Source organism: Pseudomonas sp. GL_091, from assembly GCF_057837725.1.
In genome coordinates this window covers 5861666-5919020 of record NZ_CM174451.1, presented here as the reverse complement: position 1 = coordinate 5919020, position 57355 = coordinate 5861666, and the positions used below count along the sequence as shown (strand labels likewise).

The window sequence follows — 57355 nt, the reverse complement described above, 5'->3', positions numbered from 1 at the left end:
GCATCAAGGTTGGGGGTCAGGTTACGGTTGTCACCGTTGCTGCCCATGTACTTGGCGCTGAAGCTTTCAATGGTGACCAGCACGATATTGGGTTTGCGCAGGGTGCCTGGGTTATCGATTTGTCGGCGAATGTCCTGCGGGTCCTCACCTACGAAGCGGGCATTGGGCTCAGCCAGTTCGGCGCGAATCTGTTGGGCAACCACGGCCGCCGGCAGCGTGCTGTAGAACTGCGGGTAGTCCAGTTCGTTGTTACGGAACGCGGCGAAGAACTGGTATGGACCGTTGCTCGCCAGTTCGTTCTGATAGGCATTGCCGCCCTGGGCGCGCGGGGCGTCCTGGCTGAGCAACTGCATGCTCAGGCCGGCGACGATCAACAAACCGAGTGCATTCAGCAGGCGGCCACGCAGCGGCGGCAACGGCGCATTGAGTGCAGCGTTGAACGCTTTACGCAATGCAAGACTCAGGACCACGGCCAGCACGGCGAGGATGCTCAGCAGCGTGCCGATCGGGTACGACTCAAGCAGGTTGTTCAGTACTTCGTCGGAATACACCAGGTAGTCGACGGCGATGAAGTTGAAGCGAACGCCGAATTCATCCCAGAACAGCCACTCGGCCACCGAGGTGAACAGCATCGCGAACAGACTGACCGTCAGCAGACCCTGGAGAAACCAGCGGTGGCCACGAGTGCGCCAAAGGGCCGGCGGGCACAGTAACAGGTAGAGCCCCATGGGCAGTGCCGCGTAGGCAATGAAACCCAGGTCGTAGAGCAGGCCGATACTGAAGACGGACAGAAACCCGCTACCGGCCTCATCCAGATGCGTGAGGAGCAGGACGGTTCGAGTCAGAAAAAAAATTGCCAGCCAGGAGCCGGTTACCAGCAGCAAAAAGCGCATGGGTGCCGTCTTCAAATAGTCCATTTTCTATATTCCTTATTATCAATCGCGTGACAGTCTTCACCGCCTGCTGTAGGCAGCGTGTGAATCGATAGTGAAAAACTTGTCAATCATACCTGTTGGTTGAGCGAATTGATCCATGCACAGCCTTCCCCTAGCCGTGAGCCACACTTGGCCTTAAGCTGCGCGGGCCATGACGGCCGTTACTGTGGACGGAGAGATACCCATGCGAATTCTATTGGTTGAAGACAACCGCGATATCCTGGCCAACCTGGCCGATTACCTGGGGCTCAAAGGCTATACCGTGGATTGCGCGCAGGACGGTCTGTCGGGTCTGCATCTGGCGGCCACCGAGCACTATGATTTGATCGTGCTCGATATCATGCTGCCCGGCATCGATGGCTACACCCTGTGCAAACGCTTGCGCGAGGATGCCCGTCGCGAAACGCCGGTGATCATGCTCACGGCCCGTGATCAACTGGATGACCGTCTGCAAGGCTTCAAGTCCGGCGCTGATGACTACCTGATCAAACCGTTCGCCCTGTCTGAACTGGCGGCGCGTATCGAAGCGGTCATGCGCCGAACCCAGGGCGGCGGGCGGCGGACCTTGCAGGTCGGCGACCTGAACTACGACCTCGACACCCTGGAAGTCACTCGCGAAGGCCGGTTGCTGAAACTCAACCCGGTCGGCCTGAAGTTGCTGGCCGTATTGATGCAGAAAAGTCCTCATGTACTGCGTCGTGAAATTCTTGAAGAAGCGCTCTGGGGCGACGACTGCCCGGACAGCGACAGCCTGCGCAGCCATGTCCACCAACTGCGCCAGGTGATCGACAAGCCGTTCGCCAAGCCATTGCTGCAAACCGTGCACGGTGTGGGGTATCGCTTGGCCGAGGGCCGTGATGGAGTTTAAGCAGAGCCTTGCTCAACGCATCATCATTGCCTTTGCGCTGATGAGCGCACTGGTGGCGGGTGCCTTTGCCATGGGCATCGTGGCGACCGTGCACCTGGTGGAAGAAAAACTTATTTCGGCAGGTCTGGGCGGCGATTTGCAGCGCCTGTTGCTGATGGACAATGTCGCGGACTGGAGCCATCGTCCCGAACCGGACCAATTGTTCTACTTCAGCGGCGGACCGGGCGATTTCCAGCTGCCCAAGGATTTGCGGCACCTGGAACCGGGTTTCCACGAAGTGTTCCGTGAAAACCTGTCGTACCACGCCATGGTCGAAATCGTCGACGGCCGACGTTATGTGTTATTGCAGGACCAGAGCGACTTCGAAGAGCGTGAACGGGTGCTGTTTGCCGTGGTGCTGGTGGGTTTCGTACTGAGCCTGGCGCTGGCGGTGTTTCTCGGCTGGGTCCTGGCGCGCAAGGTCATGGCGCCGGTGGTGCGGCTGGCCCGCCAAGTACGCCATCGCGATCAACTGCTGGGTTTGGCTCCCCCTTTGGCGCCGGATTATGCCGCCGACGAAGTGGGCGAACTGGCCGTGGCCTTCGACGCCACCCTCGGGCGCTTGCGTCAGGCCCTGACACGCGAGCGGTTGTTCACCAGCGACGTCAGCCACGAATTGCGTACGCCCCTGATGATCCTGGCCAGTTCCTGCGAACTGTTGCTGGAAAACCCAGGTCTCGATCAGCGCGGTCGAGCCCAGGTCGAGCGCATTGCCAGGGCGTGTGAAGAAATGCGCGAGCTGGTGCAAACCTTCCTGATGCTGGCCCGCGCCCAGCGCGAAGACGCCAGCATGTCGCCGCAGCAGTCCCTGGGCCAGGTAGCCGAGGGCCTGCTCGGTCTGTGGCGCGAGCCCATAGAAGAAAAAGGATTGAAGTTGATCTTCGAACCGGGCAACCCTGAGGCCAAGGGCTATAACGCGACGTTCCTGCATGCGGTAATGGGGAACTTGCTGCGTAATGCCTTGCATTACACTGAACAGGGCTTCATCCGCCTGACCCTGACGGGCACGGGCTTTCTGGTCGAAGACAGTGGCGTGGGCATTCCCGAGGAAAAACGCGAGGCGATGTTCGAGCCGTTCGTCCGGGGCACTGAAAAGCGTGGGGAAGGCTTGGGCCTGGGACTTTCACTGGTGCAGCGGATCTGTGAAAACCAGGGCTGGAGCGTCAGCCTGACAACCATGGAGCCCAATGGCTGCCGTTTTCAGGTGGAGTTGTTGCGAACTTGATCGGTTGAGTCAGGCGTTCAGCAAACCCTGCCAACTCTGTAAAACCCTGTAATACTTCTTGGTTTCCCATCATAAAATTTTCACAAGTGGATCACCTGTCACCAACACCACGAAACCTAAGGTAGTTGCTATCAGAAGTTCAGGAGACCTGATGATGGACGGTCCGATCAAACTCGATTTTTCGGAAAAATACGACGATCAACACGCGCAACGTTATCTGCGCAAACACCAGGAAGGTCTCGGCCGTCGATTGTCCCATTGGCGTGACGAACAATTGGCACGCAAGGCGCTGTCCCTGGCTGGCGAGCCTGGCCTGGTCCTCGATTTACCTTGTGGTGCAGGGCGTTTCTGGCCCTTGTTGGCGGAAAAATCCAACCGCGTGATCATCGGTGCCGATAACTCGCAGTCCATGCTGAAAATCGCAACCCAGGCGCAACCTGCCGATGTGGTGAAACGGGTACAACCCTTGCACACGTCTGCATTCGACATCGCCTTGCCGGACAACGCCGTCGACAGCATTTTTTGCATGCGCTTGCTCCACCACATCGGTGAAGCCGAGCATCGCATGGCTATTTTGCGTGAATTCGAGCGGGTTTCCCGTGACAGCGTGATCCTTTCGCTGTGGGTCGATGGCAACTTCAAGGCCTGGAAACGCAAGCGTTCGGAGAAAGCCCGTGGGCAGGTAGGTTACCAAAACCGGTTTGTGTTACCGGCCGCTACCGTAGAAAAGGAATTTGAGCAGGCGGGTTTCCGCATCCAGGAACAACTGGACTTTTTACCGCTCTATGCCATGTGGCGAGTGTACGTATTACGCAAGAGGTAACAGGATGGCAGTGCAGTGTGCAGCAGAAACGGAAGTCGCTCCCCCGGACCGCTTCGATTACTTTTGGAATCAGCGCGGTGAATGGGTAGAAGAACCCAACGTCCGTCGCGGCGGGGAAAGCGGCGTTCAACGCCTGATGGGCAGTGATGGTCAACTGCTCTACGTCAAGCGCCAGACCGGGCATATCCATCGTAGCTGGCAGCACCCATTCGGGCGGCCTACGGTACTGCGCGAGCATGCTGCGCTCATCGGTGTGATCGCGCTTGGCGTACGGGTTCCGGAAATCGTTTTCTGTGGCGCACAGCGCGATCCTGTGCACAAGTGGCGTGCCTTGCTGGTCACCAAGTCGCTGGACGGCTTCGAGGAAATCGATCGCTGGTACGCCGGTGGCGGTCGCGAGCGTCATGGTGAAGCCATAAACGAACGAGTGCTCAAGGACCTGGCTGAAAACCTGGCTCGCATGCACAAGGGCCGCTGGCAGCACGGTTGCCTTTACGACAAGCACGTATTCGTTCGCGTGACCGGTGAGGGTGAGACGGCCAAGGTCGAGGTTGCCCTGATCGATCTGGAGAAATGCCGACAGCGTTTGACGGCCAATCGCGCAGCTGCCCATGACTTGAAGCAGTTGCGTCGCCACTCGTCGTTCAGCGACGCAGACTGGAAAAAACTCATCTACTTTTATGAGACGGCGTTTGGCAGCGCTATCAAGGATTTATAGCGATGAAACTCGAAATTGCACGAGGTTTGTTTCTGGTAGGAGCCTTGGCAGTTGCATCGATCGCGATGGCAACCTGGGAGCAACCACGCCCCCAGGTTCTCAGCTCGATAAACGCAGAAGAACATTGTCCGTTGCCACGGGTTGCCAAGGCATCCGTGGCCACTCGACCCGATCATGACTTGTTGCTGTTCATGTTCGGACTTTCTCAGGGATTGAGGCCGCAGAGTTGAACCGATTGAAGCCCAAATGAAAGGCCTCGCTGATGCGAGGCCTTTTTTTTGCGTGCAGTGTAGGAGCGAGCTTGCTCGCGATGGTCGTTAACGATAGCGCGTATTTACTGGCCAAACGCGGCGCTCTTGAGTCCATCGCGAGCAAGCTCGCTCCTACAAGTTCATCTGTGTCAGCGCTTATCGGGTTTAGCCAGCAACGTGTAGACGCAGGGCAATACAAACAGGGTGAACAACGTGCCGATCGACATGCCCGTTGCGATGACCGTGCCGATGTCGAACCGGCTGACCGCGCCAGCACCGGTGGCGATGATCAATGGCACCATGCCGAACACCATCGCCGCGGTGGTCATCAAGACCGGACGCAGCCGGATGGCCGCCGCTTCCTCCACCGCTTCCCGTGCCGTCAGGCCCTTGTCCTTGCGTAGCTGGTTGGCGAACTCGACGATCAGAATGCCATGCTTGCTGATCAGCCCGATCAAGGTCACCAGCCCGACCTGGGTGTAGATGTTCATGCTCGACCAACCCAGGAACAGCGGAATCAATGCGCCGCAGATAGACAACGGCACGGTGACCAGGATCACCAGCGGGTCGCGGAAGCTTTCGAACTGGGCCGCCAGCACCAGGAAAATGATCGCCAGTGCCAGGGCAAAGGTGACCCACAGGGCGCTGCCTTCCTGAACGTACTGCCTCGATGCGCCGGCGTAGTCGATGGCAAAACCGGTGGGTGCCTCTTCCCGGGCGATCTGGCGCACGAGGTCGATGGCTTCCCCCATGCTCACCAGCGGCACGCCGGACAGGATGGCCGAGTTGAGTTGCTGGAACTGGTTCAGCTGGCGCGGTCGAGCGCGGTCGGTGACGGTGATCAGGGTCGACAACGCCAGCAGTTCGCCCTTGGTGTTTTTCACGTAGTAATTGTTCAGCCAGTCCGGATTGTCGCGGAACGGCCGCTCGACCTGGGCAATGACTTTGTAGCTGCGACCTTCAATGGTGAATCGGTTGATCTCGCCTTCACCCAGCAGGGTCGCCAGGGTTCCCCCCAGATCCTGCATGGAAACCCCCATCTGTGCGGCCTTGGCGCGGTCGATATCCACCACCACTTCCGGCTTGTCGAAGGCCAGGTCAACGTGGACAAACGCAAACTTGCCGGATTCCTTCGCACGTTTTTTTACCCGGTCGACCACCTGCAATAGCAATTCGTAATCGTTGGCGGAGTTGATGACGAACTGGAACGGCACGCCTTCGCCGGTGCCCGGCAGTGATGGCAGGTTGAAGCCGAAAATCTGCAGCCCCGGGATCTTTTCCAGTTTGGCCTGCACCTCGGGCAGGATCGCCATTTGCGTGCGACGGCGCTCGTTCCATGGCTTGAGCAGGAAACCGCCGATTCCCGATTGCACGCCGTTGAAACCGTTGATCTGGAATGACGAGTAATACTCGGGAAACGCCTTGAAGATCGAGACGAACTCGTCGGTGTAGGTGTTCAGGTAGTCGAGGTTGGTCGGTTGCGGGGCGTTGGCTATCATGAAAATGATGCCCTGGTCCTCATCCGGCGCCAGTTCCGATTTGGTGAATTTGAGAAGGACCGGAATCAGGCACAACACGATTACAGCGAACACCAATACCACCGGCCGGGTGTTGAGGGTGCCGTGAAGCAGGCTCTGGTAGCGGCGCTTGAGGTTTTCGAAAATCATGTCCAGGCGATGGGCCAGGCCGCTGGGATTCTCGTCGTGACGCAGCAGAAACGCACACATCATCGGCGACAGGGTCAGGGCGACGATGCCGGAAATCACCACCGCGCCAGCCAGGGTCAGGGCGAACTCCTTGAACAGCGCCCCGGTCAGGCCGGTCAGGAAACCGATCGGTGCGTACACCGCCGCCAGGGTGATGGTCATCGAAACCACCGGCATGGCGATTTCCCGGGCGCCTTCAATGGCGGCGTCGAGCGGCGTCTTGCCTTCCTCGATGTGGCGATGAATGTTTTCCACCACCACGATGGCGTCGTCCACCACCAGGCCGATGGCCAATACCATCGCCAGCAGGGTGAGCAGGTTGATCGAGTACCCCATCATCTGCATGAAGAACATGACGCCGATCATCGACAGCGGGATGGTCACCACCGGGATCACCACCGAACGCAGGGCACCGAGGAACAGGAACACCACCACGATCACGATCAGTACCGCTTCGAACAGGGTCTTCACCACTTCGTCGATCGAGGCCTGGATGAACAGGGTGGCGTCGTAGGCGATTTCACCCTTGAGGTTCGGCGGTAGCTGGGCCTCAAGGTCCGGCATGATTTTGCGCACTTCCTTGATCACTTCCAGCGGGTTGGCGCCGGGCGTCGCCTTGATGCCGATGTACACAGAAGGGGTGCCACCGAACGAGCTGATGGTGTCGTAGTTTTCCGCACCCATTTCCACACGCGCCACATCCCGCAGCAACACACGGCTGTCGCCATCGACCTTGAGCGGAATCGTCCCGAAGGCTTCGGCGGACTTGAGTTCGGTATTGGCGTTGATGCTGGTGACCACGTATTCGCCCTTCACCTCGCCGGCGGCAGAGAGGAAGTTGTACTGGCGCACCGCGTTGGTCACATCGCTGGCACTGAGGCCGAAACCCGCCATCTTCATCGGGTCCAGCCACAGGCGCATGGCAAATACCTGGTTACCGAGGATCTCGGCTTCGGCCATGCCGGGCAAGGTCGCCAGCTTGGGCTGGATCACCCGTGACAGGTAATCGGTAATCTGCGGGTTGCTCAACTCCTTGCTGAAGTAGCTGATGTACATCAACACTGACGCATCGGCAGATTGTTTGCTCAGCACTGGGTCTTCAGCGTCCTGGGGCAGCTGGTTCTTGACCTCGTTGGCCTTGGCCAGCAGTTCGGTAAACAGACGGTCGCTGTTGGAGCCGACGCGCGCGTAGATCGAGATCACCGAGAAATTCTGGCGACTGACCGAGGTCATGTAGTCGATGCCCTCGGCGCTGGCCAGGCTTTGCTGCATCGGTTGGGTGATGTAGCCCTGGATGGTCTCGGCGTTGGCCCCGGGGTAGGCGGTGGTCACCGTGATCAGGGCATTTTCCATTTGCGGGTACTGGCGTAGCGGCAGCTTGCTCCAGGCCTGGAAGCCCAGCAGCACGATCAACAGGCTGACCACGGTAGCGAGAACCGGACGGCGGATGAACGGGTCGGTAAAAGCCATGGGAATTCCTTGATCAGTCCGCGCGTGGCGGGCTGTTCTGCCCGGCCAGGGTCTTGTCGTCGCTGATGGCAACGCGTGAGCCGTTATCCAGTTTGAGCTGGCCGGCGGTCACCACTTTCTCGCCGCTCTGCACGCCTTTGGTGATCATCACTTGCCCATCGCGGCGTTCGCCGGTTTCGACAAAACGCCGTTCGGCGATCAGCACCGGTTGGCCCTTGTCGTCCTTTACCAGGCTGCCATCCTCGGCCTTCTTTGGTACGGCCACATACACCGAGTTGCCGTAGAGCGTGTAGGTAATCGCGCTTTCCGGTACCACGATGCGCGGTTGCGGGTCGGGCAGGAGCACCTGGAGGCTGGCGAACATGCCTGGCATCAACTTGCCATCGGGGTTGGCCAGGGTGGCGCGGACCTGCACGTTACGGGTGCTGTTCTCGACCTTGGGGTTGATTGCACTGATGGTGCCGGGGTACTCCAGGGTCGGATACGCCGCGACAATGACCTGCACTGGCTGGCCGAGCGCAATCTTCGGCACCGACTGCTCGGGCACGAAAAAGTCGACATACAGGCTACTGAGGTCTTGCAGGGTGGCGATCATGGTGCCGCTGGCCACATAGTCGCCGACGTCCACCTGACGAATGCCGATGGTGCCGCTGAATGGCGCGATGATGCGTTTTTTCTCGAGCGCAGCCTTGAGCTGATTGACCGTGGCTCTGCTCTTTTTCAGGACCGCCGAGAGTCGGTCGAACTCACCTTTGGAAATCGCCTGGCTGCCCACCAACTGGCTGCCACGGTTGTAGTCCAGCTGGGCCAGCCCGAGGTCGGCCAGGGCGGTTTCGAGCAAGGCACTTTCCACGGCGCTGTCGAGCCGGACGATGGGTTGGCCGGCCTTGACCTTCTGCCCTGACTCGAATTGGACATCGATGACGGTGCCATCGGTCTCCAGGCTCAGGTCCACGCCCTGCAATGCCTTGAGCGTGCCAACGGTAGGCAGGCGGGCTTGCCATGGGCGCTCGGTGGCGGTGGCCACGGCAACGCTGATGGCCGGTCTGGGCGCAGAGAAGCCTTGAACCATCGTGTAGATCGAGAAGGCTTTGTACGCGGCCAGGACCAGCACAATCAGTAGAACAACACCCAACATGATCAGCATGCGGCGACGCAGCATATCCAGTTCCTTGGAGAAAATCAGGTGAGACAGCGGGGCACATTACCGGGAGTGTAGAGGGTAATCCAACTGCCGTTTTTACAGGTTGTGAGGTATTAGAGAGGTGAAAGCCTGAAAAGATTCGCCGCCTTGGGTCGCGCCTGCGGGGTGTACGTCATCCCGATGCAGGCGCGGCTCAAAGCGGCGATTTTTTCAATGATTCAGGCCATCAGATGCAAATGGTTGTCCCAGAGCCCTGCGGGTAGCTCCAGCGGTTTTGCGGCGAGGTTTGTCTGGCGGCAGTCGTAGTAGCGGCAGCGTCCCTGGCCCGAGGTCACGACAAAACCATCGGCCACGGCGCCGACCCCGGCGCAATCGGGCAGTGGCGCGTCCAGGCGTACTTCACCGCTGTCCAGGTCCCAGATGAAAAAGCGGTTGCCCCGCGGCGCAGTCAACGCCACCAGGCGCAAGTCGCTGTGTACCGCGACGCTGGCGGTGTAGTGTCCCATGGCCTGCAACTGGTGCTCGGGCACCGGGAACGCGACGAAGGGCTGACCGGGCCGCTTGATCGCCAGCAACTCCGACGACTCGTGGGCCGCGCCCATGAACTGCTGGCTGGCGACGATGGTGCCGTCGCTGGCGATGGCCAGATGACGCACGCTGTTCATCTGCTGGGCGAGGGTTTCCTTGCTCAGCAGGGTGCCGTCGCGGTGCATCAGGACCAGGCTCGGTTCCATGGCGTTGAGGTTCATCTCCACCCGGCTTTCGGCCTCGGTGCGAATCCCGCCGTTGGCCACCACCAGGGTTTCGCCATCGGGCATCCACGACACCTGGTGCGGACCGAGGCCGTGGGTGGAAATCTCACCGCTGTGCACCAACCGTTCACCTTCGAATCTGTACACACCGAGCAGGCCGCGACCCGGATCGGTGGTGTCGTTTTCGGTGGCGTAAAGCCAGTCGCCGCTGTGGTGAATGACCGCGTGTCCGTAGAAGTGCCGGTTCGGCTGTGACACCACGGTTTGCAGGAGCGCGCCGTCGCGCAGGTCGATCAGGTAGCTCTCGGTGCCCGGACGGCGGGCGACAAACAGCGCAATAGGCAGTGTCGGGTGGTTGATGATGTCGTGGCAACGCTGGCCAACCCGGGTGGCGAACACCTGGGTGCCATCCAGCCGATAACCGACGGCGTAATGCTGGCCGTCGGTATCGTCCCGTGCCGAAAGCAACAACGGACTCTTGTCCTTTTGCTTGAACAGCTTCCAGCCGCCCAGCGTCACTGCACCCAGCAGCAAACTACCTAATGTCAGAACCTGGCGTCGCAGCATGGAACTGGCCCTCATCAGTCACCGTCGTTGGCGTTGAAGCCCAGTTGGATGCCCAGTGCCTTGGCCAGATCGGCCTCGTGCAGGCGATGTACAACGTTGAGGCTTTCGTACAGGTCGTTGAGCTGCTGGCGGCCGGCATCGTCGTTGAGCATGTCGGTCAGCGAGCGCTGGTTGCCGGCGAACAGTTTCAGCGAGGCGGCATAGGCTGCATCGATCTTGTCGGCCAACGGTTTCTGCTCGCTCGGCAACAGGCTGCGCAGGCCTTTGTTATCCACACCTTCCCAGACGGTCTTGGCGGCCGCGAGGCTGGCTTCGAGGCTGGTCAGGGACGACTGGCTGCGCCATGCATCGGCCTGGAACGGTTGTGGCACGCCCTTGGTCTGGCGGCCCATCGGCGTACCGAGTTTTTTCTTCAGGGTGTCGATGGCGGTGACTTGCACGCGCAGCAGATCGGCGATCGCCTCATGGGAGTCCGCGTAGCGCTGGTTCGGGAATTTGCTCATTTGCGCGAGCATGCCGTCGGTGTTGTTCCAGGTTTGCAGAATCTCTTCGGCCAATTGCTTCTGGCGTTCGCCGATGGCGATCAGCAGCGGGCAGTATTTGCTCTTCTGCTCAGCGTTGGCCACGTCAGGCTTGTTGTCGAACAGAATGTATTCGTAGGCCGAGAGGCCCTGTACCACAACGCTGGACTTGGCCAGGGCGGCGGCATCGATTTGCGGCTGGGCGGTGACCAGTTGCTCGACCTGACGGCCGACCAGGTTTTTCTTGTCCGGCCAGAACTGCACTTGCCACGAACGGTTGCCTTCGGCCAGCGGCCCGATCAGCAATGGTTGCAGCTCGGCCCAGGCTTTTTGCGCATGCAGGAAGTCGGCACGGGCGGTTTCCAGGTTTTCCTTGCCTTCGCAGTAGGCGAGGGCGCTGACCGCCAATTGACGGTCGGCTTCAACCCAGCGGGTGTAGGTCGGCAGGATCACCGACTTGGCGATGGCCGCCGACGTGACCGCTTGCGGGTCCTGGGGCGAGCAGGCGCCCAGGGCGAGGGCGGCAAGGCTGGTGAACAACAATTTGGGACGGAACATGTCGGGCTCCCGCGAGTGGAATGCGTGTTAAAGGGAATTCAGGAACGCCAGCAACGCGGCGCGTTGCTCGGCATTGAAAGACAAAACCTGTTGCTGTGCCGCTGTCGCCTCGCCGCCATGCCAGAGCACGGCTTCGAGCAGGTTGCGGGCGCGGCCGTCGTGCAGGAACTGGGTGTGGCCGCTGACCGCCTGTGTCAGGCCGATGCCCCACAACGGCGGGGTACGCCATTGGCGGCCGCTGGCCTGGAACTCGGTACGGTTGTCGGCCAGGCCGTCGCCCATGTCATGCAGCAGCAGATCGCTGTACGGGCGAATCACTTGATTGGCCAGTTCAGGTTCGGCGGCGTTGGCGGCGGTGGTGTATTTCGGGGTGTGACAGGATTGGCAACCGGCCTGATAAAACAGGGTCTTTCCGGCCAGCACTTCAGGTGCGCTGACGTCACGACGTGCCGGTACGGCGAGGTTTCGGCTGTAGAACAGTACCAGGCGCAGGATGTTGTCGCTGACTTCGGGCTCGCCATTCGGGCCGTTGCCACTGGGTGCCTGTTTGCAGGCCGTTTGCGCGTCCGTGCAGTCATCAAAGGGTCTAAGGCTGGTCGTGAGCCCCATATCCCCCGAAAACGCGTGGACATTCTGCTGATTGAGGTTTGGTTGTCCGGCTTTCCAGCCAAATCTTCCCAACACTGTCTTTTGTTGGGCGTCGTCCCACACCTGGTTCGGGCGTCCTGCAATGCCGTTGTTCGCCTTGGCCTGTGCCTCGGCATTGGCCAGGATCGCCTCGTCGGGGATCGCTTCGAGCAAGCCCAGGCCAATCATTGGCGGCGCCACGCGGGCCGAGAAACGGGTGTCGGGGTGCATCGGACCGTAGCCCAGTTGGGTGATGTTCAGGCTCGGTTTGCGCAACTCGACTTCGGTGCCGTCCTTGAAGCGAACCGGCACGGCGGTGTAATCGACCCGCACTTTGCCTTCGGGGGCCACGCCGGGTACGGCCATGTCCTGGAACTGACCACCATAGACGGGCTCCGGCACCACACCGAGCTGTTCGATGACCTTGGCATACGCCGGGGCGTCGGGAATCGACAGGCGTACCAGCATCGACACGGCGTTCACATCGTTGGGCGTCGGCGGATGGCCGCGGCCGTCCTTGATGTGGCAGCCCTGGCAGGCATTGGTGTTGAACAATGGGCCGAGGCCATCGCGAGCGGTCGTCGTCGATGGCGCGATCACCCAAGGGCTGCGGAAGAAGCTGTTGCCAACGCTGAAATCCACGCGCCGCGACGGCGGCAGATTCGCCGACGGCATGGAAAACGCGTTCTGATCGGTCTTGCGCACCGTCGCACTGCCGCCGGAGCGGGCTTCACCGGGTTCGGCCCGGGTGAATTTCGGGGCGTCATCGCAGGCACTCAGGCCCAGGGCCAGAAACAGTGCGGACAAGCGAAGAGGCAGCGAGGGCATCAGACATCCTGCAAAACGAGCAAAACAAGGGCGCAAAGTCTAACAGGGGATGGGAATTTGAATAAGAGGAATTATCGTTTGCTTGATGTGGGACAGGTAATTTGGCTTACCCATAACTCCCACAATGGACTGTGTAGGGCAGATATGAAAAAGGCGACCCGAAGGTCGCCTTTTTCACTCAGCCAGCGTTGATCAGAACTCGTGATCAGCGTTGTCCGGATTCAGGTCGTTGATGCCCAGTTTACCGGCGGCGGCTTCGATCGAACCGGTCTGCTTGACCAGGGACGCGATGGCGTCACGGACGATCTGGTTGCCCGCGGTGTTGCCGGCAGCGATCAACTGGTCGTAGTGCTCACCCTTGTTGGCGTGGTCGACCATGACCTGGAGCTTGGCTTCGGTGGCGGCCAGGTCGGCTTTCAGCGCGGTGTCGGCAGCCGGGTCGGCCTTGGCCACCAGGGACGACAGGCTGGCGCCGGTCATTTTGGTGCCGTCGACGCGGGTGTATTCGCCCAGGTACACGTTACGAATGCCCTTGGCATCGTAGAAGTGCGAGTTGTGGGTGTTGTCGCTGAAGCAATCCTGTTCGTCTTCCGGGGAGTTGGCTTCCAGGGAAACCTTCATGCGTTCGCCCGCCAGTTCGCCCAGGGACAGGCTGCCCATGCCGAACAGCATTTTGCGCAGGCCGGTTTCAGCCGGTTCTGCTTCCAGGGTGGCGCGGTAGTTGTCGGCCACGTTCGGCTTCCAGTTACCGACCATTTCTTCCAGGTCGCTGACCAGCAGCTGAGTCACAGACTTCAGGTAAGCACGACGACGATCGTTGTGACCGCCGGTAGCGCCTTTGCCTTCCAGGTAGTCCGAAGCCGGACGGTTGCCGGCGCCAGGGCCGGTGCCGTTCAAGTCCTGGCCCCAGAGCAGGAATTCGATGGCGTGGTAGCCGGTGGCGACGTTGGCCTCGGAACCGCCCAGCTCGTTCAGGCTGGCGAGTTTTTCCGGGGTGATGTCTTTGACGTCGACCTTGTCTTCGCCGATCTGCACTTCAGTGTTGGCGATGATGTTGGCAGTGGCACCCGGGTTGCCCAATGCGTGTTCGTAGGATTTGTCGACGTAGTCGATCAGGCCTTCGTCCAGCGGCCAGGAGTTCAGCTGACCTTCCCAGTCGTCAACGATGGTGTTGCCGAAGCGGAACACTTCGCTCTGCAAGTAAGGCACGCGGGCTGCAACCCAGGCAGCCTTGGCGGCTTTGAGGGTGTCGGCGTTCGGCTTGGCGAGGAAGGCGTCTACGGCGGTTTGCAGGGTCTTCGCGGTGGATTCGGCATCGCTGTAAACGGCGAAAACGATGTCGGCGTAATGGGCGACAACGGCTTTGGCAGCGGCTTCGTCGACTTTACCGGCAGCGGCAGGCGCAGCGGCTGGAGCAGCCGGGGCAGCCGCAGTGCTGGCAGCTGGCGCAGGCGCGGCAGCTTTTTCTTGGTCTTTACCTTCGCCACAACCGGCGAGGGAAATAGCGATGGCCAACAGACTGGCGGTAGCCAGAGGCATACGAATCATGGCGAACATCCTGCTTCGATAGGGGTGGAGTCGTGCTATGCACACGCAAAACTGCGACATAATGCAAATCTTTCGCATTATGTGTAAAGGGTTGTACCTGTAAATATTTCTTATTCACTGTAGGAGCGAGCTTGCTCGCGATGGACTTTAACGATGACGCGTTCATTCTGAATGAGCGTGTTGCTCTCAGGTTCATCGCGAGCAAGCTCGCTCCTACAGGAGGGATGTGTTTTTTACAAAATAGCGGCATTGCTGCGTTGGGCCTGCTTGAGGTAAACGCCCAGTTCCCGTGCCGGCAACGGCTTGCTGTAGTGATAGCCCTGACCTTCGTGGCAGCCTTCGGAGATGATGTAGGCCTCTTGCTCGGCGGTTTCCACGCCTTCGGCAATCACCTGCATGCCCAAGCTCTTGCCCAGCTGGATGATGGCGCGAACGATGGTCGCATCGTCGTCGTCATCGAGCAGGTCCTGTACGAAGCTCTTGTCGATCTTGATCTTGTCCAGCGGCAGGCTCTTGAGATAGCTCAAGGACGAATAGCCGGTTCCGAAATCGTCGATGGCGATCAGCGCGCCGGAGCGGCGCAGGCTGAGCAAGTGCTGGGCCGCGGTGCTGATGTCTTCCATCAGGCCGGTTTCGGTGACTTCCAGCTCCAGGCTGCGCGGTGGCAGGCGGTACATCTGCAGCAGGTTGTTGACCACCCGTGGCAGTTCGGCGTGGTGCAATTGAACCGTGGAGAGGTTCACCGCCATGCGCAGGTCGCTGAAGCCTTGGTCATGCCACTCGCGTAATTGTTTACAGGCCTGGTCCAGCACCCACTCGCCGATGGCAATGATGGTGCCATTCTGTTCGGCCAGGGGGATGAACAGGTCCGGCGGCACCATGCCGTGCTCGGGGTGTTGCCAGCGAATCAGGGCTTCGACGCCCACCACGCGGTTGTCGCGGTAGCTGATCTGTGGCTGGTAGACGAGGTAGAACTGATTGCGGATCAACGCATCGCGCAGGTCTTTTTCCAGTTCGCGGCGGCGGCGCATTTCGGTGTCGACGCTGGCGATATAGAACTGATAGCGGTTGCGCGAACGGGTCTTGGCCAGCGTCATGGTCTGCTCGGCCTTTTGCAGCAACTTTTCGGTGCTGTTGCCGTCCTCGGGGAACAGGGTGATGCCGATGGTGGCGCGCAGGCGGATCTCCTGATGGTCGAGGGCAAACGCCGCTTCCAGGTCATCGAGAATGCTTTGCGCCAGCTCGGCGGCTTCGTAGGGCTGCTCGATGTCGGCCTGGACCAGGGCGAACTGGTCGCCACCGAGGCGGGCGAGGGCGCCCAGGCGACCGCTATGACCGCGCAGGCGATCGGCCAGGGCCAGCAACAACTGGTCGCCGGTCTGATAGCTGAACTGCTCGTTGATGCCCTTGAAGTCATCCAGGCCGACACACAACACTGCGACCCGGCGCTGTAATTTGCCGGCGTCGACGAGGATCTTGTCCAGTTGCTGCTGCAACTGCTGCCGGTTCGGCAGCCCCGTCAGGAAATCGTATTGGGACATGCGCAACAGGCTGTTTTCCGCTTCGTGGCGCAGATGGGTATTGCGTTCGATGGATTCGAGCAACTGGTTGGCGGTGTTGATCCAGATGCCCAGTTCGTTGTTCTCGTGCCCCTTGAGCAGCGGAATCTTGTGTTCGCTGGGACGATCCGGATTGATTTCCGTGAGGTGCTCGATGATCCGCGACAGCGGCTTGGTCAGCAGCCAGTGGTAGACCAGATACAACACCAGCCCCATGGCGAGCGCGCGCAGTACGCCGGAGATGAAGATGATCACCGAGCTGACAATGAACCCTTGGCCGTAGGTGGCGGTATCGAGGGTGATGCTCAGGTCGCCGTAATACTCGCTGTAAGGCCCGCGACCGACCAGTTGGGTGGTGAAGGTGCGTTCCTTGCCAAGAATCAGGTCGGTCAGCCAGCGGCTGTGGGAGTGCTGCAACTCGCGGGTTTTTTGCGCGAGCATGGCTTCGTTGGGATGGCCGATGGAGGCCTGGCGCACGGCGGCGTCCTGAAACAGGCCTTCGATCACCTGCATGCCCATTTCCCGGTCCAGGCTGTAGACGGCCTGGGTCGAGGGGTCGCGAAACATGTCGAGGATGCGCTCGGCATCGTTGGCGACGGCTTGGTGTGTTTTATAGGCATCGAACACAATCTGCGCGCAGCTCAAGACCACGCCGACGATCAATGCCGACAGGAGCACGACCCGGAGCAACTTCACCGACAAGCTGTTCTTGAGTTCCAGCTTCAAAGGTTTATTCCTTGTTCCGTGCGGGTGGCATCAAGTTGCCATGAGTATTGGCAATCCCGTAATGGCAGTCAAAGGGACAATCATCCTTGGGGGATTTTGCCTTCAGCTTGGCCGATTTGCAGTTGTCTTGACGAGTTAGCCTATTAGCACTGTGTCGGTTGTCGAGTCCTTCAACTTGAGGGGCGGGCGCGCGGATATTTTCCTTTTGTTGATGTTAGTCGTCCGCGGCGGGGGAGCAAGGCCCGGAAGTCTTGTTTCATCGTCGAAAAATGCCTTGGATTCTGTAGGTTGTTTTGGAGCTTTAACGGAGTACATATCCATTTCTTCGGTAACGGCGGCTTATGGTTTCGCCCTTACGGCGAGTCACTTTTTTTACAAGCGCCTAAAAAAGTAACCCAAAAAACGCTCGCCCCGAACGTACGGCCCCTCGCCTGGGCTCGGGGTTCCTTCGCTCCGGCATTCATCCGGGGGCATCGCCTCCGGTCGGCTTCGCTCGACCTCCTCTCGATGTGTTCGGCTGTGCCGAACGGCGCTGCGCGCCCACCCCCGGATGAACGCCTCCACTCAGCCTGCCGAGGGGGCGGGTGGATCAAGATCAAAAGCTGCAGGCGAGCTAACGCTCGGCCCTGTAGGAGCGAGCTTGCTCGCGATGGACGTCAACGATAACGCGTGCTGCCTGAATGCCCGCGTTGTCCTGGCGTTTTTCGCGAGCAAGCTCGCTCCCACGGGGATCTTCAGTGGCCAGAAGTCCCGACTAAAAACCGGGGGCCCAATGTGAGCGAGCCTGCTCGCGAAGATGGCGGGACAGTCGACATTGCATTTTCAGCCACACCCCAACATATCGTTTCCACACGCCCGCGTGGGAGTGCTGCCAGGGACGCTCCGCGTTACGTTTTTGCGAGATGGCGCGGTGTAGGAAAGCGCCAGAAGTTTCCCACGCAGTTTTCAGGTTGTCCGTCGGAAGCGGGCTGAATAACCTTTGGTGATCGCTGAAATGCTTCAGCGATCGGGCGTGAGAACCCGCAAGAGAGTGTTAATCCAGCGCCAGTACCACCATAATTGCCGCCAGCTTATCCGCTGCCAGCAATGCTTTATGGCGGCTGTGTGCGGGCAGACCTCGGTCTGGCCGGATTGCTCTCTTGCCGGTTTCTCACTCCGCACATAGCTGCCACCTCTTCGCCCGCGTGAGAAACGGCGAGAGATGGCTCCAATCGATAAGGAGCATATTTTGGATAAGTTAATCCCCGATCCCCCCAGCAGCACCAGCAAACCCTACAGCCCCCGCACCATGTTCATGATTGTTCCCGACATGGACACTGAAAGCCTTCTTGCCCACGCCTGTGAATCACTGGCTTCAGCCAATGTCTTGGCGAGTGATTTCGCCACCTACCTGAATGGCCCCCAGCGCAACACAGCGCTGGCCATTTCGCAGATTGTCATGTTGGCGGAGCTGGCGGTGAGTCGCGCGTTGGATAACCTCGATCCGCGGTAGTTGGCAGACTAACCGCGTTATCGTTCTTCGCGAGCAAGCCCGCTCCCACATTTGATCTGTATACGACACGATCCAGTGTGGGAGCGGGCTTGCTCGCGAAGACGGCCGGATAATCGACACGTTTTTCATTGATGTGGCCACTTTTCGGACTTTCCCGAACTCATAAAAAAACCCGGCATAAGCCGGGTTCTTTTGACTGGCGTCGAGCTTAAGCGGTGAAGGTTTTGCCTTCGAACTGCTCAGCCACGAACTTCCAGTTGACCAGGTTCCAGAACGCTTCGACATACTTCGGACGCAGGTTGCGGTAATCGATGTAGTAAGCGTGTTCCCAGACGTCGCAGGTCAGCAGCGGGGTGTCGCCGTTGGTCAGCGGGTTGCCGGCGCCGATGGTGCTGGCCAGGGCCAGGGAACCGTCAGCCTTTTTCACCAGCCAGCCCCAACCGGAACCGAAGGTGCCGATGGACGTCTTGCTGAACTCTTCCTTGAACTTGTCGAACGAACCGAAAGCCGCGTTGATGGCTTCAGCCAGAGCGCCGGTTGGTTGACCGCCGGCGTTTGGCGCCAGGCAGTTCCAGTAGAAAGTGTGGTTCCAGACCTGAGCGGCGTTGTTGAAGATACCGCCCGAGGAAGTCTTGACGATTTCTTCCAGGGTCTTGCCTTCGAACTCGGTGCCTGGCACCAGGTTGTTCAGGTTCACGACGTAGGTGTTGTGGTGCTTGTCGTGGTGGAACTCCAGGGTTTCCTTGGAGATGTGCGGCTGCAGTGCATCGTGTGCGTACGGCAGCGGCGGCAATTCGAAAGCCATGATGATTCTCCTAATCAGGTCAGTTGCGGTGAGCGCAAGGCCGATCACGGGCGGCCAAACAAGCGCCGGGGAGTTTGTACTCTTTGCGGCGCAGGGAGTCGGATCATAGCACCGGGGGGGCGGCATAACCACGCAACAACTGTGTGGAATAGAGGTTCCGCGAATCAGCTGGCCGCGATCAACTGCAGCGCTACGGCAAACATCATCATGGCCACCAACAGATCGAGAATTCGCCAGGTGCTGGGGCGGGCGAGCCACGGTGCCAGCCATGCCGCTCCGAGGGCCAGGGTGAAAAACCACAGCAGCGAGGCGCTGGCCGCACCTACGACATAAGCGCCGGGCTCGGTTTGTTGTGCGCCCAGAGAGCCGATCAGCAACACGGTGTCCAGATAGACGTGCGGGTTGAGCAAGGTCACCGCCAGCGCGCTGAGCATGACCGCCCGCAGCGAGCGTACGGTCTGGCTCTCGCCCTGTTCAAGGCTCTGCTTCGAAAAGGCCCGGCGCAGCGCCTGGCTGCCATACCACAACAGAAACGCTGCGCCGCCCCAACGGGCGATGGCCAGCAGTGTCGGATTTTGTGCCAGTACCGTCGCCAGGCCGAACACCCCGGCTGCTACCAACAGGGCGTCGCAAGTCACGCAGAGTGCTGCCACCGGCAGGTGATGTTCACGCCGCAGGCTTTGCGCCAGGACAAACGCATTCTGGGTGCCGATCGCCATGATCAGGCCGAAGGCCACCAACAGGCCGTTCACATAACTTTGCCACATGATTTTTTACTCCGCGTTGGCTGCCAGATCCCGCAACACTTGCAGGGCACGGTCGGCGTCGGCCTGGCCGACAAACAAATGGTCGTGGTAGTAGCCGGCAATCACGTTGCAGCTGATTCCTGCCTGGCCAAGCGCCGTGGCGAATGCGGCGGTCAGGCCGACCGCTTCGAGGGCCGAATGTACGTTCAAGGTGATCCAGGCGGCGATGTAGTCGAAGCTGAATCCGGCTTTTTCGGCGTGGGAACGTTCGAGGATCACGGTCAGGCCTTCCTGCTCGCGGAAGCTGCCGACAATTTCCAGATCCGTAGGCAACTTGCCGTCGCGCAAAGTGCAGAACACGTATTCGCCCGCGTTGAGTTGTGGGCTCATGCTGCGCAGCAGCGTTGCCAATGAAGTTTCGCCAGCCATGTGGGTGATCCTTGTTCAAGAGTTCTTGCTGGTCATTGTCCTTGTGAAGGCTGTATAAGAAAAACCAATCTTGCTGATCGCTCATTAGGAAAACTGATGTTCGACTATAAATTGCTTTCTGCCCTGGCCGCCGTGGTCGAACAGGCCGGTTTTGAACGGGCGGCCCAGGTGCTGGGCTTGTCGCAATCGGCGATTTCCCAGCGCATCAAGCTGCTGGAAGCACGGGTTGGCCAGCCGGTGCTGGTGCGGGCCACGCCGCCAACGCCGACGGAAATCGGTCGACGGTTGCTTAACCACGTGCAGCAGGTGCGATTGCTTGAACGGGATTTGCAAGGCCTGGTGCCGGCGCTGGATGAAGAGGGCCTGCCGGAACGCCTGCGGATCGCCCTGAACGCCGACAGCCTGGCCACTTGGTGGGCGCAGGCCGTGGGGGCGTTTTGCGCCGAACAGCATCTGTTGATGGATCTGGTGGTCGAAGACCAGACCGTCGGCCTCAAGCGCATGCGCGCCGGTGAAGTGGCGGCCTGCGTCTGCGCCAGCGAGCGTCCGGTGGCGGGTGCGCGCAGCGTGTTGCTGGGGGCCATGCGTTACCGTGCGCTGGCCAGCCCTGCGTTTATTGCCCGGCATTTTCCGCAGGGCGTACGCGCCGATCAGTTGGCCCGAACCCCGGCGCTGGTGTTTGGCCCGGACGATTTCCTGCAGCATCGCTACCTTGCGTCCCTCGGCGTCGAGGGCGGTTTCGAACACCATTTATGCCCGTCCTCCGAAGGATTCATTCGTCTGACGGAAGCTGGGCTCGGCTGGGGTCTGGTCCCGGAACTGCAGGTGCGCGAACAACTGGAAAGGGGCGTATTGCAGGAGTTGCTGCCAGATAAGCCGATCGATGTGCCGCTGTACTGGCATCATTGGCGTAATGGCGGCCAGTTGCTGGGTTTACTCACCGATCAATTGGTACGCGCATCGAAGCAATGGCTGGTGCCCTTGGAGCAGCAGTAAGCGTCAAGCTGCAAGCTGCAAGTGAAGCGCTTGCGGACCGTTTTTAATTTGCAGGGTGCAGCTTGAAGCTCGCCACTGCATTGGTTGGAGCAATTCATGAAGATTCTGGTTACCGGCGCAAGCGGCTTCATTGGCGGGCGCTTTGCGCGTTTTGCCCTGGAGCAGGGCCTGGACGTGCGGGTCAACGGTCGCCGGGCCGAGAGTGTGGAGCATCTGGTACGCCGCGGAGCCGAGTTCATTCAGGGCGACTTGAGCGACCCGGAACTGGCGCGCGAGCTGTGTTCGGACGTCGAGGCCGTGGTGCATTGCGCCGGGGCAGTCGGTTTGTGGGGACGCTATCAGGACTTCCATCAGGGCAACGTCCAGGTCACCGAGAACGTGGTCGAAGCCTGCCTGAAGCAACGGGTTCGGCGGCTGGTGCATTTGTCGTCGCCGTCGATCTACTTCGATGGTCGCGATCATCTGGGCCTGACCGAAGATCAGGTGCCCAAGCGCTTCAAACACCCTTACGCCGCCACCAAGTATCTGGCCGAACAAAAAGTCTTCGGCGCCCAGGAGTTCGGCCTTGAAACCCTGGCCCTGCGTCCGCGTTTCGTCACCGGGGCCGGCGACATGAGCATCTTCCCGCGCCTGTTGAACATGCAGCGCAAGGGGCGCCTGGCAATCATCGGCAACGGTCTGAACAAAGTTGATTTCACCAGCGTGCAAAACCTCAACGAAGCGTTGCTCAGCAGTTTGCTCGCCAGCGGTTCTGCGTTGGGCAAGGCTTACAACATCAGCAACGGCACGCCGATTCCCCTGTGGGACGTGGTCAATTACGTCATGCGCAACATGGAAGTCCCACAGGTAACCCGCTACCGTTCCTACGGCTTGGCCTACAGCGTGGCGGCGCTCAACGAGGGTGTGTGCAAGTTGTGGCCGGGGCGTCCCGAACCGACGCTGTCGCGTCTGGGCATGCAGGTCATGAACAAAAATTTCACCCTGGACATCAGCCGCGCCCGGCATTATCTGGATTACGATCCCAAGGTCAGCCTCTGGACGGCACTCGATGAATTCTGTGGCTGGTGGAAGGCTCAGGCTATTCGATGATGTCAGGACAACGACCCCTTACTGAACCGGAAACGGGACTTCAGGGTCAATGGTTACGGCTGCGGGGTTTATACTGCGCGGCATAAAGCCATCATGTGTTTCACTAAGGTTTATTCAATGTCCATGCGTAACGATGCCAACGACGACTTCGACGATGTACCGAGCCTGCGTGCAGACGTTCTCGATGACGACTTTCCGCCCACTGCCCGCACGGTCGTGCATTCGCGTACGGCACCCGTGGTGAAGGTCAAGGCGGCAAGCACCGGCCCCCTGTGGGCGTTGGTCGGGGCGCTGATCTTTGCGTTCGCGGGCCTGGCCTGGTGGAGCTTCCAGCAGATTTCCCTGATGGAACAGCAACTGGTGGCGACCCAGGAAAGTTTCGCGCGGATCAGTGAGGAAGCGGCAGGGCGTCTGCAGGATATTTCCGGAAAGGTTGTTGCCAGCCAGACCAGCGTCAACACCGACAGCGAGGCCTTGAAACTGCAAATCCGTCAGCTGGAAAGCAAGCTCCAGGACCAGAACGCCCAGCAGCAAGGTGTTGCCGGCCAGGCCTCGGACCTGGACAAGCGACTGGCACAAATGACCGCGCAAACCAGCGAACTGGACAAGCGCCTGGTGCAGTTGACTGCCCAGGGCACCGAACATCAGACGGTCAACACGCAGTTGCAGGCCCAGGTCAAAGCCTTGAGCGCTGAATTGGCCGCCCTGAAAAGTGCCCCGTCGGACTCGGAAAAACTCGATGCACAGCTGAAAAGTCTGGGCGCCGATATTGTCTCGCTGAAAAAGCAAGGCAACCCGAGCGCCGCCATCGAACGTCTTGAGCAAGACATGATCGTGCTCAAGAGTGAGCAGGACAACCGTCCGGCCGCCGCGCAGGGTTCGACCAACACTGCCGAGTTCGATGCCTTCCGCAGTCAGGTCACCCGCAACATCAATACCCTTCAGGCGCAGATCCAGAACCTTCAGCAGCAACTGCGCGCCCGGCAGTAATTGTCAGCGGTGTGAGTATTTGTGGCGAGGGAGCTTGCTCCCGCACGGCTGCGCAGCAGTCGTAAATTGGGCACCGCGGTTTACCTGTGCAATCGCGGTGAATGGATTTGGGGCGGCTGCGCCACCCAGCGGGAGCAAGCTCCCTCGCCACACAAGCCCATCGCACCACAGCACTCCGTGTTTTCCTGAATATCCATGCATCCCCCATTGCCGTCTACGCTCTTGAAACACCACCAGGAACGAGGGATGCGCAATGGGGTTACTGCATAGGTTCGCCTTGCTGTGCGGCATTTTTTTGTTGTGCCTGGGCCAGGTGCAGGCCGCCGGGACGGAAAAGGATGACAGCAAGGCGGCCATCGCCCTGCTGGAAAAAGCCCTGGCTTACTACCACGAGAATGGCGACAAGGCCTTTGCGGCGTTCAGCCGACAGGGTGAGTTTGTCGACAAGGACCGATATGTCTTCGTGCTCGACACCAAGGGCGTGATGCTCGCCAGCGGCGGGCCGTCGTCGGCGCTGATTGGCCGGGACGTCTCGCAAGTGCTTGGGCCGGATTTGCAGAAAACCTTCAAGGACGCCCTGAAAGTACCGGAAGGCAATGGCATTCAGCAGGCGGAATATCGCTGGCAGAACTGGAGCGACGGCAAGGTCGAGCGCAAGCATGTCTACTACCAGCGCATCGGCCAGCGGATTCTGGCGGTCGGTTATTACCTGCCACGAGCCTCCGCCGAACAGGCCATGGCCTTGCTGAATAAAGCGGCAACCGATCTGGCCAAGGACGAAAAGGGCACCCTGACGGCGATCAATTCCCTCAAGGGCGGCTACCTGCAGGATGACCTGTATGTATTTGTCGTCGACCTGGACACCCAGCGTTACGTGGCCCACGGCACCAATCTGCGGCTGATCAATACCGACTTCAGCAAGATCGCGGACCCGGAAGGCAAAGCGGTGGGCGAGCCGATTCTGGCGTTGATGGCCCAGCAGGATGATGGCGAATACGAATACCGCTGGAAAAACCCAGTGACCGGCAAGGTCGAGAACAAACATGCCTACCTGAAAAAGGTCGGGCATTTTCTGGTGGCGGTCGGGTATTACAGCCCTTGATAGCGGGGTATCTGGGATGACGCCTTCGCGATGTAGGAGCGAGCTTGCTCCGGGCGGCGTTCCGACGAAGGTCGTAAACGATAACGCGTAAAACCAGATGCCCAGCAGCACCCTTGGGTTTTTCGCGAGCAAGCTCGCTCCTACAAATATCTAGCGAACCTTGTCCTCGCGCCCGCGCAACAGCATGTTCGGCATGGCAATCGCCGCCGCCAGCCCCAGCAGTGAAACGGCCGCGCTGACCGTCAGCAAATGCCGGAACGTCAGCAACAACTCGGCACGCAAGGCGTTCTGCGCGTCACCCGGTGCGGCGTTCAAACCGTCCAGCAGCACATTCCCCGAGCTGCCTTCGGCAATCAGCGACGAGCCGGCCAGGTGCGCAAAACTCGAGTCCTGCAACAACGCCAACAGCAGCGCCGACATCAGCGCCACACCCACGGCACCACCCAGCGAACGGAACAGATTGGTGGTGCTGGTGGCGACGCCGATGTCCCGCTGCTCCACCGAGTTCTGCGTGCCGACCAATGACGTCGGGAACTGCATGCCGGAGGCAATCCCGCAGAGCAGCATGAACAGGCTGCTTACGACGAACGCCTGCGGCGGGCTGAACGCCATGCCGATTATCGAGACAGGCATCAGCACCGCACCGGCAAGGATCATCGGTTTGTAGCGCCCGGTCACCGAGGTGCGACGGCCGGCGAAATACGCGCCGATCGGCAAGCCCATGGCCAGCGGCAGCAGATGCAGGGCGGCGCTGTCGGCACCGGCACCGGTGACGCTCTGAAAGCGCAGCGGCATCAATACGATCAGCGAGATGGCCTGGAAACTGGTGAAGAAAATCGTGCACCAGCACAGGATCGCATTGCGGTTGGCGAACAGATGCATGGGCAACAACGGTTCCCGTGCCCGCCGTTCGTGGACGACGAACAGCCCCAGCACCAGCACCGCACTAGCCAGCAGCGCCAGCACTTCGGCACTGCGCCACGAATGGCCCTGGCCGACCTGGGTGATGCCCAGCAACAATGCCGTGAGCCCGATGATCATCAGCACGGTGCCCAGGTAATCGATGATCGGTTTGCGTTGCGGAATCGGCAGGCCCACCAGCGTGCGATGGGCCACCAGCCAGGCACCCAGGCCCAGCGGCAGGTTGATCAGGAACACCCAGCGCCAGGACAGGTATTCGGTCATGTAGCCGCCAAGCACCGGGCCGGCCACGCTGGCCACGGCGTACATGCTGCTGAAATAACCCTGGTAACGACCGCGCTCCCGTGGTGGCACGATGTCACCGATGATCGCCTGGCTCACCGAAATCATCCCGCCGGCCCCGATGCCCTGGAGGATCCGCGCCAGCACCAGTTGCTCCATGCTCTGGGCCATGCCGCAGAACACTGATGCGAGGGTGAACAGGCCCATGCCGAACAGCATCAGCTTGCGCCGCCCGTACAGGTCGCCCAGCTTACCGTAGATCGGCACCGCCACGGTCATGGCCACCATGTAGCCGGAAATCACCCAGGCCAGCAGGCTGACGTCCTTGAATTGTGCGGAAATGGCCGGCATCGAAACAGCGACGATGGTCTGGTCCAGCGCGCCGAGGAAGATCGCCAGCATCAGGGCGATCAGCACGCTGCGGATAGCGGGTTTGGGCGTTTCAGGCTGGCGGAGATTGGTCACGGGAAAACCTGCGGGCAGAGATTGTCCCGCAGGAGGCAAGGCGAGCGGGGATGCTAGCCAGTGTAAGTCGGTAGGAAGCTATTCGATAGCCTCATAAGGAAGCCCGACGTAGTTTTCTGCAATGGTTTTTCGACCCGCCTCGGAGCCGACAAAATACTCCAGCTCCGACTCAGCAATGCGCTGGCTAAAGGCATCGTGATCGTCGAAACGGTGCAGCATGGAGGTCATCCACCAGGAGAACCGCTCGGCCTTCCACACCCGACGCAGGCAGATTTCCGAGTACTTCTCCAGCAAATCGAGGCGATCTTCGCGGTAAACCTTGACCAGGATGTTGAACAGCGTACTCACGTCACTGGCCGCCAGGTTCAGGCCCTTGGCGCCGGTGGGTGGGACGATGTGCGCGGCATCGCCGACCAGGAACATGCGCCCGTACTGCATTGGTTCGACCACGAAGCTGCGCAGTGGCGCGATGCTTTTTTCGATGGACGGACCCGTAACCAGTTTGTCCGCCAACGCTTGTGGCAGTCGCGACTTGAGTTCGTCCCAGAAGCGTTGATCCGACCAGTTATCCACATGATCGCTGGTGGGCACTTGCAGGTAATAACGGGTGCGTGTCGGCGAGCGCATGCTGCACAGCGCGAAACCGCGCTCATGGCGGGCGTAGACCAGCTCTTCGTGGACCGGCGGGGTATCGGCCAGGATCCCGAGCCAGCCGAACGGATAGATCCGTTCGAAGACTTTCAGGCTGTCGGCGGGAATCGATTGTCGCGCCACTCCATGGAAGCCGTCGCAACCGGCGATGTAGTCGCAATCGAGACGATACGGTTCGCCGTCCTTCTCAAAAGTGACAAACGCTTCGTCGGTTTTCATACCGTGGGGAACAACGTTTTCTGCTTGATAAATCGTCTGCGCGCCAGCCTCCCGACGAGCGGCCATCAGGTCGCGGGTGACTTCGGTCTGGCCGTAGATCATCACGGTCTTGCCCCCCGTCAGGGCATGCAGATCGATGTGGACCTGGCGTCCGTCGAGGGCCAGTTCGAAGCCGCCATGGACCAGTCCCTCGGCGTCCATGCGCTGACTCACGCCGGCTTGGCGCAACAGCTCTACCATGCCTTGTTCAAGCACGCCGGCGCGGATTCGACCGAGTACATAGTCCGGGGTCTGACGTTCGAGAATGAGGGTGTCGATGCCGGCGTTGTGCAGCAATTGGCCGAGCAACAAGCCAGAAGGGCCGGCGCCGATGATGGCGACTTGGGTTTTCAGCGTTTTCATTGTTTTTATGACTCGCAAGCTTCACGCGACCAGGGCCGGTGAATGATTTTTATGGATCGAGTGCTTGCATTTTTCCCTTGCGGGTCTGTCAATTGAAGGTGAAAACTGAGCCGATAGCTGTACATTCTGCCAATCGGTGCGATTATCGCCCGTCATCTACTCCGAGGCCTGGATTGAAGTGATGAACAAGCCTGACCTGCCTTCGATTCCGGTGTTCAAGCTCTACGGTGAAAGCCTGGATTGGCCGACCCCGGACTTGCTGCACTGTGAAACCATTTCCAAACGCAGTCGCGAACATCATTGGGAAATCAAACCGCACCGCCACGCTGATTTGTGCCAGTTGCTCTTCGTGTTCAAAGGTCAGGCAGAGCTTGAAATCGAAGGCAAGCGTACGCAACTGGTGGAGCCGGCGATCCAGATCCTGCCTCCGCTGTCGGTGCACGGCTTTCGCTTTTCCGAAGACGTGGAAGGGTTTGTCGTGACCCTGGCCGCGCCGCTGATTGCCCACCTGCAGATGCAGTTGGGGCACTCGGTCAATGCCCTGGCCCAGGCCGAAAGTTACCCGGCAGGCAAGGACGCCGAGTACCTCAGCAGCCTGTTCAGTGCCCTGCAGAATGAATACACCAGTCATCAACCGGCGCGGGAAATGCTCATGCATTCGCTGGTCAGTGTGATCGTGGTGTGGGTCAGCCGCCAGGTGATCCAGCGGCGCACCGCCATGGCGCGACCGCAGCGCGCCCGGGAATACCTCAACGGGTTTATTCAACTGGTGGAGGAGACCTATCGCCAGCACGTCAAGGTCGAGGACCTGGCGCACCGACTGGGGATATCCGTGTCGCACCTCAACGGCACTTGCCGTGAATTGGCGGGGCAACCGGCGTTGCAGATCATGCACGAACGGCAATTGCTGGAGGCCAAGCGTTTGCTGACCTACACCAGCATGACCATTTATGAAATGTCCGACGTGTTGGGGTTTTCCGATCCGACCAACTTCACGCGCCTGTTCCGGCGTCGAGTGGGGATTTCGCCCAAGGCGTTTCGCGACCGCTTGAAGGCCGATCAGGACAACGAAGCCTGACCCCCTTCGTTACCGGAGGGTGTTGAAGGTAGCGTTGTGGGGGATGCAGCGCTCGAAGTTGCAGCTCGCGGCTTCACGGGGCAGGTTGCGCAACTGCTCGACGCGCCAGGCGGCAGCGCCATACAGCCCGAGTGTGACCGCGCAGGTGATGAAAATCGCGAGGTATCTTCTTGTTCTGATGTTCATGGCGTTGACCTCTGAACCAATACCTTTCGGTATTACTTTGAGCATAGGTCAGTGCCATTGAGTTGCCAGCAATAGCGCGGTATTCAGAACACTGATCACCCCTGTGGGAGCTGGTCACAGGCCGATATCCCATTCCGGTTTTTCCGGAAATCTAAGCACCAGAAAATCCAGCAAGCTGCGCAACGCCGCCGGCATGTGCTTGCGCGAGGCATACACCGCATACACGTTCATTTGCCGGGGTTCGGCCGCCGGCAGCAGGCGAATCAACTCGCCGCTGTGGATGTGCACGCCGGCCTGGTACGTGGGCAGCATCGCCACCCCGGCGCCGGCGATCGTTGCGCGTAGCAGCGTGCTGGCCTCGTTGGCGCTGATGTTGCCCTGCACCGGTACTGAAACCTGCTCGCCGTCCTGCTCGAAATGCCACAGGCTTTTGCCGAAGTAGGAATGGGTCAGGCAATTGTGCAGGCTCAGTTCCTCGACCCGTTGTGGCGCCGGATGCTCGCGCAAGTAAGCGGGGGAAGCACAGATCACCGAGCGGCAAACCGTCAGGCGGCGGGCGATCAGGTTCGGGTCCAGATCGTTGCTGGTGCGGATCGCCAGGTCGATGCGCTCATCAACCAGGTTCACGGTGCGGTCGAGCATCTGCATGTCGATGCTGACGCCGGGGTAGCGTCGGACATAGGCGGCCATGGCATCGGCGAGTTGCGCCTGGCCGAAGGAGGTGCTGACGCTGATCCGCAGCAGGCCGCGTGGTGCGTCATCCGGTTCGCTGACGGCGGCTTGCATGTCGGTGGACAAATCGAGCATCTGCCGACAGCGGGGCAGGATCTCGTTGCCGGCGGCGGTCAGGCTCAACTTGCGTGTGGTGCGATGCATCAGGCGCGCGCCGACCCAGTCTTCCAGTTCCGCCAGATACCGCGATACCACCGGCCGTGACAGCTCCAGATGATCGGCGGCGGCCGACTGGCTGCCGAGGTCGACCACTGTGACGAACACGCGCATTGCTTGAAGACGATCCATGATTTGCCCGCTTTCAGAAACAAACTATGTTCAAGCATCGCATTTTTTGTACTGAGTCAGGCAACTAAGCTCTGTTCCTCTGTAGGAGCGAGCTTGCTCCGGGCGGCGTTCCGACGATGGACCCCCAGGCGCCGCGTTTAACCGGCAAGTACGCGTCATCGTTTACGACCATCGCGAGCAAGCTCGCTCCTACAAGGGACCACGACAGCCATTGGAATACGGAGCAACAGATGATCGGTTTCACCACTTTAAAGCGGGTTTTGCTGGCAGGCGCCGCCCTCGGTTTCGCCGCCGATGCAGCCGCCTCGACCCTGACGCTGGATGTCTATAACCCCGGCGAAAAAGCCATCTTCCCGGTGACCTCGGTGCTGGTCAGTGGCGAGAAAGAAGCGATCCTGGTGGATGCGCAATTCGGCAAATCCCAGGCCGAACAGGTGGTGGAAAAAATCCGCGCCAGCGGCAAGCAGTTGACCACCATCTACATCAGCCACGGTGACCCGGACTACTACTTCGGCCTCGATACCCTGACGGCCGCGTTCCCCAAGGCCAAGGTCCTCGCCTCGCAACCGACCGTTGACCACATCAAGCGAACCGTCGACGGCAAACTGGCGTTCTGGGGGCCGAAAATGGGCGCCGACGTGCCGGCCAAAACCATCGTGCCTGACGTGCTCAAGGGTGACAGCCTGATCCTCGAAGGGCAGAAGTTGCAGGTGGTTGGTCTTGAGGGCCCGCAACCGGATCGCAGCTTTGTGTGGATTCCGTCGATCAAGGCCGTGGTCGGTGGTGTCGTGGTGGCGCAAAACATCCACGTGTGGATGGCGGACACGCAAACGCCACAGTCCCATGCCGATTGGTTGGCTACGCTGCATTCCATTGAAACCCTGAAGCCGCAGACCGTGGTGCCGGGTCATTACCTTGGTGAGAGCGATCGCTCCCTGGCAGCCGTGCAGTCCACCGCCGCTTACATCAAAGCCTTCGACGAAGAAGCCGCCAAGGCCAAGGATTCTGCCGCGCTGATCGCGGCGATGAAAAAACGCTTCCCGACCCTGGGTGATGAAAGCTCCCTGGAGCTGAGCGCCAAGGTCGCGAAGGGCGAGATGAAGTGGTAACCCGCCTCAACTGAAATCCAAGAAGCTCAACCCACTGGAGAACGTCATGAGCAAAATCGCAATCATCGGTGCCACCGGTCGTGCCGGTAGCCAACTGCTGGAAGAGTCCCTGCGTCGCGGTCACAGCGTTACCGCCATCGCCCGCGACACATCGAAAATCGACCCGCGTGAAGGTGTGGTCGGCAAGGCCGTCGATGCCCTTGATGCCGCTGCGTTGCAAGCTGCAATTGCGGGCCATGACGTGGTTATCAGTGCGGCGCATTTCGCCACGCTACCTGCCAGCGCAGTCGTTGGCCCGGTGAAAAAAGCAGGGGTCAAACGTCTGCTGGTGGTGGGCGGGGCGGGTTCGCTGCTATTGCCCGATGGCACTCGAGTGATCGATAGCGAAGGTTTCCCTGAGGCTTACAAGGCAGAGGCCAGTGCCGGTGCCGAATTCCTCGCAAACTTGCGTGAAGAGCGGGATCTGGACTGGACCTTCCTCTCGCCATCGGCCGAATTTGTCGAGGGCGAGCGCACCGGGAAATTCCGCCTCGGTCAGGATGATTTGCTGGTGAGCAGCGCAGGGCGCAGTTGGATTACCTTTGCCGACTATGCGATTGCGATGCTCGACGAAGTGGAAACACCGAAGCATTCGCGGCAGCGGTTTACAGTCGGATATTGATGGCGTGGCTTAAACCATTCGCGAGCAAGCCCGCTCTCACAATAGATCTCTCGTGAACACAGCGTTTGTGTACGAGGGTGATCAAGTGTGGGAGCGGGCTTGCTCGCGAAGCTTTTCAGCGGCTCTGCGCCTGCTCCACCAACCAGCCCATCAATTCCCTCAACTTCGGCGAAGGCCCGGGTTTTTCGGGGAACACCAGGTAATACGCCAGTCCCGTTGTCACCTTCAATTCGAATGGCATGACCAGCCGCCCGGCGTTCAGGTCATCGCCGATCAGCGACCAGTCGCCAATCGCCACCCCCGTTCCCTGGGACGCCATCGACATCGCCAGGTCCAATGTTTCGAAATGCTGGCCCTTGCCGACATTGGTCAAATGCACATCCGCCGCTTTCAACCAGGCCTTCCAGTCCCGTTCATCGCGGGTCGGGTGCAGCAGCAGGTGCTGTTGCAGATCGGTCGGTGTCTGCAGGGGCATGGGGCCTTCGAGTATCGGCCTGGAACACACAGGCGTGAGTTGTTCGTCGAAGAGTTTTTGCGACATCAATGAATCGTCCGGCGGTGCGCCGTACATCACCGCCGCATCGAACTGCTCGCGATGAAAATCCACCCCGTGCTTGACCGTGGTGGTCAGTTCCACCGGCACGTCCGGGCGTTCCCTTTGCCATTGCAACAGACGCGGCAGTAACCAGCGCATGACGCAGGTCGGTGCCTTGAGCTGCAGGGTTTCACGCTTCTCGCCGATCTGCTCAACGGCCTCGTCGATCAGGCCGAAAATCTGCTGGACCCGTGGCAGCCATTCCCGTCCCTCGGCTGTCAGGTCCAGGCCTCGGGCCAGGCGGATGAACAGTTCATAACCCAGATGATCTTCCAGCCCGGCGATCTGCCGACTCACCGCGCCCTGGGTGATGTGCAGCTGTTCGGCGGCCCGGGTGAAATTGCAGCACTGCGCGGTAATCAGAAAGGTGTGCAGCGCCGGCAGGGGAGGCAGTCGTTTCATTGGGATCCAAGGTATGACGTGAGGACATGGCTAGTATGACTTTTTATCCATTGTTGCGGCTACGTCCCGCCCGTTCCAATGAGGCCATTCCCGGGCCTGCGAATCCATCATAAACACAGCGCACGCCCGGTGTCTCAAACGAACAAAAAGGGCAAAGACATGGCGACGTGCGGCGAAGTATTGGTCAAGTTACTCGAAAACTACGGGGTCGAGCAGGTGTTCGGCATTCCGGGGGTGCATACCGTGGAGCTGTATCGCGGGCTGGCCCGTTCGAGCATCAACCACGTCACGCCGCGCCATGAACAGGGCGCCGGCTTCATGGCCGACGGCTACGCCCGCACCAGCGGCAAGCCGGGTGTGTGCTTCATCATCACCGGCCCTGGCATGACCAACATCACCACCGCCATGGGCCAGGCCTATGCCGATTCGATCCCGATGCTGGTGATCTCCAGCGTGCAATCGCGCAGCCAGTTGGGCGGCGGTCGCGGCAAGCTGCATGAGCTGCCGAACCAGGGCGCACTGTGTGCCGGTGTCGCGGCGTTCTCCCACACCCTGATGTCGGCGTCCGAGCTGCCGGGCGTGCTGGCCCGCGCCTTTGCGCTGTTCCAGGCTGGCCGTCCGCGTCCGGTGCACATTGAAATTCCGCTGGATGTGTTGGTTGAAGAAGCCGACGACTTGCTCGCCAGCCTGCCGGTCAATATCGACCGCGCCGGTGCTTCGCCGAGCGCCGTGTCGCGCATGACCGAATTGCTGGCCGGCGCCAAGCGTCCGCTGATTCTCGCCGGTGGCGGCGCCATCGACGCGGCTGTCGAGCTGACTGAGCTGGCCGAACTGCTGGACGCGCCGGTCGCCCTGACCATCAATGCCAAGGGCATGCTCGCCTCCGGCCACCCGCTGTTGATCGGCTCGACCCAAAGCCTGGTCGCTACCCGTGCACTGGTCGCCGAGGCCGACGTGGTACTGGCCATCGGTACCGAACTGGCCGAGACCGACTACGACGTGACCTTCGCCGGTGGTTTCGAAATTCCTGGCAAGTTGCTGCGCGTCGACATCGACCCGGACCAGACCGTGCGCAACTACCCGCCGCACGTGGCACTGGTGGCCGACTCGCGCAACGCCGCCCAGGCTTTGCTCAGTGCCCTGTCGCACAAATCACTGGCCGAGCGCCGCAACGATTGGGGCCAGGTGCGTGCCGCCCGTTTGCGTGAAGAACTGGCCGCGGCCTGGGACGCACCGACCCTGGCTCAGACCCGCCTCCTCGAAACCGTGCTGCACGAACTGCCGGACGCGGTGTTCGTCGGCGATTCGACCCAGCCGGTGTACACCGGCAACCTGACGTTCAACCCGGAGCGTCCGCGTCGCTGGTTCAACTCGTCTACTGGTTACGGCACCCTCGGCTACGCCTTGCCGGCGGCGATTGGCGCCTGGCTGGGTGGCAGCGTCGAAGGTGGCGCGCGTCCTCCAGTGGTGTGCCTGATCGGCGACGGCGGCCTGCAGTTCACCCTGCCGGAACTGGCCAGCGCCGTTGAAGCGCGCACCCCGGTGATCGTGCTGCTGTGGAATAACCAGGGCTACGAAGAGATCAAGAAATACATGGTCAACCGCGCCATCGAGCCGGTGGGCGTGGACATCTACACCCCGGACTTCATCGGTGTGGCCAAGGCATTGGGTTGCGCCGCCGAAGCGGTCAGCAGTGTCGAGCAACTGCGCGGCGCATTGCGTGTGGCCACCGATCGCCAGGGCCCGACCCTGATTGAAATCGACCAGACCCAGTGGATGCAGGCGGTGTCGAAATGAGCTTCCCTACGACCCTGGATGGCCTGTACATCAACGGCCAATGGTTGGCCGGCAACGAACACTTGCGTGTGATCAACCCGGCGACCGAAGCCCTGTTGACTACCGTGAATGGCGGCGATGAGCGCGCAGTTGAACAAGCGGTGAGCGCGGCGACCCAGGCGTTCGCCGACTGGTCGAAAACCACGGGCGCCGAACGCGGCGCGATCCTGCGCAAAATTGCCGCGGGCGTGCAGGCCAATCGTGAAAAGTTGATGCACTTGCAGTCGAGCAACAACGGCAAGCCGCAATTCGAAGCCGCGATCGACGTCGATGACGTGATCGCCACGTTCGAGTATTACGCCGGTCTGGCCGAAGGCCTGGACGCGAAACAGGACAGCGCCATTGAGCTGCCGACCGACGACTTCAGCGCTCGCCTGCGCCGCGAGCCGTGTGGCGTGGTCGGCCTGATCGTGCCGTGGAATTTCCCGATGGTCACCACCGCCTGGAAACTCGCCCCGGCCCTGGCCGCCGGTTGCTGCGTGGTGCTCAAGCCTTCGGAAGTGACGCCGCTGCCGGAGCTGGAACTGGCGGCGATCATCGCTGAAACCGGGTTGCCAGCGGGCGTGTTCAACCTGGTGTGCGGCACTGGCCTGGCCGTTGGCGCGCCCCTGTCGGCAGACTCGCGCATCGCGAAAATTTCCTTCACCGGCAGCAACGCGGTCGGCGTGCAGGTCATGCAACGGGCGGCTGAAACCGTCAAGGGCGTGAGCCTGGAGCTGGGCGGCAAATCCTCGCTGCTGGTGCTGGCCGATGCCGATCTCGACCTGGCGGTGGAAGTGGCCTGTGGCGGTGGTTTCTTCAACGCCGGGCAGATGTGCTCCGCCACCAGCCGAGTGCTAGTCGCCGATGAACTGGCCGATGAATTCCTGAGCCGAGTGAAGGCCCGTGCCGAAGCGATCCGCGTGGCTGACCCGTTCGATCCGAACGTGGAGATGGGCGCCCTGGTCAATCAGGCGCAATACCAACGCGTGCTCGGTCACATCGATCGCGGTTTGAGTGCCGGCGCCAAACTGGTTTGCGGTGGCAATCGCCCGCCCGACCTGCCGCGCGGATATTTTTTGCAGCCGACGGTTTTCACCGAAGTGCCCCTCGACAGTGCGCTGTGGTGTGAAGAGATTTTCGGCCCGGTGATCTGCGTGCGCAGTTTTGCCTCTGAAGCCGAGGCGATTGCCCTGGCCAACGACAGTCAATTTGGATTGGTCGCCAGTGTGGTGACGCGCAACGCACAGACCGCTGACCGCGTCGCCAACGCTTTGCAGGCTGGGCTTGTGTGGATCAACGCGCCGCAGGTGATCTTCCCGCAGACCGCCTGGGGCGGCTACAAGCAGAGCAGCATCGGCCGCGAATTGGGCCCGTGGGGCTTGCAGGCTTTCCAGGAAATCAAACACGTGATTCGGGCTGTCTGACGCCGATCACTGTAGGAGCGAGCTTGCTCGCGAAGAACCTGAGAACGCTGCGGGGTATCAGGCCCACAGCGTTATCGTTGACGTCCATCGCGAGCAAGCTCGCTCCTACAGGAGGCATGCGCTGGCGTCATGGCTTCAATGAGTTTTTATCGATAGTCAGGTGTTTTACACGACCTCAGGATGAACTCGCTGGCTCAGCCAAGCCCCCGAAAATACGAGGGCTAACGCTGGTCCGGCCGCGCGGATGCAACAGTTTCGACCTGCCTCATACCTACAAAAACAAAGGGAGTCCGTAATGGGCGAGCATGATCTGAACAGACGTCAATTTATCAAGACCGTGGGCGTAGCCTCGGTTGCAGCGGCAGCCATGAGCATGCCGTTCATCAAGGCCAATGCCAGCGACACACGTTTTGCCGGCAAGACCCTGCGTTTGCTGACCTGGTCCGATGACACCGGTCTGGCCGCACTGCGCAACATCGCCGCGACGTTCGAAGACAAGTACGGCTGCAAGGTCATCGCTGACCGCACCGGCAGTACCTCGGAAATGGTCGCCAAGCTCAAGGCCGGCGGTGATCGTCCGCAGTACGACATCATCACCCTGGCAGGCGTCGGTGCCGAAGGTTTGGCCGCCGCCAACCTGCTGGAAAAACCCGACCTCAACCGCATTCCCAATCTCGTCGATGTACCGGAGAAATACCGCACCGGCGCCAATGGCCACGGTATCGGTTACCTGCTGTGGTGCAACAGCCTGGTCTACAGCACCCGCACCCAGAAACAAGCGCCGGACAGCTACGCGGCCCTGTGGGATCCAGAACTGGCCCCGAACATCTTCCTGCCACCGCCGAACTGGACCGAGGCCATGGACCTGATCATCATCGCCGCCAAACTGGCCGGTGGTGACGAGCACAACATCGAACCGGGCTTCAAGAAACTCGCCGAGCTGAAAGATCGTGTGGTGACCCTGGGCGAAAACCCGAACCAGATCGCCGAACTGTTCCGCACTGGTTCCCTGGACATGGGCGGCCTGTACGCACCAGCCTTCTTCCCGAAACAGATCCGCGATCCGAACTACGGCCTGGGCGCCACGTTCGGCATGAAGGAAGGTTTCTACACCGACCTGATGCTGTCGGTGATGCCGAAGAACCGACCGGGCGATACCGACATGGCCTACGCCTTCATCAACCACTCCCTGGACCCGCTGGTGCAGGGCAAGATGGCTGAAGACATCTACAACGGCCCGGTCAACGCCAAGGCGATCATCTCCGCCGAAGCACGCAAGAGCCCGTACATCCTCACGCCGGAGCAGATTGCCGAGAAGGCGATCATGCACGACAACGCCTTCCTGGCGACTGTGCATGACCAATGGATTCGTCGTTACACGGAAATCTTTTCTTCCTGATCTGTAGGAGCGAGCTTGCTCGCGATGGACGTTAACGATGACGAGGGCTGCCTGAATGTACAGGGCGCCTTCACGTCCTTCGCGAGCATGCTCGCTCCTACAGGGGGCCGGGGTTGGCACCCCGCTTCCGTGTGCCATTGATCCTCCATTGACGAGACCCTTTGCTATGGAACACCAACCTCTGACTCATCCGGTGAGTGCCGCCCCCGTGCGCGCCGCTCGGGGTGTTTCGCCAACGACGCGCGCCTGGCTTTTCCTCTCGCCGTCGATGCTGTTTCTTGGCGTACTGATTGCCGCGAGCCTCTTGGTACTGCGCATGAGCGTGGGCACCAAGGGCGCGGAATGGTCCGGGTTCAGCCTGGCCAGTTACGCCCAGTTGCTGGAACCCTATTACCTCAAGTCGCTGATGCTGACCCTGCGCCTGGCGCTGATCAGCGCGGTGATCGCAGTGATTCTGGCGATCCCGGTGGCCTACACCATGTCGCGCCTGACCTCGCCGTTCGTGCGCCGGATCTTCCTTGCGGCGGTGTTGCTGCCATTGCTGGTCAACCTGTTGCTGCAAAGCTACGGCTGGCTGGTGATCCTCGGCCCTGGCGGCATGCTCAACCAGACCCTGATGGGCCTGGGCCTGATCAAACGCCCGATCATGCTGTTGTACAACCAGAACGGCGTGCTGATGGGCCTGGTGCAAACCGCCTTCCCGCTGGCCGTGTTGCCGATTGCCAGCGCCATGCGCGGCGTCGCCCGCAGTTACGAAGAAGCTGCTGCCACCCTCGGCGCCAGTCGCTTCCAGGTGTTCCGCCAGGTGGTATTGCCGATGAGCCTGCCGGGGATCATTACCGGTGCGACCCTGGTGTTCGCCTACAACGCCAGCAGTTTCGTGGTGCCCTTGCTGCTCGGTGGCCGGCGCGTGCCGATGCTGGCGGTGATGGTGCATGACCAGATCGCCCCGCTGATGAACTGGCCCGCCGCGTCCGCTGCCGGTGTGGTGCTGATCGTCACGACCCTCGCGATCATGACCCTGTCCGAATACATCACTGGCCGTCGTCGCCGCATGCTGGAGGCTTCGCAATGAGTACCCTGATCAAGAAGCGCCAGTCGCTGTTGCCGGGTGATACCGGCAAGTTCGCCGGCATCCTCTCGGGCTTCATCTTGCTGTTGGCGGTGTTGCCGATCCTGACCATGATCGTGATGTCGTTCAGCGGCGCGTCGAACCTCGACTTCCCGCCGAGCAGCTACAGCCTGCAATGGTACAAGGCCGCCTGGCACACCTTCGTGTCGCCGGACGCCAGCGACGTCCTGAGCCTCGGCCAGGCCATGAGCACCAGCCTGCTGGTGTCGTGCCTGACCATGATTTTCGCCACGATCATCGCGGTGCCGGCGGCCTACGCGCTGACTCGTTGTGAGTTCCGCGGCAAGGCCGTGGCGCTGCAACTGATGTCGTTGCCGCTGGTGTTCCCGATGGTGGTGTTGGGTCTGGCGTTGCTGCTGGTGTTCGACAGCCTGCCGTTCCACATGACCACCTCGCGCCTGGTGATTGCCCACGTGATCCTCGCGTTACCGTTCGTGGTGAAGAACTGCACGGCGGCGATGCTCTCCATCGGCAGCGAAGTCGAAGAGGCCGCGCAAATGCTCGGTGCTTCACCGCTGCGGGCGATTGTCGATGTGGTGGTGCCGTTGATGAAGTCGGGGATTCTGGCGGGCATGCTGCTGGCGTTCATCGTCTCGTTCAACGAATTCACCGTGACCTATTTCCTCTACACCATCGACGTCATGACCGTGCCGATCTGGATGTACAGCCGCACCGTGTCTTCGCTCGACCCAACCGTATTTTCGTTTGCCGTGCTGATCGTGCTGATCGACTTCGTCCTGATCTGGGCGCTGGAGAAGCTGGTTGGTGAAGGTGGCGTTTCGTTCTGATTTCTTGAGGTGATTCACATGTCTGGTCTGATTCTGGAAAACGTCGAGAAACATTACGGCTCGGCCTGCGCGGTAACGGATGTGAACCTGCATTTGCCCGAGGGAAAACTGGTGTGTTTCCTCGGCCCTTCGGGCTGCGGCAAAACTACGTTGCTGCGGATGATTGCCGGCCTTGAAACCCTGACTGGCGGCGAGATCCGCCTGGATGGCGAAGACATCGGCAACACCCCTGCGCACCTGCGCAACTTCGGCATGGTGTTCCAGTCCCTGGCGTTGTTCCCGCACATGACGGTCGGGGAGAACATCGCCTATCCGCTGAAACTGCGCGGGGTCAGCAAGGCCGATCAGCAGGCGCGGGTGGTGGAGTTGCTTGAGCTGATCCAGCTGCAAGCGATGATCAATCGCCCGGTGGCCAAGCTGTCCGGCGGCCAACGCCAGCGCGTGGCGATTGCCCGGGCGATTGCCTCGCACCCGAAAATCCTCCTGCTCGACGAACCGCTGTCGGCACTGGACGCCAAGCTGCGCGAGTCGATGCAGGTGGAAATCCGTCAACTGCAGCAACGTCTGAACATCACCACCATCATGGTGACCCATGACCAGCGCGAAGCAATGACCATGGCCGATATCGTGGTCGTATTGGGTGAGCACAAGGTGCAGCAGGTCGGCACGCCGATCGAGATCTACCGGCACCCGGCCAACGAGTTCGTCGCGGACTTCATCGGCTCGGGCAACATCTTCCCGGCCACGGTGCTGGGTAACGGCAAGGTCAGCTTGCCGGGCGGCGATGCGCTGCAAGTACCGATCTGCAGCAGCATTGTGGCCGGTGAAAAAGTGAAGATGCTGATTCGTCCGGAAGACCTGCAACTGTCAGCACCCCAGGCGACCGCGGGCAACCGCTTGCTGGGCAAGGTGACGTTCGTGCGCGATATCGGCGCGACCATCGAGACCACGGTGGAGTGTTCCGGTGTGTCGTTTACCGCACTGAGTACGCCGTGTCAGGGCTTTGGCCTGAGCGTTGGTCACCCGGTGTCGGTGACCTTGCCGGTGGAGGCTTGCCGGGTACTTGGGGCCTGATCCAAGGCTTGTATTGCCTGAGCTGGTCTCTTCGCTGGCAAGCCAGCTCCTACACGGATCGCGTTCTCATGAACAACGCGGCCCCCTGTAGGAGCTGGCTTGCCAGCGAAGGCGTCAGCTGCCGTGCCGCAATTTTCCGATCAAACCGACAGGCGTAACCGCGCCAAATCCCTAAGCGGCGGCGCCCCGAACAACCGGCTGTACTCCCGGCTGAACTGCGACGGACTTTCATACCCGACCCGATACCCCGCCGCCGAAGCCTCCAGCCCTTCGGCCAGCATCAGCCGCCGTGCTTCCTGCAGGCGCAACTGCTTCTGATACTGCAACGGACTCATCGCCGTCATCGCCTTGAAGCGGTGATGCAGTGTCGACACGCTCAGGTTCACTTCCTTGGCCAGATCATCGATGCGCAATGGCTGTTCAAAATTGCCGTTGAGCCATTTGATCGCCTGGCTGATGCGATGGCTCTGACTGTTGGCGATGGCGATTTCGTACAGCCTATGCCCCTGTTTGCTGCGCAACAGGCGATAAAGGATCTCCCGGCGAATCAGCGGCGCCAGCATGGCGATGTCTTTTGGCGTGTCCAGCAACCGTGCCAGGCGCAGCACGGCGTCGAGCATCGCGGTGTCGAGTTTTTCGACATACAGCCCGCGCCCGGTCGGCCGGGTGGGCACGCCGAGGGGCCCGGCGTCGGCGATCAGTGCGGTGATTTCCGCCGGGTCGATGTCCAGGCGCAAGGCCAGGATTGGTTCCTCTGGCGAGACATCCACCACCCGTCCACTGAGCGGCATCGAGACCGAGACCACCAGGTAGTTCAGCGGGTCGTAATTGAAGTATTCATCGGCCAGTCGAACTTCCTTGCGCCCCTGGGCCATGATGCACAGCGCCGGTTGCGCCAGCCCCGGGGCGAACTCGTGGGACTGGCTGTGGCGTGACATGAACAGCGAGCCGATGGCCGTGGCATAACTGCCATCTTCGGCGGTGTTACGGCGGATGATCGCCGCCAGTTCCGCGCGCTGCTTTTCCATGTCGGTGTCCAGCGGGGCTTGAAAGTGATCGAGGGACGACATGCGAGGCATCCTCGGCAAGGCATGGAAGGAATGGAGCAGAGCATAAGTTTGTGCAAGTGGCAGCGGTAGACACATCCTGTCAAATGCTTGCCTGATTCTGCTCGGGGTCGACCGGCGGTGTTGTCACTAGAGCCCTGTGCCTGAAAAACTTGCTTGAAACTCGTGTGGCAGAACCGTGACAGGGTTTTACCGCTTGTTACAGGCTGTCGATGCAGTTTCGCAGGATTGTGCAACGCGCCGGCAGGAATCGACTAACGAGACAGGCGTCGCGGCCCTTAACCTTTGATCCTGTCGCAGCCCGTCCCCCGGCTGCCACGCGACTCCCCGGGAGGGTTGAACATGTCCACGCAGATCCCCGTCAGTCATATGGCCTTCGTTCGAGCGCGCGCCGGGCGTTCGGCGGAACTTGGTGTGCGCCTCAGCGCCCTGATCGAACCGTCCCGCGCAGCGCCAGGCTGCCTGAGCTTTGCCTTGCAGCATTCGCAGTGCGACCCGGAACTGTGGCTGGTGTCCGGTTTCTGGAGCAATCAACAGGCCATGACCGCGTACTTCAGCACGCCGGCGATGGAGATTTTTGCCGAGCTGGTGCAGGAGCTGGTGGTCAACAGCCTGGATTTCCACACCTTCAAGGATGTCTCGGTGGCGCAGGCCCTCGGTCAGTCCGCAGTGGCGGTACACAAACTGGCCGGTTGAGGGTTTAATGGCAGTATTCTCAACCAGCCAGGATTCGCGACATGGCAAGAAAAGCCTTTGATCACTTCGAAGCTGTTTCCGCTGTAGTACCGGGCGAGGGTGGTTACCACGCCGCTATCGCCGTCAAAGCGCTGGGCGGTGCCGGCGCCCCGCGTTTTCACAAAGTGCTGGAAGGCCAGATCTTCAAGACCGCTCACGAGGCCGATGATGCGGCCGCCAAGGAGCTGACCCGCCTCAAGGACGTCAAGGAAAACACCGACCTGCTCTGGTAGTCACTTCACCGCCCCGGGCGGTACATCTTGAACAAGGCCTCAGGCCCCAGCTGGAAATAATCCGCTGGCCCGCCGCCGCGCAGAATCGGTTCTGCCGCGGCGGTGTCGTATATCCCGTCCTTCAACAGCCATTTGGCGATATGCACGGCGACCACTTCGCCGAGGATCAGCCAGCTCGGCACCACATTGCCGTCCGCCCGTTGCAACTGGATGATCTGCGTGACCTTGCACTCGAAGGACACCGGGCTCTCGGCCACCCGCGGCACCTGAATGATTTTCGAGGCAGCGGTCGTCAGCCCGGCCAGTTCGAACTCGTTGACCTCAGGTTTGACCATGGCGCTGCTCTGGTTCATCCGCTCGGCCAGCGGCCGGGTGGCCAGGTTCCAGGCGAACTCGCCGGTTTGCTCGATGTTGTTCAGGCTGTCTTTGCGTCCGACGCTGGAAAACCCAATGATCGGTGGGATGTAGTTGAAGGCGTTGAAGAAGCTGTAGGGCGCCAGGTTCAAGCGGCCCTCGGCATTCTGTGAAGAGATCCAGCCGATGGGGCGTGGGCCGACGATGGCGTTGAACGGATCGTGGGGCAGGCCGTGGCCGTTGGCGGGTTCGTAGAAGTAGATGTCGTCGGGCATGGGGATTTCCAGAACTTGCGGGAGACGCTCATGGTGCAAGCACGCGCCGCAGATTTCCAGTCGGATGTAGAACCCTGTGGGAGCGAGCTCGCTCCCACAGGTTTTATGTGATTGCCAGACTTTGTGGCCCCCCAAAAAACGACTAAGCCCGGCCGAAGCCGGGCTGTGAATTTCCCTCCACGATCAGCCGATAGCTTCAGCGCTACCGGTTTTGTCGAAACCGTCGGCAGCGACAGCGCCCGCGGTGCCGGTTTTATCGAAGCCGTCCGAGGCATAGGTGCCCGAGTGGCTGCGTTCGATGGCGGCGCTGGCACCGGACTCAAAAGAGGCCGAGCCGGTTTTGTCGTAGCCATCGGCTGCAAAGGTATTGGCAGCCAGCACGGAAAGGGTCAGGGCAAGGATCAATCGGGTTTTCATGACAGGTGCTCCAGGTACGTTCGCTATGGGTACGTTCAGGCACTCTTTCGAGGCCGTAACGGATATACGTGCGTCCTGTCGATATGGATGCACTCAGCAGCAGGCTGCTGCCGGTGCATTAACCGATGATTACCTTGCTGGAGGGGGGAGACGAATGGTGCCCTTCGCGAACTCATTCGCGAAGGGCGTTGGCGCTCACCGTTGCAGTGAGCGTCGATTGGCGATCAGTCAGTGACGATCCGCGAATGCTTGCGGGTGTCTTTCATGGTGACGTACACCAGCAACGACACGGCAATACACGCGGTCACGTACCAGTAGTAGCCCGTCTCCATGCCGATGCTCTTGAACCACAGCGCGATGTATTCAGCGGTGCCGCCGAAGATCGAGACGGTCAGTGCATACGGCAGGCCCACGCCCAGGGCGCGGATTTCGGTCGGGAACAGTTCGGCTTTCACTACGGCGTTGATCGAGGTGTAGCCGCTGACGATGATCAGCGCCGCCATGATCAGGAAGAACGCGCCCCACCAGGTCTGGATGGTATGCAGGGTGGTGAGGATCGGCACGGTGAACAGCGTCCCGAGGATGCCGAAGGCGATCAGGATCGGCCGGCGACCGATCTTATCCGACAGCCCGCCGATGATCGGTTGCAGGCACATGAACAGGAACAGCGTGGCGGCGGAAATGGTGGTGGAGTCGGAAATGCTCATGCCGACGGTGTTCACCAGGTATTTCTGCATGTAGGTGGTGTAGGTGTAGAACGCCAGCGTACCGCCCATGGTCAGGCCAACCACGGTCATCAGTTCCTTCGGGTGGCGCATCAAGGTGCGCATGGCGCTTTCCTTGGCTTTTTCTTTCTTGGTGAAGGACTCGGTTTCTTCCATGCCACGACGCAGGTACAGCGCCACCACGGCACACAGCGCGCCGATGGCGAACGGGATGCGCCAGCCCCAGGCGTAGAGCTCCTCGGTGGTCAGGAAGTTCTGCAGGACAATCAGCACCGCCAAAGCGATGAGCTGGCCGGAGATCAGGGTCACGTACTGGAAGCTGGAGTAGAAACCGCGACGCTCCTTGGTTGCCATCTCGCTGAGGTAAGTGGCGGAGGTGCCGTATTCGCCTCCCACTGACAGGCCTTGCAGCAAGCGCGCGAACACCAGCAGGATCGGCGCGCCGATGCCGATGACTTCATAACTCGGGCTCAGGGCGATCAGCAGCGAGCCGAAGCACATCAGGTACACCGAGGCCATCAGGGCCTTTTTGCGCCCGACCTTGTCGGCATACAGGCCCATCAGCCAGCCACCGATCGGACGCATCAGGAAGCCCACGGCGAAGATTGCGGCAGTGTTGAGCAGTTGGGCGGTGGTGTCGCCTTTGGGGAAGAAGGTCTTGGCGAAGTACAGGGAGAAGGCGGCGTAGACGTACCAGTCGTACCACTCGACCATGTTGCCAACGGAACCGCTGAAAATCGATTTGATGCGGCTGGAAGTGGTTCTTTCTTTGGCCGGCACGGCAGCCGACCCAAGCGGCAGGGAGTTGGAGTTATCCATTGAAGGATCCTTCATTTAATTGTTTTTGTGGAGCGCGATTAAACGCAGCCTGCAGGGGCTATAGCAGGAGCTGTGCCAAGGGGAAGAGGGCCGGTTTAGAGGGGGGAAGGCGTTTCGGTGAGCGGAAATCCGCCTATAAAAGTTTGGTGGTGAGCGGAAAGTTGCTGATTCGATTCGTGGATTTGCGATGCCTGCACTGGCCTCTTCGCGGGCAAGTCGAACCGTCGCACCGCCGCTCCCACAATGACCGAGTCGAACGCAGATTGTTGTGCACGACACAGAACCTGTGGGAGCGGGCTTGCCCGCGAAGAGGCCAGTTCAGACGCTACAGGAACATCTCTCTGCTCAACCCATGCCGCTGCATCTTTTCATTAAAGGTCCGGCGCGGCAGTTGCAGTTCTTCGAGCACCGCTTTCACATCGCCCTTGTGCCGGGTCAATGCCGCGCGTAGGCATTGCGCTTCGAACGCTTCCTGCTGCGCCGCCAGTGACTGGCCGGGTTCGATGCCCATCGGCTCCGGTTCGCCCAGCCCCAATACCTGACGCTCGGCGACGTTCGCCAGTTCGCGCACATTGCCCGGCCAGTCGTGGCTCAGCAGGTGACTCAACTGCGCGCCGCTCAATGGTGGAAATTTGCGTCCCAGGCGTTCGGCGGCGTTTTGGGCAAACGATTCGAACAGCAGGGGTATGTCTTCACGGCGTTCGCGAAGCGGTGGCAAGCGCAGCTCGGCAACGTTCAAGCGATAAGCCAGGTCTTCGCGAAAACGTCCGGCGCGCGCCTCGTCAAGCAGGTCCGGTTTGGTCGCGGCAATGATGCGCAAATCCACGCGGATGCTCTGGTTCGAGCCCAGCCGTTCAAGCTTTTGCTCCTGCAACACCCGCAGCAATTTCACTTGCTGGGCCAACGGCATGCTTTCGATTTCATCGAGAAACAGCGTGCCGCCGTCGGCGTACTCGAGCTTGCCGATGCGCTTGCCGGACGCCCCGGTGAACGCGCCGCTCTCGTGACCGAACAGCTCGGCCTCGAACAATTGCTCGGGAATGGCCGCGCAGTTGAGTGCGACAAAGGGCTTGTCGGTCCGCGGCCCGAAGTCGTGCAGGCAACGCGCTACCAGTTCCTTGCCGCTACCGGTTTCGCCACGTATCAGCACGTTGACCGGCAATGCTGCCAGGTCCAGCACCTGCCGCCGCAGGGTCTGCAAACCCCGGGACACGCCGAGCAGCGTGGCATCGAGCTTGGCGCGGTTGTCCGCCTGCTCGTGCAGCGCGCGGTTTTCCAGCACCAGCCGACGCTTGTCGAGGGCGCGGCGCAGGCTGCCGAGCAGGGTTTCCGGGCTGAAGGGTTTTTCGAGGAAATCGTAGGCGCCGTCGCGCATGGCTTCGACGGCCATCGGTACATCGCCGTGGCCGGTCAACAGGATCACCGGCAAATCGGCATCCCGGCGTTGCACCTCGGCCAGCAATTCCAGGCCGGTCATGCCGGGCATGCGCACATCGCTGAGAATCACCCCGGCAAAATGCCTGGGCAACTGCGCCAGGCACTCGTCGGCGCGGCTGAACAACTGCACCTCGAAACCCGACAGGCTCAACCATTGCTCGACGGCACTGCGGATGCTGCTTTCGTCGTCGACCACGATTACTGAGTTCAGCATGGTTCATGCACCTCCAGGTCGATGGGCAAGGTCACGGTGAACACGGCACCTTTGTCATGATTGTCGGCACTCAGGCGCCCGCCGGATTCGTGGACGATGGCAAAGGACACGGCCAGACCGATCCCCAGGCCATCGCCCACCGGTTTGGTGGTAAAGAACGGATCGAAGACCTTGGACAGGTTCTCTTCGGCGATTCCGCCACCGTTGTCGATCACGCTCAGGCGCCACAATTGTTCGTCGGCTTCGAGGCGGATTTCCAGGCGTTTGCAGGGTTTATCCTGCATCGCATCGAGGGCGTTGCGCAGCAGGTTGATCAACACCTGTTCCAGGCGAATCGCATCGCCACGCACCCAGGCCGGGCGGGTCAGGTGCAGCACGGTGCTGACTTGTTCGTCGCGTAACCGGGTGTCGAGCAGTTGCAGCGACTGGTCCACCACCGCCGCCAGGTCCAGGCGTTCGCGCAAACCGCTGGGGCTTTTGCGGGCGAAGGTTTTCAGGTGGCCGGTGAGGGCAGCCATGCGCGTGAGCATTTCATCCACCGGTTTGAGCGCCTTGTAGGCGTCGTCGACCCGGCCGTGGTCGAGCAGCAGGCGCAAGGTCGCCAACTGCATGCGCTGGGCGGTGAGCGGCTGGTTGATCTCATGGGCCAGGGCGGCGGACATCTGCCCCAGCGCCGCGAGTTTGGCCGATTGCACCAGGCCTTCCTGGGCGGTGCGCAGGTCGCGGGTGCGTTCTTCTACCAGTCGTTCGAGTTCTTCGCGACTGCGCTGGCGCATTTTCGCCAGGCGCCAGCGCTGATTGAGGAACAGCAGCAGGAACACCAGGGTCAGCCATAGCCCGGCCGCGGCGAGCGCGGCGTTGCGGCTGTCTTCGAAGGCAACTTGCGGGCGACGCAGCAGGTGCAGGGTCCAGCCCTCGGTACTCAGCGGCAGGGATTCCCACAGGTAATCGGCCTTGCCGTCCGGGCCATCGACCCGAGCCAGGTCGCTGTTGTCGTCGAAGCGCCGCAACGATTGAAACTCAAGCAGCGTCAGCGGCTGCTTGTCGTACTGGCGGGTGGTCTTGAGTTCGGTGTGGTCGCTGTCGCTCAGCGGCTTGAGCAGGCGATAGCGCCAGCCCGGCTGGTTGGCGATGAAGATGATCCCGCGCGCATCGCTGACCAACAGCGTGTCGCTGCCCTGACGCCACTCGCGTTCCAGTTCGGGGAATTCAAGTTTCACCACCATGGCACCGAGGAACTGGCCATCGTCATCGCTGACCGCGCTGGAGAGGAAGTAGCCGGGAATCCCGCTGGTCACCCCCACGGCATAAAAGCGCCCCGTGCCCTGGGTGCGGGTCTGGTTGAAATAGGGACGGAAACCGTAGTTGTGGCCGACATAACTGCTGGGCAAACGCCAGTTGCTCGCCGCCACGGCGAGGCCGCTGCGATCGAGCAGTTCCAGGGTCGAGGATTCGGCGGCGCCGTTGATCTTTTCCAGTTTGCGGTTCAGTGCATCCTGTTGCTCGGGACTCACCGGGCCTTTGAGGGCGTCGCGCAATTGCGGGTCCAGCGCCAGCACCGAAGGCAGGGCGCGGTAACGTTCGATCAGGGTATGCAGGGACGTGGCATACAGCGCCAGTTGCTGATTGGCGCGCGCCGCGTCTTCGACCATTGACTGGCGTACGGCGTGGCGCATGGCCAGGGTGGCCGCGAGGGCGGCGCCGGCGATGATCAATAGGGTGTAGAGCGCCAGGCGCAGGGTTCGGGAGGTCGGCAACATGCGGTGAACAACAGGCCAAAATGGGGGAAGGCACCATAGCATGCGAAGGGCGGTCTGCTCTCGCCGGAGTACAGTTATCCAGCCGAAAAAAAACCGGTCTGTCGTTGCCGACAAACCGGTTTTTTCAGCGGGCCTGAGTGCCGTTTATTGCACTTCTACCGCCAGGCTTTCACTGATCTTTTTCTGCCAGATGGCAGGACCGGTGATGTGTACCGACTCGCCCTTGCTGTCAACCGCAACGGTCACAGGCATGTCTTTTACGTCGAACTCGTAGATCGCTTCCATGCCCAGTTCGGCGAAAGCGACAACGCGGGATTTCTTGATCGCTTGCGCCACCAGGTAAGCCGCGCCACCGACAGCCATCAGATAAACGGCTTTGTGGTCCTTGATCGCTTCGATCGCGGTAGGGCCGCGCTCGGATTTGCCGATCATGCCCAGCAAACCGGTTTGCTCAAGGATCTGACGGGTGAACTTGTCCATCCGCGTCGCGGTGGTCGGGCCAGCCGGGCCAACCACTTCATCGCGCACCGGATCAACCGGGCCGACGTAATAGATGAAGCGACCCTTGAGGTCCACCGGCAGGGTTTCACCCTTGTTCAGCATCTCGACCATGCGCTTGTGCGCGGCGTCGCGACCGGTGAGCATCTTGCCGTTGAGCAGGACGGTTTCGCCCGGCTTCCAGCTCTGCACTTCTTCCGGGGTCAGGGTGTCGAGGTTGACGCGACGGGCCGACGGACCGGCTTCCCAGACGATTTCCGGGTAGGCGTCCAAAGGTGGCGCTTCCTGGGCAACCGGGCCGGAACCGTCGAGCACAAAGTGTGTGTGACGGGTGGCGGCGCAGTTCGGGATCATGCACACCGGCAGCGAGGCTGCGTGGGTCGGGTAGTCCATGATCTTCACGTCGAGCACGGTGGTCAGGCCACCCAGGCCCTGGGCGCCGATGCCCAACTGGTTGACCTTCTCGAACAGCTCCAGGCGCATTTCTTCAATGCGGTTCTGTGGGCCACGCGCCTTCAGCTCGTGAATGTCGATGGATTCCATCAACACTTCCTTGGCCATGACCGCGGCTTTCTCGGCGGTGCCGCCGATGCCGATGCCGAGCATGCCCGGTGGGCACCAGCCGGCGCCCATTTCCGGGACGGTTTTAAGCACCCAGTCGACGATCGAGTCGGACGGGTTGAGCATGGCCATTTTCGACTTGTTCTCGGAACCGCCGCCCTTGGCCGCCACGTCCACTTCCACGGTGTTACCCGGAACGATGGAGTAGTGGATGACCGCCGGGGTGTTGTCCTTGGTGTTCTTGCGAGCGCCCGCCGGGTCGGCGAGGATCGAAGCGCGCAGGACGTTTTCCGGCAGGTTGTAGGCGCGACGTACGCCTTCGTTGATCATGTCGTCCAGGCTCATGGTGGCGCCATCCCAACGCACGTCCATGCCCACGCGGACAAACACGGTCACGATGCCGGTGTCCTGGCAGATCGGACGATGGCCGGTGGCGCACATGCGCGAGTTGATCAGGATCTGTGCCATCGAGTCGCGGGCCGCTGGCGATTCTTCGCGCAGGTAGGCCTCGTGCATCGCCTGGATGAAATCCACGGGGTGGTAGTAGGAAATAAACTGCAGGGCGTCAGCAACGCTCTGAATCAGGTCGTCTTGCTTGATCACGGTCATGAGTCGCGCTCCTCTAAAAGACGGGAACATTCAATAAGGTGCTTGCAGCTTGGGTGCATCGGTCGGTTGCAAGCACCTTTCAAGGCACGCCGGGCAAGCTGGCGCGACGCTAAAAAGGCGCGGCAGTATACCGCGCCTCGCGGACAGGCACACGTGCCGACAGTCAATCGTTGGTCGCATAAGCTCCTGCAACCGAGACAACCTTGCCCATCCCGAAAATTGAATGGTCATTTATCGGTCTCGCCACTAAAGTGACATACGGCCTGTAGAGTAGGACGCTCTGTCAGTCTCCTTTCATTTGGTGAGTCAACGATTGACCCATAACGCCATCCAGCGCCTGTTGCTCAAACGATTCGCCCTCGCGGCCGGCACCTATGCCCTGGCATTGCTGTTGCTGTGGCTGGCGTTTTTTACCGGTCACTACGACGCGCCGCTTTCCAGTGTCGCCTTCGGCAGCGCGCTGGTGGTGATCAGCCAGGCCACCCTGTTCGCGGTGTTTTACAGCGGCTACAACCTGCGTTTCGCCGACCCCAGCTTGACCGAGGCGCAAGTGTTGCTGGGGCTGGGCTGGCAAACCTGGCTGATCGCCCACCTGGATGAAGCCCGGGGCGCGTTTCTGGTGTTTTACGTGCTGATCCTGCTGTTCGGCCTGTTCCATCTGTCACGCCGGTCTTTTGTGCGATGTACGCTGCTGGTGTTTTTCAGTTTCAGTGCGATCACGCTGTGGGAGGGTTACCACTTCCAGCTGCCTGACCCGGCCATGGCGGTGTTGCAGGTCTGCGTGCTGTTCATCGTGCTGGTGTGGCTGGTGCTGTATGCCCGCTATGTCCAGGCCTCGCGACAACGCATGCGCCAGCGGCGTTTTGCCTTGCAGGCGCACCAGGACACATTGCGCGGGATGATGCGCCAGCTCGAAGACCTGGTGGCCACCGACGAGCTCACGGGCCTGTTCAATCGCCGGCATTTTCTACGCCTGGCATCACGCGAGTTGAACGCCATGGACGCGGGTGTCGTGCATGGTCTGGCACTGATCGACCTTGACCATTTCAAGCGCATCAACGACCTGCACGGCCATGCTGCTGGCGATCAGGTGCTGCAAGCCTTTGCCGGCGTTGCCTCCGCGTGTCTGCGCGACGGCGATGTTCTGGCCCGTTACGGCGGTGAAGAGTTCGTGGTGCTGCTGCCCGATTGCGATGCCGACAGTTTGACATCGTGCTGCGAACGGCTGCGCATCGCGTTCACCGATGTCGAGTTGATTGGTCTGAATGTGCGCAACCTTAGCCTGTCCGCCGGCATGACCCTGCTGGAGTTGGGCGACGATCTCGATGACGCCCTGCAACAGGCCGATCAGGCGCTTTATCGCGCCAAGCGTGACGGCCGCAACCGCTGCGCGGCAGCGTGGGAGAACGTCGATGCCTGAGCTGCGGGTCGGCGAGCGCCACTGGTCGGTGGCGGCGGGCAGCAATCTGCTCGACGCGCTGAACCAGAACGGCGTGCCGGTGCCTTACAGTTGCCGCGCCGGCAGTTGCCATGCGTGCCTGGTGCAGTGTGTACAGGGCCTGCCGGGCGACAGCCGCCCCGATGCCCTGAGTGCACAGCAGCGTGAGCAAGGCTGGCGGCTGGCGTGCCAGTGCCAGGTGGTCGAGGACTTGCAGGTGCACGCCTTCGACCCGCAAACCGATGGCCGACCGGCCGAAGTGGCTGCCGTCGATTGGTTGAGCGCCACGGTCCTGCGTCTACGCGTAATCCCCCAGCGACCGTTACGCTATGGCGCCGGCCAGCACCTGGTGTTGTGGGCGGGCAGCGTGGCGCGGCCGTACTCTCTCGCCAGCCTGCCGCAGGAAGACCGTTTTCTGGAGTTTCATCTCGATTGCCGCAAGCCTGGGGAATTCAGCGATGCCGCCAGGCAATTGCGTATCGGCGATCCGATCCGTCTCGGTGAACTGCGCGGCGGCGCCTTGCATTACGACCCTGACTGGCACGCCCGGCCGTTGTGGTTGATGGCGGCCGGCACCGGGTTGGGGCCCTTGTTTGGTGTATTGCGCGAAGCGCTGCGACAGGATCACCAGGGCGCCATCCGCGTCATTCACCTGGCCCATGATGCCGATGAGCACTATCTGGCCAAACCTTTGCAAGCCATGGCCGCCAGCCGTCCGAACCTGAATATCGAACTGTGGACCCCGGCCGAGTTGCCAGCGGCTTTGGCGCAACTGCGGCTTGTTTCCCGGCAAACCCTGGCCTTACTCTGCGGAGCCCCCGACAGTGTCGACGCCTTTGCCCGGCGCCTGTACCTGGCGGGATTGCCGCGCAATCAACTGCTGGCCGATGTGTTCCTGCCCCGTGGTTGAGCGCTGACTTTTCAGACGCGAGACCTGCCATGACCGATGCCATCCAAATTGAACGCGAACGCGGCCTGTTGACCCTGCGCCTGAATCGCCCGGACAAGAAAAACGCCCTGACCCGCGCCATGTACAGCCACTTGGCCGAGGCGTTGAAACAGGCCGACAGCGACCCGCAGATCAACGCCGTGCTGATCACCGGTTCTGCCGAATGCTTCACCGCCGGCAACGACATCGCCGACTTCATCCAGCAACCGCCGAGCGGCCTCGACAGCCCGGTGTTCCAGTTCATGCTCAATCTGCTCGAATGCCGCAAGCCGGTGATCGCCGCCGTGGCCGGAGCGGCGGTGGGTATTGGCACGACGATGTTGCTGCATTGTGATCTGGTCTACGTCAGTCGCGACGCACGCCTGCGCATGCCGTTCGTCAACCTTGGTTTATGCCCGGAGTTCGGCTCCAGCCTGATCCTGCCGCGCTTACTTGGGCAGGCCAAGGCGGCGGAGTTGTTGCTGCTCGGTGAGGGCTTCAATGGTGAACAGGCTGCCGCGTGGGGCATTGCGTCCGAGGCGCTGGGCAGTGGCGAAGAAGCCTTGGCCAAGGCGCGGGAGATGGCGCTGCGCTTCGAGTCGCTGCCGCCGGAAGCGGTGCGCATCAGCAAGCAATTGATGAAGGCGCCGGATCGGGAGCTGTTGCGCAAGGTGATTGAGGAGGAGGGGGCGCTGTTTACCCAGCGGCTGCGGTCTCCGGAGGCACTGGCGGCGTTGACGGGGTTTATCAAACGGCATTGAGTTTTCGGTGTCAGGGCTTGCCCGCGATGAGGCCCGATCAGACAACACACCTGTTGAATCAGAAAGCAAAAAGCCCCGCCATTCACATGGCGGGGCTTTTGTTTTTCGAACAACCGGTCACTCAGACCATCGGGTCGCCAACGTGCAGGATCTTCATGCCGTTGGTGCCGCCGGTGGTGTGGTAGCTGTCGCCCTTGGTCAGGATGACCCAGTCGCCTTTCTGTACTACGCCGCGCTTGACCAGCTCGTCGATAGCCTTCTGGCTGACTTCATTCGGCGCCAGCGAAGCCGGGTCGAACGGGATGGTGTACACGCCACGGAACATAGCCGCGCGGGCCTGGGCTTCGCGGTGTGGGGTGAACGCGTAGATCGGCACCGAGGAACGGATGCGCGACATGATCAGCGGGGTGTAACCACTTTCGGTCAGGGCGATGATCGCTTTCACGCCCGGGAAGTGGTTGGCGGTGTACATGGTCGCCAGCGCAATGCTTTCGTCGCAACGCTCGAACTCTTTGCCGATGCGGTGGCTGGAGGTCTTGCTGGTTGGGTGCTTTTCGGCACCGATGCAGATGCGCGCCATGGCCTGAACGGCTTCCAGCGGGTACAGGCCAGCGGCGCTTTCGGCCGAGAGCATCACGGCGTCGGTGTAGTCGAGCACGGCGTTGGCTACGTCGGACACTTCGGCGCGGGTCGGCATCGGGTTCTGGATCATCGACTCCATCATCTGGGTCGCGACGATCACCGCCTTGTTGTGGCGGCGTGCGTGCAGAATGATCTTCTTCTGGATGCCCACCAGCTCGGCGTCGCCGATTTCCACGCCCAGGTCACCACGGGCAACCATCACCGCGTCGGACGCCTTGATCAGGCCGTCGAGGGTTTCGTCGTCGGCCACGGCTTCGGCGCGTTCGATCTTCGCCACCAGCCAGGCAGTGCCGCCGGCTTCGTCGCGCAGTTGACGGGCGTATTCCATGTCGGCGGCGTCACGCGGGAAGGAGACCGCGAGGTAGTCGACTTCCATTTCCGCGGCGAGCTTGATGTCGGCCTTGTCTTTTTCAGTCAGGGCCGGAGCGGTCAGGCCGCCACCGCGACGGTTGATGCCTTTGTGGTCCGACAGCGGGCCGCCGATGGTCACGGTGCAATTCAGTTCGGTGGCCGTGGCGGTATCGACGCGCATCACCACGCGACCGTCGTCGAGCAGCAGCTCGTCGCCCACGCCGCAGTCCTTGACCAGGTCCGGATAGTCGATGCCGACCACTTGCTGGTTGCCTTCGGTCAGAGGATGGCTGGTGGAGAAGGTGAATTGATCACCGATCTTAAGCTCGATCTTCTTGTTGGCGAATTTGGCGATACGGATTTTCGGGCCTTGCAGGTCACCCAGCAGGGCGACGAAGCGACCGTGCTTGGCCGCGAGGTCACGCACCAGCTTGGCGCGAGCCTTGTGCTCGTCGGGGGTGCCGTGGGAGAAGTTCAGGCGGGCGACGTCCAGGCCAGCCAGAATCAGCTGTTCGAGAACTTCCGGCGAGTTACTGGCCGGGCCAAGGGTGGCGACGATTTTGGTACGACGGACGGACATGCAAAGACTCCTGAGTTCAAGCGCTGAGTGAGGCTACTATGCTCCGAAGGTGTAGTCATTGTTCGTTTGCACTACTTTTTCGTGAAGAGCCTGGTTTTCGTGAAGAGCCTGGTTATTGCCTTCTTTATTGAGCCTGGCAACTTCTCGCTGCTGCAGCCTGAAGATTTCCGACCATGGGTCGATACAGGGTTCAAGACAGGAGATCCCCCATGCGATTCGTGCTCATTGCCGCCCTTGCCCTCAGCGCCCTCAGCGTCACGGGCTGCACCCGTTGGTCGATGAACCATCATTTGAACAATGCCTACAGCGCCTATGACCGGGGCAATTGCGAGCAGGTGATGCTCGAGCTGTCCAAGGTCGAACGCGACAGCCGCGCGCGGCCTTACGTGTGGCCGGAAGTGTCGATGATGCGCGGTCTGTGCCTGGAGCGACAGAAGATGTTTATCGACGCGGCCCAGACCTATCAGTTCATCATGGCGTCCTACCCACAGAGCGAATATGCCTACCGCGCCCGTGCCCGCATTGAAACCCTGCAGAGCCTGGGCCACTACCCGACACGCAGTGCGGCGGCAGTTAAACCGACGCAGTTCTGATGGCGATAACCCTCCAGTCGCTGGCTCACCGGCGGTGCTGAGCTATAGTCCAATGAACCGGTTTTAGAGCCTTGTCTCTGAACCGGGGCAACACCTGTGACCGGCACAAGCAGGACTTAGCGCTGTCAGGACTGGCGCACCGGAAGCGGGGAGAGCGGGCAAAGACTTATGCATACCCGTTCCGAAGCAGTAGTGCGGCTCTGCTTAAGAGCCTTGCATAGCGAAATTGCACATGTTCACCGACCGCCGAATCGAGCGGCATCAACTGCCGTACTTCCTGAAAGTGTTCAACGGCATCACCGGCAAACCCATCGGCTACCTGGGCAATGTCTCCGAAGATGGGCTGATGTTGATCAGCCTGCTGCCGATGATGATCGGCGCGGACTTCACCCTGCGCCTGAAAATTCCCGCCTGCGAAGGTGGCCAGCGGATCATCGACCTGCAGGCCTGTTGCCTGTGGTGCCACGAAGACGCGACCCCCCAACATTACGACACCGGGTTCAGCCTGCAACGGGCGCCGCCGGAGTATGGGCAACTGGTGGAGGCGTTGAAGCTGTATTTCAGTTTTCTGCCGTTGCCGGCTTCGGCTTGAGATCACTGGAAAACCGGCTGTGAGTGATTGCTCAGGCTCAGGCTCAGAGTCCAGTTCTTTTCCAGCCCAGGTACCGAGTCACCAACTCTGCCCCCAACTCACCGGGCCGCGCATCCATCACCAACACTCCATGAGCGTTCAAGCGCTCATGGAGTTCGGCGCGTGCATTGAGGTAGTCCACGGTCCCGCAATAGGCCAGCGCCTCGGGCAAGGTCTGCACCGGTGACTGACGCAGGGTGTCGAGCACATCTTCACGCAGGCTCGCGACCAGCACCTGATGCTGCTGGCTCAGGCGCTTTACCGCCGAGAGCAATTCATCGTCGTCCTCTTCGCGCAGGTTGGTCACCAGCACCACCAGTGCCCGGCGTTTTTGCCGTGCCAGCAGTTGCGTTGCCGCGGCTTGATAGTCGGCGCTGCGTTGGCTGCTGTTCAAGTCATAAACGCTGTTGAGCAGGGTGTTGAGATGGCTGGTGCCTTTTACCGGCGCGAGGTAGCGCGGCTGCTCGCTGGCAAAAGTACTCAGGCCTACTGCATCGCCCTGACGTAGCGCGACGTAGCTGAGCAACAGACAGGCGTTGAGCGCGTGATCGAAGTGCGACAGCTCATCATCCTGGCTGCGCATGTGCCGGCCGCAGTCGAGCATGAAAATGATCTGCTGATCGCGTTCGTCCTGATACTCCCGGGCAATCGGCGTGCGCTGGCGGGCGGTGGCTTTCCAGTCGATCTGGCGCAGGCTGTCGCCTTCACGAAATTCGCGTAATTGATGGAATTCCAGGCCCAGGCCCCGTCGTTGTTTCTGGCGTACACCAAGCTGGCTGAGCCAGTTGTCCACCGCCAGCAACTGCCCTCCATACAAGCGGGCGAAATCGGGGTAGACGCGGGTGGCATCGGGCAGGTCGAGCAAGCGTCTGTCCGACCAGAGCCCCAAGGGGCTTGGCAGGTCAATTTCGCAGCGTTTGAAGCTTAAGTGGCCGCGCTTGAGCGGGCGCAGGCGATAACCGGCCAGGCTGTGCCGGCCGGGTTGCAGCTCGACCGTCAGGGGCAGGTTTTCGAAGCCCAGGCCTGGTGGCACGTGGTCGAAGACTTGTACGTTCAGCGGTTGTGCAAAGTCGTGTTCGACAGTCAGTTGCACCTCGCTCCATCGACCCAGCGCCAGGCTGCCGGGCAACTGGCGTTTCAGCCGGGGCGAAGGCCGGCGCTTCACGCGCACCGCATCCAGCAGGGCCAGAACCAGCAGCGCCAGGAGCAATCCCCAGTTGATCGCCATGAGATTCGCCGGAACCGCGAACTCCAATGCCCGCAAAGTGCCCGACACGATACCGCAGGCCAACAGGATCAACAGCCAGACGAGCATCAGGCGCGAGGGTTTCACAGGCGCGGCGCCGGCACTTGGTCGAGCATCTGCTGGAGTACCTGATCGACATCCAGGCCCTCGATGTCCAGCTCCGGCGCGATGCGCACACGATGGCGCAGCACGGCCAGGGCGCAACCCTTGATGTCATCCGGAATCACGAACTCACCACCACGCAGCAGTGCTCGGGCCCGGGCACATCGCACCAGCGCGATGGACGCGCGTGGGCCGGCGCCGAGAATCAAGCCGGGCCAACTGCGGGTAGACCGTGCCAG

At 60.9% G+C, this 57355-nt stretch carries 52 protein-coding genes (2 of these 52 cut by a window edge); 26 read left to right on the top strand and 26 right to left on the bottom strand.

The features are described 5' to 3' along the window. Positions 1-917, bottom strand: partial view of an LTA synthase family protein gene (locus AC3ITY_RS26885; RefSeq protein WP_489306017.1) — the start only. The gene continues 1033 nt to the left of window position 1, outside the view; only the first 917 of its 1950 coding nucleotides appear in the window; the start codon lies at positions 915-917; its stop codon lies off the left edge, out of view. A gap of 202 nt (positions 918-1119) precedes the next feature. Here AC3ITY_RS26885 and colR point away from each other — a divergent pair, with 202 nt between their 5' ends. The 5 genes from colR (at position 1120) to AC3ITY_RS26860 (ending at position 4838) form a co-directional block, all read left to right on the top strand. Continuing rightward, positions 1120-1803, top strand: a complete 684-nt coding sequence (gene colR / locus AC3ITY_RS26880; protein WP_007978572.1) for a two-component system response regulator ColR — start codon at positions 1120-1122, stop codon at positions 1801-1803. After that, on the top strand, positions 1793-3067 hold the full coding sequence (locus tag AC3ITY_RS26875) for a sensor histidine kinase (RefSeq protein WP_489306015.1): 1275 nt from the start codon (positions 1793-1795) through the stop codon (positions 3065-3067). Before colR ends, AC3ITY_RS26875 begins: the two co-directional genes overlap by 11 nt. A 154-nt stretch (positions 3068-3221) precedes the next feature. Next, positions 3222-3890 (top strand): class I SAM-dependent methyltransferase, encoded by a 669-nt coding sequence (locus AC3ITY_RS26870; RefSeq protein WP_489311017.1) that lies wholly within the window; start codon positions 3222-3224, stop codon positions 3888-3890. Positions 3891-3894: 4 nt separating this feature from the next. Continuing rightward, positions 3895-4608: a lipopolysaccharide kinase InaA family protein gene (locus tag AC3ITY_RS26865; RefSeq protein ID WP_489306014.1), complete on the top strand. Its 714-nt coding sequence runs from the start codon at positions 3895-3897 to the stop codon at positions 4606-4608. Positions 4609-4610: 2 nt separating this feature from the next. Then, positions 4611-4838 carry a hypothetical protein gene (locus tag AC3ITY_RS26860; protein ID WP_080925402.1) on the top strand — a complete coding sequence of 76 codons (228 nt, stop codon included), beginning with the start codon at positions 4611-4613 and terminating at the stop codon, positions 4836-4838. A gap of 170 nt (positions 4839-5008) precedes the next feature. Here AC3ITY_RS26860 and AC3ITY_RS26855 read toward each other — a convergent pair whose 3' ends face one another. From AC3ITY_RS26855 to AC3ITY_RS26825, 7 genes are all read right to left on the bottom strand, one after another. Beyond that, complete coding sequence (locus tag AC3ITY_RS26855) at positions 5009-8035, bottom strand: multidrug efflux RND transporter permease subunit (protein WP_489306013.1); 3027 nt, start codon at positions 8033-8035, stop codon at positions 5009-5011. A gap of 13 nt (positions 8036-8048) precedes the next feature. Beyond that, positions 8049-9197, bottom strand: a complete 1149-nt coding sequence (locus tag AC3ITY_RS26850; protein ID WP_489306012.1) for an efflux RND transporter periplasmic adaptor subunit — start codon at positions 9195-9197, stop codon at positions 8049-8051. A gap of 200 nt (positions 9198-9397) precedes the next feature. Further along, positions 9398-10498 (bottom strand): DUF1513 domain-containing protein, encoded by a 1101-nt coding sequence (locus tag AC3ITY_RS26845; protein ID WP_489306010.1) that lies wholly within the window; start codon positions 10496-10498, stop codon positions 9398-9400. Positions 10499-10512: 14 nt separating this feature from the next. Beyond that, positions 10513-11577: an imelysin family protein gene (locus tag AC3ITY_RS26840; RefSeq protein ID WP_489306009.1), complete on the bottom strand. Its 1065-nt coding sequence runs from the start codon at positions 11575-11577 to the stop codon at positions 10513-10515. 27 nt (positions 11578-11604) lie between these two features. Beyond that, on the bottom strand, positions 11605-13032 hold the full coding sequence (locus AC3ITY_RS26835) for a di-heme oxidoreductase family protein (RefSeq protein ID WP_489306008.1): 1428 nt from the start codon (positions 13030-13032) through the stop codon (positions 11605-11607). Positions 13033-13224: 192 nt separating this feature from the next. Continuing rightward, entirely contained in the window at positions 13225-14580 is a 1356-nt protein-coding gene (locus AC3ITY_RS26830) for an imelysin family protein (protein ID WP_223543118.1), read from the bottom strand. A gap of 233 nt (positions 14581-14813) precedes the next feature. Beyond that, positions 14814-16865 carry a putative bifunctional diguanylate cyclase/phosphodiesterase gene (locus tag AC3ITY_RS26825; protein WP_489306007.1) on the bottom strand — a complete coding sequence of 684 codons (2052 nt, stop codon included), beginning with the start codon at positions 16863-16865 and terminating at the stop codon, positions 14814-14816. A gap of 1228 nt (positions 16866-18093) precedes the next feature. Here AC3ITY_RS26825 and AC3ITY_RS26820 point away from each other — a divergent pair. Next, entirely contained in the window at positions 18094-18357 is a 264-nt protein-coding gene (locus tag AC3ITY_RS26820; RefSeq protein WP_489311015.1) for a DUF6124 family protein, read from the top strand. 208 nt (positions 18358-18565) lie between these two features. Here the strand turns inward: AC3ITY_RS26820 and AC3ITY_RS26815 are convergent, their stop codons facing one another. The 3 genes from AC3ITY_RS26815 to AC3ITY_RS26805 all read right to left on the bottom strand — a co-directional run bounded on the left by AC3ITY_RS26815 (position 18566) and on the right by AC3ITY_RS26805 (position 20337). Further along, positions 18566-19162 (bottom strand): superoxide dismutase, encoded by a 597-nt coding sequence (locus tag AC3ITY_RS26815; protein ID WP_008022038.1) that lies wholly within the window; start codon positions 19160-19162, stop codon positions 18566-18568. A 164-nt stretch (positions 19163-19326) separates the two neighbouring features. After that, the gene (locus tag AC3ITY_RS26810) at positions 19327-19929 is read right to left on the bottom strand and encodes a LysE/ArgO family amino acid transporter (protein ID WP_223459631.1); all 603 of its coding nucleotides are present in this window, start codon (positions 19927-19929) and stop codon (positions 19327-19329) included. 6 nt (positions 19930-19935) lie between these two features. Continuing rightward, positions 19936-20337: an ACT domain-containing protein gene (locus AC3ITY_RS26805; RefSeq protein ID WP_223459629.1), complete on the bottom strand. Its 402-nt coding sequence runs from the start codon at positions 20335-20337 to the stop codon at positions 19936-19938. A 96-nt stretch (positions 20338-20433) separates the two neighbouring features. Here AC3ITY_RS26805 and AC3ITY_RS26800 point away from each other — a divergent pair, with 96 nt between their 5' ends. From AC3ITY_RS26800 to AC3ITY_RS26785, 4 genes are all read left to right on the top strand, one after another. Then, a complete protein-coding gene (locus AC3ITY_RS26800) occupies positions 20434-21333 on the top strand; it encodes a LysR family transcriptional regulator ArgP (protein WP_223459627.1) in 900 nt (299 codons plus the stop codon). Positions 21334-21429: 96 nt separating this feature from the next. Continuing rightward, entirely contained in the window at positions 21430-22422 is a 993-nt protein-coding gene (locus AC3ITY_RS26795) for an NAD-dependent epimerase/dehydratase family protein (protein WP_489306006.1), read from the top strand. A gap of 117 nt (positions 22423-22539) precedes the next feature. After that, a complete protein-coding gene (locus AC3ITY_RS26790; RefSeq protein ID WP_489306004.1) occupies positions 22540-23412 on the top strand; it encodes an ATPase in 873 nt (290 codons plus the stop codon). Positions 23413-23665: 253 nt separating this feature from the next. Continuing rightward, positions 23666-24514 carry a cache domain-containing protein gene (locus AC3ITY_RS26785; RefSeq protein ID WP_489306003.1) on the top strand — a complete coding sequence of 283 codons (849 nt, stop codon included), beginning with the start codon at positions 23666-23668 and terminating at the stop codon, positions 24512-24514. 150 nt (positions 24515-24664) lie between these two features. Here the strand turns inward: AC3ITY_RS26785 and AC3ITY_RS26780 are convergent, their stop codons facing one another. After that, positions 24665-26182, bottom strand: coding sequence for an MDR family MFS transporter (locus AC3ITY_RS26780; RefSeq protein ID WP_489306001.1), 1518 nt, complete (start codon positions 26180-26182; stop codon positions 24665-24667). Between the two features lie 78 nt (positions 26183-26260). Next, complete coding sequence (pobA, locus tag AC3ITY_RS26775) at positions 26261-27445, bottom strand: 4-hydroxybenzoate 3-monooxygenase (protein ID WP_489311013.1); 1185 nt, start codon at positions 27443-27445, stop codon at positions 26261-26263. Positions 27446-27635: 190 nt separating this feature from the next. On the opposite strand from pobA, the gene AC3ITY_RS26770 reads away from it, so the two are divergent. Beyond that, positions 27636-28532, top strand: a complete 897-nt coding sequence (locus AC3ITY_RS26770; protein WP_223459615.1) for a helix-turn-helix domain-containing protein — start codon at positions 27636-27638, stop codon at positions 28530-28532. A 9-nt stretch (positions 28533-28541) separates the two neighbouring features. On the opposite strand, the gene AC3ITY_RS26765 is transcribed toward AC3ITY_RS26770, so the two are convergent. Both AC3ITY_RS26765 and AC3ITY_RS26760 read right to left on the bottom strand, forming a co-directional pair. Continuing rightward, positions 28542-28718: a hypothetical protein gene (locus tag AC3ITY_RS26765; RefSeq protein ID WP_191624890.1), complete on the bottom strand. Its 177-nt coding sequence runs from the start codon at positions 28716-28718 to the stop codon at positions 28542-28544. A gap of 114 nt (positions 28719-28832) precedes the next feature. Next, a complete protein-coding gene (locus AC3ITY_RS26760) occupies positions 28833-29738 on the bottom strand; it encodes a LysR family transcriptional regulator (RefSeq protein ID WP_489305999.1) in 906 nt (301 codons plus the stop codon). Between the two features lie 230 nt (positions 29739-29968). Between AC3ITY_RS26760 and AC3ITY_RS26755 the strand changes: the two genes are divergently transcribed. Next, positions 29969-30847, top strand: coding sequence for an MBL fold metallo-hydrolase (locus AC3ITY_RS26755; protein WP_489305998.1), 879 nt, complete (start codon positions 29969-29971; stop codon positions 30845-30847). 46 nt (positions 30848-30893) lie between these two features. Then, complete coding sequence (locus AC3ITY_RS26750; RefSeq protein ID WP_489305996.1) at positions 30894-31508, top strand: NAD(P)-dependent oxidoreductase; 615 nt, start codon at positions 30894-30896, stop codon at positions 31506-31508. Between the two features lie 115 nt (positions 31509-31623). On the opposite strand, the gene AC3ITY_RS26745 is transcribed toward AC3ITY_RS26750, so the two are convergent. Then, the gene (locus AC3ITY_RS26745; RefSeq protein WP_489305994.1) at positions 31624-32505 is read right to left on the bottom strand and encodes a LysR substrate-binding domain-containing protein; all 882 of its coding nucleotides are present in this window, start codon (positions 32503-32505) and stop codon (positions 31624-31626) included. Positions 32506-32664: 159 nt separating this feature from the next. On the opposite strand from AC3ITY_RS26745, the gene AC3ITY_RS26740 reads away from it, so the two are divergent. The 6 genes from AC3ITY_RS26740 (at position 32665) to AC3ITY_RS26715 (ending at position 40140) form a co-directional block, all read left to right on the top strand. After that, a complete protein-coding gene (locus tag AC3ITY_RS26740; RefSeq protein ID WP_489305993.1) occupies positions 32665-34302 on the top strand; it encodes a 5-guanidino-2-oxopentanoate decarboxylase in 1638 nt (545 codons plus the stop codon). After that, the gene (locus AC3ITY_RS26735; protein WP_489305992.1) at positions 34299-35747 is read left to right on the top strand and encodes an aldehyde dehydrogenase family protein; all 1449 of its coding nucleotides are present in this window, start codon (positions 34299-34301) and stop codon (positions 35745-35747) included. The genes AC3ITY_RS26740 and AC3ITY_RS26735 overlap by 4 nt, the downstream gene beginning before the upstream one ends. Before the next feature lie 295 nt (positions 35748-36042). Next, complete coding sequence (locus AC3ITY_RS26730) at positions 36043-37146, top strand: ABC transporter substrate-binding protein (RefSeq protein WP_007986100.1); 1104 nt, start codon at positions 36043-36045, stop codon at positions 37144-37146. Between the two features lie 166 nt (positions 37147-37312). Further along, complete coding sequence (locus tag AC3ITY_RS26725; RefSeq protein ID WP_046042160.1) at positions 37313-38221, top strand: ABC transporter permease; 909 nt, start codon at positions 37313-37315, stop codon at positions 38219-38221. Beyond that, positions 38218-39066, top strand: a complete 849-nt coding sequence (locus tag AC3ITY_RS26720; RefSeq protein ID WP_223532186.1) for an ABC transporter permease — start codon at positions 38218-38220, stop codon at positions 39064-39066. Before AC3ITY_RS26725 ends, AC3ITY_RS26720 begins: the two co-directional genes overlap by 4 nt. 18 nt (positions 39067-39084) lie before the next feature. Then, positions 39085-40140, top strand: a complete 1056-nt coding sequence (locus AC3ITY_RS26715) for an ABC transporter ATP-binding protein (protein ID WP_150757246.1) — start codon at positions 39085-39087, stop codon at positions 40138-40140. 140 nt (positions 40141-40280) lie between these two features. Here the strand turns inward: AC3ITY_RS26715 and AC3ITY_RS26710 are convergent, their stop codons facing one another. Beyond that, positions 40281-41210, bottom strand: a complete 930-nt coding sequence (locus tag AC3ITY_RS26710) for an AraC family transcriptional regulator (RefSeq protein WP_489305990.1) — start codon at positions 41208-41210, stop codon at positions 40281-40283. Between the two features lie 339 nt (positions 41211-41549). Here AC3ITY_RS26710 and AC3ITY_RS26705 point away from each other — a divergent pair, with 339 nt between their 5' ends. Continuing rightward, a complete protein-coding gene (locus AC3ITY_RS26705) occupies positions 41550-41903 on the top strand; it encodes a putative quinol monooxygenase (protein ID WP_150754824.1) in 354 nt (117 codons plus the stop codon). A gap of 41 nt (positions 41904-41944) precedes the next feature. Beyond that, a complete protein-coding gene (locus AC3ITY_RS26700) occupies positions 41945-42175 on the top strand; it encodes a hypothetical protein (protein ID WP_223532182.1) in 231 nt (76 codons plus the stop codon). 5 nt (positions 42176-42180) lie between these two features. On the opposite strand, the gene AC3ITY_RS26695 is transcribed toward AC3ITY_RS26700, so the two are convergent. The 6 genes from AC3ITY_RS26695 to AC3ITY_RS26670 all read right to left on the bottom strand — a co-directional run bounded on the left by AC3ITY_RS26695 (position 42181) and on the right by AC3ITY_RS26670 (position 49844). Next, a complete protein-coding gene (locus AC3ITY_RS26695) occupies positions 42181-42804 on the bottom strand; it encodes a flavin reductase family protein (RefSeq protein ID WP_489305989.1) in 624 nt (207 codons plus the stop codon). A 183-nt stretch (positions 42805-42987) separates the two neighbouring features. Continuing rightward, a complete protein-coding gene (locus tag AC3ITY_RS26690) occupies positions 42988-43221 on the bottom strand; it encodes a hypothetical protein (protein ID WP_489305987.1) in 234 nt (77 codons plus the stop codon). Between the two features lie 224 nt (positions 43222-43445). Beyond that, positions 43446-44765 carry an MFS transporter gene (locus AC3ITY_RS26685; RefSeq protein ID WP_223532179.1) on the bottom strand — a complete coding sequence of 440 codons (1320 nt, stop codon included), beginning with the start codon at positions 44763-44765 and terminating at the stop codon, positions 43446-43448. A 325-nt stretch (positions 44766-45090) separates the two neighbouring features. Then, a complete protein-coding gene (locus AC3ITY_RS26680; protein ID WP_489305986.1) occupies positions 45091-46416 on the bottom strand; it encodes a sigma-54-dependent transcriptional regulator in 1326 nt (441 codons plus the stop codon). Further along, positions 46410-48176 carry a sensor histidine kinase gene (locus AC3ITY_RS26675; protein ID WP_489305985.1) on the bottom strand — a complete coding sequence of 589 codons (1767 nt, stop codon included), beginning with the start codon at positions 48174-48176 and terminating at the stop codon, positions 46410-46412. The genes AC3ITY_RS26680 and AC3ITY_RS26675 overlap by 7 nt, the downstream gene beginning before the upstream one ends. A 144-nt stretch (positions 48177-48320) precedes the next feature. After that, on the bottom strand, positions 48321-49844 hold the full coding sequence (locus AC3ITY_RS26670) for a fumarate hydratase (protein ID WP_489305984.1): 1524 nt from the start codon (positions 49842-49844) through the stop codon (positions 48321-48323). Between the two features lie 313 nt (positions 49845-50157). On the opposite strand from AC3ITY_RS26670, the gene AC3ITY_RS26665 reads away from it, so the two are divergent. From AC3ITY_RS26665 to AC3ITY_RS26655, 3 genes are read left to right on the top strand one after another with little or no spacing between them, the layout of a single operon-like run. Continuing rightward, positions 50158-51264, top strand: a complete 1107-nt coding sequence (locus tag AC3ITY_RS26665) for a GGDEF domain-containing protein (RefSeq protein ID WP_489305983.1) — start codon at positions 50158-50160, stop codon at positions 51262-51264. Continuing rightward, the gene (locus AC3ITY_RS26660; protein WP_489305981.1) at positions 51257-52192 is read left to right on the top strand and encodes an iron-sulfur-binding ferredoxin reductase; all 936 of its coding nucleotides are present in this window, start codon (positions 51257-51259) and stop codon (positions 52190-52192) included. Before AC3ITY_RS26665 ends, AC3ITY_RS26660 begins: the two co-directional genes overlap by 8 nt. Positions 52193-52221: 29 nt before the next feature. Continuing rightward, complete coding sequence (locus tag AC3ITY_RS26655; RefSeq protein ID WP_489305979.1) at positions 52222-52971, top strand: enoyl-CoA hydratase-related protein; 750 nt, start codon at positions 52222-52224, stop codon at positions 52969-52971. 121 nt (positions 52972-53092) lie between these two features. Here AC3ITY_RS26655 and pyk read toward each other — a convergent pair whose 3' ends face one another. Beyond that, positions 53093-54544, bottom strand: coding sequence for a pyruvate kinase (gene pyk / locus AC3ITY_RS26650; RefSeq protein ID WP_150726740.1), 1452 nt, complete (start codon positions 54542-54544; stop codon positions 53093-53095). Between the two features lie 209 nt (positions 54545-54753). Here pyk and AC3ITY_RS26645 point away from each other — a divergent pair, with 209 nt between their 5' ends. Next, positions 54754-55137, top strand: a complete 384-nt coding sequence (locus AC3ITY_RS26645) for a tetratricopeptide repeat protein (RefSeq protein ID WP_489305977.1) — start codon at positions 54754-54756, stop codon at positions 55135-55137. A gap of 232 nt (positions 55138-55369) precedes the next feature. Further along, a complete protein-coding gene (locus tag AC3ITY_RS26640) occupies positions 55370-55729 on the top strand; it encodes a PilZ domain-containing protein (RefSeq protein ID WP_489305976.1) in 360 nt (119 codons plus the stop codon). A gap of 43 nt (positions 55730-55772) precedes the next feature. Here AC3ITY_RS26640 and AC3ITY_RS26635 read toward each other — a convergent pair whose 3' ends face one another. Further along, positions 55773-57101 carry a DUF58 domain-containing protein gene (locus tag AC3ITY_RS26635; RefSeq protein WP_489305975.1) on the bottom strand — a complete coding sequence of 443 codons (1329 nt, stop codon included), beginning with the start codon at positions 57099-57101 and terminating at the stop codon, positions 55773-55775. Next, on the bottom strand, positions 57098-57355 hold the 3' end of the coding sequence (locus AC3ITY_RS26630; protein ID WP_477784112.1) for an AAA family ATPase. Its footprint extends 744 nt past the window's final position; only the last 258 of its 1002 coding nucleotides appear in the window; the start codon falls outside the window, past its right edge; its stop codon occupies positions 57098-57100. Before AC3ITY_RS26630 ends, AC3ITY_RS26635 begins: the two co-directional genes overlap by 4 nt.

Coding starts and splice junctions, on each gene's coding strand:
- AC3ITY_RS26875 (WP_489306015.1), top strand. CDS start 1,793: ATGGAGTTTAAGCAGAGCCTTGCTCAACGCATCATCATTGCCTTTGCG.
- AC3ITY_RS26740 (WP_489305993.1), top strand. CDS start 32,665: ATGGCGACGTGCGGCGAAGTATTGGTCAAGTTACTCGAAAACTACGGG.
- AC3ITY_RS26860 (WP_080925402.1), top strand. CDS start 4,611: ATGAAACTCGAAATTGCACGAGGTTTGTTTCTGGTAGGAGCCTTGGCA.
- AC3ITY_RS26715 (WP_150757246.1), top strand. CDS start 39,085: ATGTCTGGTCTGATTCTGGAAAACGTCGAGAAACATTACGGCTCGGCC.
- AC3ITY_RS26850 (WP_489306012.1), bottom strand. CDS start 9,197: ATGCTGCGTCGCCGCATGCTGATCATGTTGGGTGTTGTTCTACTGATT.
- AC3ITY_RS26725 (WP_046042160.1), top strand. CDS start 37,313: ATGGAACACCAACCTCTGACTCATCCGGTGAGTGCCGCCCCCGTGCGC.
- AC3ITY_RS26760 (WP_489305999.1), bottom strand. CDS start 29,738: ATGGATCGTCTTCAAGCAATGCGCGTGTTCGTCACAGTGGTCGACCTC.
- pyk (WP_150726740.1), bottom strand. CDS start 54,544: ATGTCCGTCCGTCGTACCAAAATCGTCGCCACCCTTGGCCCGGCCAGT.
- AC3ITY_RS26790 (WP_489306004.1), top strand. CDS start 22,540: ATGTCCATGCGTAACGATGCCAACGACGACTTCGACGATGTACCGAGC.
- AC3ITY_RS26670 (WP_489305984.1), bottom strand. CDS start 49,844: ATGACCGTGATCAAGCAAGACGACCTGATTCAGAGCGTTGCTGACGCC.
- AC3ITY_RS26675 (WP_489305985.1), bottom strand. CDS start 48,176: ATGTTGCCGACCTCCCGAACCCTGCGCCTGGCGCTCTACACCCTATTG.
- AC3ITY_RS26810 (WP_223459631.1), bottom strand. CDS start 19,929: ATGTGGCAAAGTTATGTGAACGGCCTGTTGGTGGCCTTCGGCCTGATC.
- AC3ITY_RS26870 (WP_489311017.1), top strand. CDS start 3,222: ATGGACGGTCCGATCAAACTCGATTTTTCGGAAAAATACGACGATCAA.
- AC3ITY_RS26680 (WP_489305986.1), bottom strand. CDS start 46,416: ATGCTGAACTCAGTAATCGTGGTCGACGACGAAAGCAGCATCCGCAGT.
- AC3ITY_RS26640 (WP_489305976.1), top strand. CDS start 55,370: ATGTTCACCGACCGCCGAATCGAGCGGCATCAACTGCCGTACTTCCTG.
- AC3ITY_RS26770 (WP_223459615.1), top strand. CDS start 27,636: ATGAACAAGCCTGACCTGCCTTCGATTCCGGTGTTCAAGCTCTACGGT.
- AC3ITY_RS26805 (WP_223459629.1), bottom strand. CDS start 20,337: ATGGCTGGCGAAACTTCATTGGCAACGCTGCTGCGCAGCATGAGCCCA.
- AC3ITY_RS26755 (WP_489305998.1), top strand. CDS start 29,969: ATGATCGGTTTCACCACTTTAAAGCGGGTTTTGCTGGCAGGCGCCGCC.
- AC3ITY_RS26735 (WP_489305992.1), top strand. CDS start 34,299: ATGAGCTTCCCTACGACCCTGGATGGCCTGTACATCAACGGCCAATGG.
- AC3ITY_RS26700 (WP_223532182.1), top strand. CDS start 41,945: ATGGCAAGAAAAGCCTTTGATCACTTCGAAGCTGTTTCCGCTGTAGTA.
- AC3ITY_RS26815 (WP_008022038.1), bottom strand. CDS start 19,162: ATGGCTTTCGAATTGCCGCCGCTGCCGTACGCACACGATGCACTGCAG.
- AC3ITY_RS26800 (WP_223459627.1), top strand. CDS start 20,434: ATGTTCGACTATAAATTGCTTTCTGCCCTGGCCGCCGTGGTCGAACAG.
- AC3ITY_RS26655 (WP_489305979.1), top strand. CDS start 52,222: ATGACCGATGCCATCCAAATTGAACGCGAACGCGGCCTGTTGACCCTG.
- AC3ITY_RS26865 (WP_489306014.1), top strand. CDS start 3,895: ATGGCAGTGCAGTGTGCAGCAGAAACGGAAGTCGCTCCCCCGGACCGC.
- AC3ITY_RS26855 (WP_489306013.1), bottom strand. CDS start 8,035: ATGGCTTTTACCGACCCGTTCATCCGCCGTCCGGTTCTCGCTACCGTG.
- AC3ITY_RS26845 (WP_489306010.1), bottom strand. CDS start 10,498: ATGCTGCGACGCCAGGTTCTGACATTAGGTAGTTTGCTGCTGGGTGCA.
- AC3ITY_RS26835 (WP_489306008.1), bottom strand. CDS start 13,032: ATGCCCTCGCTGCCTCTTCGCTTGTCCGCACTGTTTCTGGCCCTGGGC.
- AC3ITY_RS26720 (WP_223532186.1), top strand. CDS start 38,218: ATGAGTACCCTGATCAAGAAGCGCCAGTCGCTGTTGCCGGGTGATACC.
- AC3ITY_RS26750 (WP_489305996.1), top strand. CDS start 30,894: ATGAGCAAAATCGCAATCATCGGTGCCACCGGTCGTGCCGGTAGCCAA.
- AC3ITY_RS26830 (WP_223543118.1), bottom strand. CDS start 14,580: ATGATTCGTATGCCTCTGGCTACCGCCAGTCTGTTGGCCATCGCTATT.
- AC3ITY_RS26840 (WP_489306009.1), bottom strand. CDS start 11,577: ATGTTCCGTCCCAAATTGTTGTTCACCAGCCTTGCCGCCCTCGCCCTG.
- AC3ITY_RS26695 (WP_489305989.1), bottom strand. CDS start 42,804: ATGCCCGACGACATCTACTTCTACGAACCCGCCAACGGCCACGGCCTG.
- AC3ITY_RS26660 (WP_489305981.1), top strand. CDS start 51,257: ATGCCTGAGCTGCGGGTCGGCGAGCGCCACTGGTCGGTGGCGGCGGGC.
- AC3ITY_RS26705 (WP_150754824.1), top strand. CDS start 41,550: ATGTCCACGCAGATCCCCGTCAGTCATATGGCCTTCGTTCGAGCGCGC.
- AC3ITY_RS26685 (WP_223532179.1), bottom strand. CDS start 44,765: ATGGATAACTCCAACTCCCTGCCGCTTGGGTCGGCTGCCGTGCCGGCC.
- AC3ITY_RS26765 (WP_191624890.1), bottom strand. CDS start 28,718: ATGAACATCAGAACAAGAAGATACCTCGCGATTTTCATCACCTGCGCG.
- AC3ITY_RS26645 (WP_489305977.1), top strand. CDS start 54,754: ATGCGATTCGTGCTCATTGCCGCCCTTGCCCTCAGCGCCCTCAGCGTC.
- AC3ITY_RS26785 (WP_489306003.1), top strand. CDS start 23,666: ATGGGGTTACTGCATAGGTTCGCCTTGCTGTGCGGCATTTTTTTGTTG.
- AC3ITY_RS26730 (WP_007986100.1), top strand. CDS start 36,043: ATGGGCGAGCATGATCTGAACAGACGTCAATTTATCAAGACCGTGGGC.
- AC3ITY_RS26710 (WP_489305990.1), bottom strand. CDS start 41,210: ATGTCGTCCCTCGATCACTTTCAAGCCCCGCTGGACACCGACATGGAA.
- AC3ITY_RS26690 (WP_489305987.1), bottom strand. CDS start 43,221: ATGAAAACCCGATTGATCCTTGCCCTGACCCTTTCCGTGCTGGCTGCC.
- colR (WP_007978572.1), top strand. CDS start 1,120: ATGCGAATTCTATTGGTTGAAGACAACCGCGATATCCTGGCCAACCTG.
- AC3ITY_RS26795 (WP_489306006.1), top strand. CDS start 21,430: ATGAAGATTCTGGTTACCGGCGCAAGCGGCTTCATTGGCGGGCGCTTT.
- AC3ITY_RS26745 (WP_489305994.1), bottom strand. CDS start 32,505: ATGAAACGACTGCCTCCCCTGCCGGCGCTGCACACCTTTCTGATTACC.